Raw genomic sequence first — 57,671 nt, 5'->3', positions numbered from 1 at the left:
GTCTTGCGGCACGGGATTGAGCACCTCGCAGACGGCCTCGACGATGTCCTCGGGTTCGCTCATGCGGCCCGTGTCCACGTCGCCGCAGGCAAGGTAGCCACTGCCGGGTCCCACCACGTGGACGCCGCGCTCGCACAGCGTGGCCATATTGGCCTGCGTGGCCGACGCCTTCCACATGCCATTGTTCATGGCCGGCGCGATAACGACGGGCCGCGGTGTCGCAAGCAGCGTTGTGGAGATGAGGTCATCGGCGATGCCGTTGGCCATCTTGGCGATGATATTGGCCGTCGCGGGCGCCACGACCACCAAGTCGGGCTCCTGCGCCAGCGAGATATGGTGGATGGGGTCAGAAGGGTCGTCGAATAGCCCAACCGCGACCGGCTCATTGGTGAGCGCGCGGAAGGTGAGCGGCTCCACGAACTCAGTGGCATGCTCGCTCATGACGACCTTGACGTGCGCGCCGCGCTTTTGCAGCAGGCGCACGATATTGCACGACTTATAGGCGGCGATCCCGCCGGTAATGCCCAGCAGGATCGTTTTTCCCTCAAGTTGCATTGAATTGTTGGATGCCGCCGTCATCGCTAGGCTTCCTTGCTCGGGAGCACCAGGAGGCGGTGGCAGTACGGACAGTGCGTAATCTCGCTACCGTCGTGGTTGAGGTCGCTCATGGACGATGCCTGCAGCGCGGTGTGGCAGACCGTGGGGATGTTGCCCTGGATGGTCTCGACGGCCAAGCCGCGGAACTGCTTGAGCAGACGCTCGTAGTCGGTGAGCACGTCGGCCGGCAGCGTGGCGGCAAGAGCGGTGCGCTCCTTAGTGGCGGCTTCGATCTGAGCCTGCAGGTCGGCAGCCTTGGCGCGGGCGGCCTTGGTATCGGCCTTCACGCCCTCCTCGAACTTGGCGATGATGGCCTGCGCGCGGGTCTCGCGGTCGAGCGCCTCTTTGTGGGCGACAACGACATCCTTGCGGGTGTGCTCAATCTTGTCCAGGCGCTTGGCCAGGGTGGCGAGCTCGTTTTCCAGGTCCTGTACCTCGCGGTAGTCGGAGCCGTCAACGTGGCGCTTCTTAGCGGCCTCGATGGCGTTATTGGTCTGGATCTCGGTGGTGTTGAGATCGTCGAGCTCAATATCCAGGTCCTTGCGTTGGGCGTAGAGCTTGGTCATTTCGGCCTTGAGCTTAACGTAGGTCTTGCGCTTGGAAGCGAGCTCCTTGAGCTCCGGCATATTGGCAAGTTCGCTCTTGTTGCGGGCGAGCTCCAAATCGATCTGTTGCAGCTTGAGTAGCGTAGCGCCGGCGCTCATAAGTTCTCTCCTTTTGTCACAGTCCACCATTGGCAAGGGTTCAGTATTTTAATCGCATGACGGGGGTCGACCCCGGCGTCAACTGCAGAGTTCATCAATATATCAACGAACGGCTCCTCGGAGCGGTCGTGGCCGAGCAAGATCACCGGCAGCCCGCGCAAGGCAAGGTCCTGTGCCACGTGGTAGCCCGCCTCGCCCGTCACGATGACATCCGCACCGGCGGCGATGGCAAGCTCGCCAAAGTCACCCAGCGAACCGCCCAAAATTGCGATGGTGCGGCACGGGTGATCGGCCTCGCCCCACACGCGCGGGTCGCTGCCAAACGCCGCTGCGGCGCGTGCGGCAAGGTTGCGCAGGCTGCAGGGGTCGTGGAGGGTCGCGAGTGCGCCCAGTCCGCAGGCCTCGGGGTCGTCCACGTGCTCCAACGAGCTTGCGGGCGCGGCGTCCAAAAGCCTACTTAGGCAGATACGTGCCTCGTGCGAGCGGTCCAGGTTGGTGTGGAGCGAGATAATGCTCACGCCGCAACGGGCTGCCTCGTAGAGCGCCGCGCTGCATTGGGGGCGCGTCGCGCCGGGCGGGCAAAACGCCTCGGGCGCCTTGATATAGATGGGATGATGCGTCAGCAGCACGTTGGCTCCGGCCTCCTGGGCGCGGTGCACATTGGCTTCGGTCGCATCGAGTGCGCAGGCAACACCGGTAATCTCCGCGGCAGGGTCGCCGACGGAGAGTCCTACATGGTCCCAACTCTCGGCATTGGTCTTGGGATAGCGTGCCAGCAGCGCGCGCTCAAGCTCGGCGACGATCATACGGCACCCACGATCGAGAGCAGCGTTTGGGCGAACTCGTCCAGATCGCTCGGATTTACGCGGTCATCAAAGGAAATGCGCAATGCTCCCAATGCCTGCTCGCGACCGATGCCCATCGCGCTCATAACGTGGCTGGGGTCCATACTACCGCTCGAGCATGCCGAGCCTGCCGATACCTCAAAGCCGGCGGCGTCGAGCTTGATGATGAGCTCCTCGGAGTCCATGCCGTCAATGTAGATCGAAACCATACCCGGCAGACGATCGGCCTGCGCGTAGTCGCCCATCGTGGCGTGAATGCGAGGATGGGCCGTAAGCGTGGCATAGAGCTTGTCGGAAAGGGTTTGCAGCGTCGCACGCTCCTGGGCCACATGGGGCGCCAGCGTGCGGGCGGCAGCGGCAAAAGCCAGCTGTGTACGCAGGTCCTGCGTGCCCGCGCGACGTCCGGCTTCCTGTCCACCGCCAAAAATGCGGGGGCGCAGTGGCGTGCGGGTCTTAAGGTAGAGAGCGCCGGAAGCCACGGGGCCGCCGATCTTGTGCGCGGCAACGGTCATAGCGTCGACGCCCAGCTCGGTGACATCGAGCGGAATATGCAAGTAGCCCTGGATGGCATCGGTGTGGAACAGGGCGCCTGCGGTATGCGCGGCCGAGGCAAGCTCGCGGATAGGTTGTACCACGCCGGTCTCGTTGTTGGCGGCCATGATGCTTACGAGCGCCACGTCGTCGCCGAGCAGCTCGATGAGCGCGGCAGGTTCAATGTAGCCCGCACGGCAGGGTTGCACCAGATCGACGGTAAAGCCGGCGGCGCGCAGCAGCGGCAGGTTGTCCAGAATCGAATCGTGCTCGATGGCAGATACGATCACACGGTTACGCTTGCGATCGCGCTGACGAGCGCCCTCGGCAAGACCGAGCAGCGCCAGCTGGTTGGCCTCGGTGCCGCCGTTGGTAAGGATGATCTCGGACGGGCGAACGCGTGCGCCAAAGCTGCGGGCGATCTCGCGACGGGCGACTTCCAGGCGTGCGGCGGCCTTGCGGCCAAGTGAGTGCAGCGAGTTGGGGTTGACGCCGGCGAGCTCGCTATCATCGTACTCACGCTGCGCAAGGAGCGCCTCGGCGCGCATGGGCGTCGAGGCGGCATAGTCAAGATTCACGGGTATGCGGTTTTGACCTGCGGTCATAAGGGTTTATGCCTCCTGTGCGGCCTCATTGCCCAGCTTCTGCAGCAGCGCAACCTCGGCGGCGGGATCTTCGGACTTAAAAACGGCGGAGCCGGCTACGAGCACGTTGGCGCCGGCCTTGACGACCTCGGCGATGTTCTTGGAAGAAATACCGCCATCGACCTCGATCAGGGGCGACACGCTGTGACGCTCACACATGGCCGTAAGCTCGTGCAGCTTAGGCAGCGTGCCCGGGATAAAGCTCTGGCCGCCAAAGCCCGGGTTCACACTCATGAGCAGCACCATATCGACGACGTCGATGATGCTCTCGAGCACGCACACGGGGGTGGCGGGGTTGAGCACCACGCCGGCCTTGACGCCGCGCTGCTGCAGATGGGTGAGCGTGCGGTGCAGGTGCGTGGAAGCCTCGTAGTGCACGGTGATCATGTCGGCACCGGCGTCGGCGTACCAATCGACCGTCTCGTCGGGGTTCGACACCATCAGGTGCGCGTCGACCGGCACGTCGGTGGAGCGCTTGACGGCCTTGAGGATGTCAACGCCAAAGGTGAGGTTGCCGGTAAAGTGGCCGTCCATTACGTCGAAGTGCACGTAGTCGGCACCGGCGATCTTGTCGAGTTCGCCCTTGAGGTTGGCCATGTCGGCCGAGAGGACGGACGGAGCGATTTTAATGGAACCCATGGTAGTAGCCTTTCTGCACTAGTCGGTGAGTCCGTAGAACTCTTGGGAGGGTACGCGGTCGGTAAGAATCTCGAGCGCCCTATCCAACGTAACACCGTTGTAGAGCGTTTGCTCCACGGCAAAGGTGAGCGGAATGTCTACGCCCAGTGAACGGGCAAGCTCACTGACGCTGCGGGCCGCGACGGCGCCCTCGACCACCATATGCGTACGTGCCTGGTACTCGTCGAGCGAGACGCCGTGGGCAAACTCGTAGCCAAAGGTGCGGTTGCGCGAATGCTCGGAGGTGCAGGTGGCAATGAGGTCACCCATGCCAGCAAGACCCATGCAGGTCATGGCTTGACCGCCGCGGGCGTGCACCAGACGGCTGATCTCGGCCAGGCCGCGCGTCATGATAAGGGCAAGCGTGTTGTCGCCCGCACCAGAACCGGCGGAAATGCCGCACACGATGGCGATGACGTTTTTCATGGCGCCGCAAACCTCGACGCCGGTCATGTCCTGCGACAGGTAGATGCGGAAGGCCGTGGATAGGAGCAGGTCCTTAAAGGTCTCCCCTACCTGCGGATCTTTGCTGGCGATGACGGCGGCAGAGAGCCCACCGCGGCAAATCTCCTCGGCATGGTTGGGGCCCGAGAGGGCCGCCACACGCCGCTCGTTGCCGATCTCGCTGGCAATGACCTCGCTCATGAGCAGGCCAGACTCGGGCTCAATGCCCTTGGTGAGGCAGAGCACCGGGGTGTCGGTGGCGATACAAGGTGCCGCCTGATGGCATACGCTGCGCAGGTGCGTGGAGGGCACGGCAAAGATGATGGCCTCGACGCCGTCGAGCGCCTGGGCCAGATCCGTCGTGGCGACGACGTTTTCCGGCAGCACGTAATCCACCAGATACCGGGGGTTGCGATGCTCGCCGTTAATGCCGGCGGCCGTCTGCTCGCTATGGGCCCACATGGTCACGCGCTCGGCTCGCGCGGCGGCAAGGCCGGCGACGGCGGTTCCCCAGGAGCCGGAGCCAATCAGCGCAACATTCATGACTCTCTCCTACTTATCGTCGGGCTCGGTGACGCGCTTGGTAAACGAGAGCTTGGACTCCTTACCAGTCATGAGCTTTTGGATATTCGCGCGATGGGCCCACACCACGGTGATGCCGATCATCGCCATGCAAAACTTAAGTCCCAGGCTGCTGTACGGAAAGACAGCGCAGACGGCGATGGGAAGACCGATGGCCGCGGCAAGCGAGCCCACCGACACAAACTTGGTGATGGCGACGGCCACGATAAACATGCCCAGCAGCGAAAGTCCGATGGGCCAGTACCAGGCGAGGATGACGCCCAAGCCCACGGCGATACCCTTGCCGCCATGGAAGTTGAGGTAGGGCGAGAAGATGTGCCCCCACACCGCAGCCAGGCAAATGACGCCGAGCATCCAGTCGCCGGGGGCTCCAGGCGCCATGATGCTCACAGGGAAGCCATAGCCCACGCCCGCGATAAGCGGACGGGCGATAAGGACGCATATGGCGCCCTTAAGACAGTCGAGCAGCAGCGTGAGCGCAGCCACCTTGGGGCCGGCTACGCGCAGGGCGTTGGTGGTGCCGATGTTGCCGGAACCCGCCTTGCGAATATCGGTGTGGTTAAACACGCGGCCCAGGATCAAGCCAAACGGAATCGCTCCGATAAAGAACGAGACCACGGCGCAGATGGCGGTCAGCAGAATCGGATTATGCATCCTTTTGCTCCTTCTTCCTAAAGAAGAGTCGAATGGGCGTGCCGGAAAAATCGAAAGTCGAGCGCATGCGGTTTTCCACATAGCGCTGGTAGGTGTCGTTGACCAGGTCGCTATGGTTGACGAAGAACGTGAACGTCGGCGGGTTGACGCCCGTCTGGGTCACGTAGTGCATGCGCAGGCGGCGCTTGCCGTCCACCACGGTATGACCGAACTCGCGCAGGTCGGTGAGGAACGTGTTGAGGCGCGAGGTGCTGATCTTCTGCGAGCGCGTCTTTTCGGCGGCGTCGACCATCGCCCAGATCTTCTCGACGCTGCGGCCAGTGAGGGCAGAGATGCGCAGGTACTGGGCCCAGGGAGCCATGACGCCCAGACGGCGGTCGATGGTCTCCATGCAGGCCTCGCGCTTGCGGTCATCGTCGAGCAGGTCCCACTTGTTGAGCAGCACCACGATGGCGCAGCCGCGCTCGATGGCCAAGCCCATGACCTTCTGGTCCTGCTCGGTGACGCCCACGGAGGCGTCGACGACGAGCAGCGCCACGTCGGCGCGGTCGATGGCGCGCAGACCGCGGACCATGGAGTAGTACTCGATGTTCTCGTACACGGTGCTCTTCTTGCGGATGCCCGCGGTATCGACCATGCGGTAGTGCTTGCCGTTGCGCTCGACGACCGTGTCGATGGCATCGCGCGTGGTGCCGGCAATGTTGGACACGATGGAGCGGTCGGCGCCCAGGATGCGGTTGAACAGCGAGGACTTACCGGCATTGGGGCGGCCGATGATGGCCACGTTCAGCGCATCGGGGAACTCGTCGGCGACTTCATCCTCTTCCTCGGGAAGCAGGGCCACGATATCGTCGAGCAGGTCGCCCGTGCCATGACCATGCAGGGCCGAGAGCGGCGTGGGCTCACCGATGCCGAGCGAATAGAACTCCCAGATGCTGTCGTTCTCGCGATCGGGGTTGTCGAGCTTGTTCACCAGCAGAAAGACCGGCTTGTCGCAGCGCTTGAGCATGCGGGCGACAGACTCGTCCTCCTCGGTGACGCCGGTGCGGCCGTCGACCACAAACAGGATGACGGCGGCTTCCTCGGCGGCGGCGAGCGCCTGGTCGCGGATGGACGTGGCAAAGACGTCGTCGCTCTTGAGCGGCTCGATACCGCCCGTGTCGACGATGGTGAACTCGCGGCCGTTCCAATCGGCGGTATGGTACGAGCGGTCGCGCGTGACGCCGCGGGACTCGTGGACGATGGCGTCCGAGGTCTGGGCCAGGCGGTTAACGAGCGTGGACTTGCCCACGTTGGGGCGTCCGACGACGGCGACGATAGGTTTCATCTGCTCTCCTTTAATGGGTAGGGTCAGTGGAAGTGTTAGAGTCCGCGGGCACAATGCCAAGGATGTGCTCCAGGGTATCGAGCAGCTCATGCGGCATGGTCGACACCACATGAACCTCGGCGCCGCGACTGGTAAGGCTTGCGAGTAAATCGTCACGATGATACTCGTCAAGCGTCATGCCGTCAGCGTTGAACATGAGCTTAGGCACAAAGAGCATAACCCCCGACAGGTCTTGTGGCAGCTGCTCCAGAATGTCACACGCGACGATGAGGCCGGTCACGTCCACGTTGCCGCCAAAGTAGCGGTTCTTGATGGCCGTGACAGTGCCGCCGAGACCATGCGGCGACTCCACAAAGCGCGCCACGGTGTCGCGCGCGCTGGCGCCGGAGAGGCACAGCAGGTGCTGGCTGCGGGCGGCGATGGCCTCGCGGACGCGGGCCAGTCGCTCGGCATCGGTAGCCAGCACGTCGTCGGTCTCGTCCAGATACGAGCGGATCATGCCGATGCCGTCGTAGTACTGCGGGTAACCGTCGTAAAAGTCCGCCTCGGGAGGATCGATGCCGGCGTCCAGATAGAACTCGTCGCTCATCTGGAAGGTGTGGCGGCCAAAGCGCTCGTAGGCGCGGTCCTGGAACGGTCGGATCATGGCAATGGTCTCGCGCGCTAGCTCGGGCTTGTCGCTGTATGACCAGCTAAAGCGGTTTTGGTGCTTGGTAAAGCCGAGCGGCACGATGCCCAGGCTTGTGATTTGCTCGTGCTCCTCGCAAAAGCGCAGGGTCTTTTCCAGCTCCTCGCCGTCGTTCATGCCGGGGCACAACACGATCTGCGCGTGAATCTCGATGCCGGCGGCCATGATGGCTTCGAGTACGTCCATGCCGCGCTGGGCGTTGCGGCCCATCATGCGGCGGCGGACGTCGGGGCTTACGGCATGGACCGACACGTTCATGGGGCTCATGTTGCGTTGGATGACGTTTTGAACATCTTTGTCGGTGAGGTTCGTGAGCGTGACGAAGTTGCCCTGTAAAAAGCTTAGGCGATAGTCGTCGTCGCGAATATAGAGCGTGGAGCGGCCGCCCTTGGGGAGCATCGTCATAAAGCAGAACACGCAGGCATTGACGCAGGTACGCATGCCGTCGAAGATGGGGCCATCGAACTCCAGACCCCAGTCCTCGCCGGGAAAACGGTCGAGCTCGACGGGGTTGACGGTGTTGTCGCGCGGGTCGAATACCTCCAGCTCGACGGTGTCGTCGTCTGCCTCCCAGAGCCACACGATCATATCGGTCAGCTGCTCGCCGTTGACCGTGAGCACGCGCATGCCCGGCTCGATACCCACATCCCACGCGGGTGATTCGGGACGCACGTTCTTTACGAGCGCGCCCTCACCCGGCTCGGGGTCGCGGCTGCGCCCGTAATCGGCCACCTCGGAGGCGTATGCGGGTACGGTCTGGTCCATGGTTAGCGGCAAAGCTCCTTGATGCGCGTGACGGCGCGTTCGATGTGTTCTTGTGGGGTGGAGGCTCCGGCGGTGATGCCGATGTGGTGAGCGCCGGTAAACCACGCGGTCTGGAGCTCGGAAGCTTCCTCGATGTGATGCGTGCGCTCGCAGGCATCGGCGCAGATCTGTGCCAAGCGGCGGGTGTTGCCCGAGTTCTTGCCGCCCACGACGACCATGCAGTCGCAGCGGTTGGCAAGGGCGGCGGCTGCCTGCTGTCGCTCGCTCGTGGCGGCGCAGATGGTGTTGATCACGCGCAGTTCCTGCACGCGTGGGGTGATGGAGGCCACAACCTCGGCCAGGTTCTGCGCGGTCTGGGTGGTCTGCACAACCAGACCTACCTTGCCCTTGAGCGACAGCTCGTCGGCGTCGGCGGCACAGCTCACGACCTGTGCGTCATCGCCGGCATGGCCCAGGATGCCCTCAACCTCGGGGTGACCCGGCTCACCCACGACGATCACGCGGTAGCCCTCGCGCACCAGGCGCTCGGCCGCCACATGGACCTTCTTCACGTAGGGGCAGGTGGCGTCGACCACGGTAAGGCCGCGCCCGCGAGCGGCATCGATGACCTGCGGCACCACGCCGTGCGCGCGAATGATCACGGTTCCCGATGCGGCGTCGTCCAGGGTCTCTGCCAGACCGATGCCCGCCTCGGCGAGCTCGCGTACCACGATGGGGTTATGGATGAGCGGCCCCAAGGTGTGGACCTGAGCGCTCTCCCCTGCTTGCGGCGCGGCGGCCAGCGCCATATCGAGCGCACGCTGTACGCCATAGCAAGTGCCGGCGTGGGCGGCGATCTCGATGGTAGGCGCGGTTGCCTGGTCGAACGCAGTCGCGGCGGTGTTCGTCACGTTCTCGTTCATGGCTAGAACCTGCCCGGATGCTCGGCGCACAGATCGTCTCGCATGGAGTAGACGCGGTTCATGGCCTCGGACTCAAACCATTCCAGGCGCTCCGTGCGCTTAAGCCCGGCCGGTGCGTCGGAAAGCGAGATGGCCTTGCCGGCGCGGATCCAGCACTTCTTGGGACGCATGAGCTTTTTGCCCGCGGGCGTGATGTCGGACCAACCGCAGATGGCGAGCGGGTTGACGGGCGCCTTGCCCATCTGGGCGATGAGCGCAAAACCGCCGTGGACCTCGGGCTTGATCTCGCGCGAGCGGATGCGCGTGCCCTCGGGGAAGATCAGGACGTCCTCGCCGCGTTGCAGCGCATGCTGGGCGGCGCGCAGGCACTTCATATCGGCAGTACCACGCTCCACGGGGATGCCGCCAACGCGGCTAAAGGCCCAGCGCACAATCTTGCTCTTGGCGAACTCGGACTTAAAGATGGGACGAATGCGGCGCCCCCCAAAGAACAGCGCCGTCTCCACGGCCAAGAGCTCGGCCATCGAGGTATGGTTGCAGATGACCACGCTTCCGCGGCCGTCCTTGCGCTCAAACAGCAGATTGGCATCCTCGACCTTCCAATGCCACATGAGCTTGGAGAAGGCCCAAAGGATGGCCATGACTACGACGACGGTGCCGCGGATGAGCGCTGGGAACTCTGCATAAGGAGCGTTGTAATAATCCTCGGGCGTCTGCTTAAACAGGCGCATGGCCTACCTCCTTTGGTTGATGAGGTCCTCGATGATCGAGACGACCTCGTCGATGGTGTGGGCGGTGGAGTCGACGTGCACGGCGTCCTCGGCGGGAACGAGCGGCGCGACCTCGCGGCTGCTGTCGAGCTTATCGCGCTGTTTGAGGGCGTCGAGGGTCTCGTCGACCTCGGCCTCGAGCTGCTCGGTAGTGAGCGGCTGGGCGTCGTTTTGGTGGCGCTGCAACACGCGGCGACAGGCGCGCTCGCGCGGGTCGGCGGTCAGGAATATCTTGACCTGCGCGTTGGGGAACACGACGGTTCCGATGTCGCGACCTTCGGCGACGATATCGCGGTCCTCGGCGGCGCGGCGCTGGTGGATGAGCATGGCCGCGCGTACGCCCGGGTAGGCCGAGACTTTGGACACGTTGGCGTCGACCTGCGGGGTGCGGATGGCAGCTGAGGCGTCCTGGCCGTCGATGGTCAGGCGCGTGTCCTCGCCGGTGCCGTTGGTAAAGCGAATCTCGATCTGCTCGGCGAGGGCGTCGATGGCCGCCTCGTCGTCCAGATCGATGCCGCGGTCGAGCGCGGCGAAGGTGACGGCGCGATACATGGCGCCTGTGTCGAGCTTATTAAAGCCCAGCTGGCGGGCGATCTCCTTGGCGATGGTGGACTTGCCGGAACCGGCGGGGCCGTCGATGGCGACGATCATGCAATGCTTCCTTTCGATGGTTGACGTGCTGCTATGGTTCGCGGGCGCTGGGGCGCGGCGGGTTGCCTAGCCCGTGTAGCGCTCGCGGTAGGTGTTGCGCTTGGGTGCGGAGCCGTGGCTGCCGTGGTGACGCGTGCGGGCCGCGGGCGTGTCCTGGGGCTTGCCGCCGTTGCGCATGGCGCTCGCCTGCTTGGGCGGGATGCCGCCCGCTTTAAGGATCTGCACCTCGCGGTCGGTGAGCTCGCGCCACGAGCCCTTGGCCACGTCCTTGAGCTCCAGGCCGGCAAAGTTGCAGCGATGCAGACGGATTACAGGATGGTGGATCTTGCTCAGCATGCGCTTGACCTGGTTCTTGCGTCCCTCGCGGATGATGACCTCCACGGCGGTGGTACCGGGCTTTACGCCCTGGGGAGCTACGGCCTCGGCCTCGCGTGCGGTGATGACGCGGCAGATTGCCGGCTGGCACAGGCCGTCGTCGAGCTCGATGCCACGGCGGAGCGGCGTGAGATCGCGGTCTGTCAGCTGCCCGTCCACGAGCGCCTGGTAGGTCTTGTAGACGTGCTTGCTGGGGTGCAGCAGGTCCTGCGACAGGTCGCCGTCGGTGGTAAAGAGCAAAAGGCCCGTGGTATCGCGGTCCAGGCGACCCACCGGGAACAGACCCGGAAATCGGTCGCGGGGAACCAGATCTGCCACGCAGGGGCGCTCCTGCGGATCGCTCATGGTGGTGAGGTAGCCGGTCGGCTTGTAGAGCATCAGGTACACGGCGCCCTGGTTGAGCTTGACAGGCATGCCGTCGACCTCGATATGGTCGCGATCGACGTCGACCTTGGTGCCCAGTTCGGTCGCGACCTGGCCGTTGACGGTCACGCGGCCGGCGGTCATCAGGTCCTCCGAGCCGCGGCGGCTCGCCACGCCCGCGCGAGCCAAAAAGCGCTGTAGGCGCATCGTGTGTGGGTAGACGGGCTGTGCGTCGGTTGCGGGTGCTGCGTTGCCCATGGCACGCGTCTCCCCTACTTCGTTAGTCCTCGTCATGCAAATCCTCCGAGGTCTCGTCGACGGCCAGGGTCTCCAAGTCCTCGACTGCCTCAACATCTTCAACATCGGTATCGAGCAGTTCGCGCTCTTCGTCCAGGTCCTCAGCCTGCTCTTCGAGCGTGGACTGAATACTGCGGCCGCTCAGGCGCTCGCGGATAAACTGACGCGACTGTTCGTCGGGGGCAAACTGCTCCAGGTCGGGCAGGTCGCGGGTGGAGCGCAGACCGAACTTTTCCAAGAAGGCGTTGGTCGTGCCGTAGATGATGGCTTGACCGCGCTGGGGGTCGCGGCCGAGCTCGCGCACCAGACCCTTGTCGACGAGCGACGCGATGACGCCATCGGAGTTGACGCCGCGGATACCCTTGACCACCTCGCGCGTCACAGGCTGGTGGTATGCGATGACGGCCAGGGTTTCGAGCGCCGCTTGCGACAGCTTTTGCGTGTCCCAGCTCAACACATAGGCCTCGACTACGTCGTGATAGGCGGGGTGCGTAAACAGGCGCCAGCCGCCGGCGACCTCGCGCAGCTGAAAGCCGCGGTTGGCCTCCTCGTACTCAACCTTGAGCTCGGCGAGCAGCGACGCGCACTCGCCGGGGGCGATATCCAGCGCGCCTGCCAGCGCGGGCGCGCTCACCGGGTCGCTCGACACCAGCAGAAGCGCCTCGAGGGCGCCTTTGAGGCTGTTTGCCTCCAGCGTGGAAAGGGTTGACATGATTGCGGCTCCTATTCGGTGAGCTCGGGGCCCTCGCCGGGCACGTATGCCTCGGCGCCCTCGACTCGGTTGATGCAGATGGTTCCAAAGATCTCGTCCTGGCTCAGCGTGAGCGAGCCGCGCTTGGCGAGCTCAAGCATAGCTAGGAAGGTGACGACGAGCTGCTCGGTGGTAGCATCGCCGTCCAGTAGCTCGCGGAAGGTGCAGGTTTGGTGCGCCATGGTAAAGCGGTCGACTGAGGCCACGGTCAGGTCGAGCGGCACGCGATGCGGCGCCACGTGCTCGGCTTCCAGCAGGAAGGTCTGGCGCTTGCCATCCAGGTCGGCACAGATAACGGCCAGGCCGCGCAGGGTGATGCCAGCCAGGTAGTCGGGCATAAGGCCTAGGAACTCGGGGTCGGGGCCGGCCACGCGCGGATGCATGCGGCTTTCGGCCTGCATGCGCGCACCGAGGGCCGCAGCCGCGCCCTTAAACTGTTTGTAGGCAATCAGGCGCTGGATCAGGACCTCGCGCAGGGCGTCGCCGTCGAGCGCGCTAAGTTCCTCGAGGTCTTCGTCGAACTCGTCATCGTCGTCATCGGCTTTGCGCGGGGCCTCCTGCGGCACCAGAGAGGCAGCCTTGATGTCCAAAAGGGTTGCCGCGACCAGCAAAAAGTCGCTCGCCACGTCCAAGTCCAGCGCCTCGATGCGCTCGGCCTCGGCAAGGTACTGCTCGGCCACCTCGCTTATGGAGATGGCGCCGATATCTACTTTTTGGCGGGTTACCAGCTGCAGCAGCAGGTCGAACGGTCCGCTGTAGACCTGCGTCGACACGCGATACGACATCTTCGACCTCCTTTGACGGCGCCTTCGCGGCGCGGTTTGGGTGCATGTTACGACCGTTTTGCACGGTCGACCTGTAAGTTTACCTTAGATGCCGGCGATTGCGAAGTTGAGCAGCTGCTCAGCGAGCGGATACACGGTAACGTCGAAATAGCGGCCGATTACGTCGATGCCGGTCCACATGGGCAACAGGTACAGAACCAGGATGAGGATGGGCATAGCGTATTGCTGCAGACGGTAATAGTTGTTGAGTGCCTTGCCCTTGAGGAAGGGCACGATGATCGACGAGCCATCGAGCGGCGGAATCGGGATGAGGTTAAAGAACGCGAGCGATAGGTTGACCACGATAAAGGTGGCGCCGAAGTTCATGATCTGTGACGCCAGGGCAAAGGACATGCCGGTATAGAGGCTGCCATATGCCGCCTGCATGAGGGCGGCAGCGAGGCACGCGAGGGCGATGTTCGATGCGGGGCCGGCAACGCTCACCAGGACCTCGTCGCGCTTGGGGTGCTTGAGGTTGTTGAGGTAGACAGGCACCGGCTTGGCAAAGGCGAACACCGGGCCTCCGGCGGCGAGCATGAGCAGCGGCAGGATGATGGTGCCAAACGGGTCGATGTGGTTGAGTGGGTTGAGCGAGACGCGTCCGCGCGAACGGGCCGTCTTATCGCCGAGTGCCCAGGCCGCGGCGGCGTGCGCGCTCTCGTGGATCACAATGCCCACGATGACGGCGACGGCGCTGGCGAGCAGGTTCATGAGGTAGCTGCTGGACATGGCGCTCCCCTAGCGGACGCTGCGCGAGGCGCGCGTGAGCAGGTAGTCGGCTACAAACAGAATTACGGCAACGATGGCATAATCCAGGCGGAACACGCCGCCAAAAGGCGACGTGATGACGCCGTAGCCGGCGATGGCGCTCGGAAGCGAGCGCGAAAGCTCAACGACAAAACCCACGATCTGCAGCTTGGCGGTGAGGCCGCTAAAGCACAGCAGCACGGTCATCGCGCTCATAAAAATGCCGCAGATGCGACAGGCGATGGCGATGATGCTCATCGCCACGGCGGCGGCCTTACGAGAGTTCACGCGCGATCTCCTCTTCGATCTGAGTGGAAAGCTCCAGCCATTCGTCCTCGAGCTTGGGTAGCTCTTGCTTAAGGCCGTTATATTCCCCCAGCGCGGTGTTGAACTTGTCCTGATCGGCATAAAGCTCTTCGCTTGCCATCAATTCCATAAGCTCGTCATAGCGGGCACGCTTTTTGTCGAGCTCCGTCTCGATCTTCTTGAGCTGGTTACGCACGCCCTTGAGCTTTTTGTTGAGCGCAGCGCGGGCCTGGGCCTCGGCGCGCTTTTGCTCCTTGGTCTTTTTGCCTTCGGCAGGCTTGGAAGCGGTGGCGGGGGTGTCGGGCTGGGCCGCGGTGACCTTAGCGGACTTGGTCGCGGCCGGCGCACTCTCCCCTGCCGCTTCGGCGGCGGCGCGGGCCGCGAGGTCCTCGCGCTTGTAGAGGTAGTAGTCGTAGTCGCCGTCGTAGACCGTGACCTTGCCGTCGCGGATGTCGATCACGCGGTTGGCCACGGCGCGCACCAGGTGCTCGTCGTGGCTGATCAGCACGATGGTGCCGGGGAAGTTTTGCAGGGCGTTCTCGAGCATGTCCACCGAGTCGATGTCCAGGTGGTTGGTGGGCTCGTCCAGGCACAGGAGCGCCTCGGGGGCCACGAGCATCTTTGCCAGGGCCAGACGCGCCTTTTCTCCGCCGGAAAGGACGCGTACCTGCTTTTCGATTGCGTCGTTGTCGCTAAACAGGAAGGCACCCAGCAGGCTGCGCTGCTGCGGCATAGTCCACTTGGGCGTGACGGTGTCGATCTCTTGCAGGACGGTATTGGACTCGGTCATGCCTTCGAGTGCGTGCTGGGCGTAGTAAGCCACGCCCACGTTGGTGCCCAGATCGCGGGTGCCGGTGGTGGGCGCCTCCAGGCCGGCGAGGATCTTCATAAGCGTGGACTTGCCGGCGCCGTTAGGGCCGACGAGCGCCACATGCTCGCCGCGGTAGAGCTTGAGGTCGATATCGCTGTAGATGTGCTTGTCGCCGTAGGACTTGGATACACCCTCGAGGCCCACGACCATGTCACCGGAGCGCGGCGGGTCGGGGAACTTAAAGTCGATGTGCTTGTGGCCCTCGGGCAGGATGACGAGCTCCTTTTTGATCTGCTCGATCTTGCGGATGCGCTCCTGCGCCTGGGCGGCCTTAGTGGGCTTGTAGCGGAACTTGTCGACGAAGACCTGCATATGGGCGATGTCGCGCTCCTGGGCGGCGCGCTTGGCGCGCATCTGCTCCAGGTTGTCCTCGCGCTGCTTGAGGTAGCTGCTGTAGTTGCCGGTGTAGGTGGTCACGCGGCGGTTCTCGAGGGCGGCGACGTGGTCGACGCAGGCGTCCATGAAGGCGCGGTCGTGGCTGACGATGAGGACGGCGCCGTCGTAGTTGGCGATAAAGCCGCGCAGCCACTGGACGCTTTCGAGGTCCAGGTGGTTGGTGGGCTCGTCCAGCAGCAGCAGGTCGGGGTGGCGCAGGAAGAGCTTGGCGAGCGCGATGCGCATCTGCCAGCCGCCCGAGAACTCGGAGCATGGGCGCTCAAAGTCGGTGACCTTAAAGCCCAGGCCGGAAAGGATTTTGCGGGCGTTGCTCTCGAGCTCGTAGCCGCCCAGGTGCTCAAAGCGGTCCTGGACCTGGCCGTACTCGTTAAGGAGTGCGTCGACGTCCTTGCCCTGCTCGGAGAGCTCGGTGATCTGGGCCTGCAGCTCGTTAGCGCGCTCGCCCATGCGGCGGATTTCCTTGGCGGCGGCCATGACCTCGGCAAGGATGGTGGTGTCCTTGTGCTCCAGATTAGTTTCCTGCTCTAGGTAGCCCACCTGGCAGTCCTTGGCGTACTGGACCTGGCCGGCGTCGGGGCTGTCGATGCCCATGATGATTTTGAGCATGGTGGTTTTGCCGGCGCCGTTTGGGCCCACGAGCGCGAAGCGCTCGCCGGGGTTGATCTGGAAGGACGCGCCGCTAAAGAGGACGCGCGCGCCGAAGCTTTTTTCGATCTTGTCGACCAGGAGGATCATGGTGCCGCCTTTGACCTTGTGTGCCTATATGAAAAAAGGCCCCAACTTGCGTTGGAGCCTCATTCAATGCTCGGGTGGAGACGAGGGGGATCGAACCCCTGACCTCTTGACTGCCAGTCAAGCGCTCTCCCAGCTGAGCTACGCCCCCGTGCAAAAAATTACTATACGGGAACTCGGACGGCGATGCAAGGACAATTTTGAAAAAAAACTTTCGCGAGTGCCGGCGCGCTCGGGACCGCGCCAACCCGCGGGGCGCCTGGCCCCCGCACGGCCCGTACGCCGGCCGACTTGGCGCGTGGAACACGACGCACCCCGTTCAACAGGGTTTTCCGTGCGCCTCCAGTCCCATTATCGGGTCCGATTGCGAAGCGCCCCTCCCCAGCGCCCCAGAACCATGCCGGTTTACTACGATAAATCAGAAATGTCCGACCATACACGCCTTTTCGTGCAACTGGCGGGCTACCTACCTGCGGTTTTGCAAACGGAGAACACACGGTGCTCGGGGGGTCGCCGATTCGTCGTAGTAAACCGGCATGGTTTTGAAATGGCATCAGGTTGATTTCACGCAAAAGTGTGTTGGAGCCCTGAATTAAAGGCCTTAACTTATTTAGATCGCTTCTATTCTGCGACGCGCCTAGATTAGCTGTTGTTTAGCATCGGACTTGATCTTGCGTTGTGCGACTTGCTCGTGCATGGTAGTATTTCACAACGTGAAGCGAAGAAATTAGGTCTGAGTTGCCTTTGTTAGAATTGCATTCACCGTTCATAAGGGCTCTTGGCGCAACGGTTAGCGCAGGGGACTCATAATCCCTGGGTTCTGGGTTCGAATCCCGGAGGGCCCACCAGAATCGTTCGAGGCCGGGCATGCTGCCCGGCCTCTTTACATTACGGTGATACTAAATTTTTCCCTACATAGACGTGAAACACTTTTAATCATTCCTCTTTGCAATTTAGGATAGATTTTCGCCAAGCAGCCACTGGGCAAAAGCATATTATTGGCCAATCAAAATGAAAAAAGGCCCCAACTTGCGTTGGAGCCTCATTCAATGCTCGGGTGGAGACGAGGGGGATCGAACCCCTGACCTCTTGACTGCCAGTCAAGCGCTCTCCCAGCTGAGCTACGCCCCCGTGCGTTGAAGTACTATACGGGAACTCCCCCGCCGATGCAAGGACAATTTTGGACAATTTTGCGTCGCGTGGAACGGGCGCGGGGCCGAGAGGACCCACGGTACCCGACATAGTCCGCGGGGCTCGGCATGTCGCCCCAGGTGCCGCCGGCCAGACCAAAGCGATCCGCGGTGCTTCCGGGGACCTGAGCCCTTCCGCACGCCTTCGGACCATTTTCGGAACCGTGCGTAGCTCGCCCAAGCTGGTCGCTTCATAAACGGACCGGTTTACTACGCCGATTCCCGGATTACTGACCTCACGCCTACTTTTGCAAAACGGGCAGGCGATCTACCTGCGGTTTTACGAGCGGCGAATTCGGTGTGCTCAACTACTCCCAATCCAACGTAGTAAACCGGCGTGGTTGTAAAATGGCATTTAATTACTGGCAGCATTTAAAGTATTAAAAATGCTCAGTTGGGCATTATTACTTACCAATATCAAGCCAATTGCACAGAACGTTGGCCCGCAATCTGGTCTCAGCGCATCTCATCGCTTCGGTTTTTGGCTTGTAGCGCAACTCTAATCGCTCACACACACTGTGGATGATGGCATCAAGTTGATCGTGATCATTGAGCATGTCATGGGTTACAAGAAATACGTCGTATCCCATGCTTTGCAATGCTGTCATTCGGGTGGCATCGTGGTCAAGCACGGCGCCCGACCCATGGATAACCTCTCCTTGAAGTTCGATAATCACAGCCTTCATTGTTATTGGATTTACGATGACGATATCGCCGTAACAGATTTTCTGGCCTGCGATTTTCCGAGCTGAATTCGACAGCGGTGTTAAGTCGTTGACGAATATGTTTTTAAACTCCGCTCCGCCGGCACGCCTCGGATGACTTAGCAACATGATTCCAGCAACTTCTAGCGGGGATGCAGCAATACCTATTACCTGCTGTGCGGCTTCGTAGAATTGCTTTCCCCACATCTCGCTTTTAACCTTCGCTGCAAATCTATGCAGTTCTTCTATTTCAATAAGAGGCTTTCTCATCCAGAGCGATGTGCCCTTTCCGCTAGCATTATTTCCGGATCCGTCATCCTGCTGCCCACTTTGATCATTCTCGCTGTCCTTCTGGTGCGCCCGAGCATAGACTCGCTTCCATGGGGCCTCGTCTTGGGTTTCGTCTAGTTCAAACAGACTTTCTATGGTGTACTGCTCCTCATTTGGTTTTGCCTGCTCAAGTGCCATATCGACCGTGGGCGATGGTTTAAAAATCGAGAACCACCCGCAGAACTCGTACATAGCAAGAACTAGATCGCATGAAGACACGCTTCGAGTCATGGTGAATAGCGTATTAAGAGGGTCTGTGACGCTAAAGCCCATACCCGTGTCGATGGAAACCTTCTCTGTATAGGCTATAGGCGCTGTTCCATCGGATGGTCCGTCTTGTCTCGGAATGCAGGTTACTTCGTGTTGATGCTGCTGTGATGACTGGCGTCTTGAGGACGTCGGTCACGAAAGGGGCTTGGGATAGGGCTCGCCAGCCGTCTTCGGCGTTGGGTAAGCGCGGGTAGAGGTCGCGCACCTGCGGTGGGCAGCGCCAGTAGCGGAATGCGGTGTTTGCGCAGACAATTTCGTCCATTTGCGTCCCCCTGATATCGGCCGTAGGCCGTGCGAATTGCGGGCATGGCCGATTATCTACCGGGGCATCATGCGGGTAAGTACCGGAAGCAAACCAAAAGCTTGACGAGTTCTGCCGAAAAACCGTCGTGTGATAGAAATCCGCTGGAAGGCGCTCTGTGCATATGGTCCCTGTCTCCACATTAGAGCTCGGATCACAGGGGGAATTCAATGATAATTCGCATGCGTTTTATACAGAACGGGCAATGTCGTCAGCAAAAAGGGTGCGATAAAAATGACGCCTTAGACGACTACGATTTGATTTTGGTGTCAGTTTTGGTGTCACCCTTGGTGTCAAAATAAAAAAAGGTCAGAGGCTTAACACCTCTGACCTGTGCTTTAGATGGTGGGCGATACAAGATTCGAACTTGTGACCCCATCCGTGTGAAGGATATGCTCTACCCCTGAGCCAATCGCCCGTCGCCTTTCGGCAACAGAGATACTATCATAGCCGCGCGTGGTTTACCAAGAACTTTTTGCCCCCGATTATAAATTCGTGGGCGCAAACCGCACCACCACAATCGGGGCAGCCGACAAACCACCGGCTAAACCGACCTTTATCGCTTGATCCAAGAGGTCTCGGGGCGGCAAATGAGTCGAGCGTTGTTGTAGGCCATGTCGAGTGTGAGGCGGGTGCGTGCTGCGTAGAAACCGTCCTCGCGCTGGATGGTCAGCGCCAGTTCGGGCTTGTCGCCGGTCAGGTACAGCGGCAGCAGCAGCTGGATCCGACCGCCGTAGAACTGCGGCACGGCGAGCGTGTAGTTGGCTGCGGCGCGGCGGGCGGCCTCGACGACAGCTCCCTCAAAGGCGCGGCGCAGCAGCAGCGAGCTGCCCTCCCCCATCAGGCTGGCGGGAATACGCGTAAGGTTTTCCTCGTCGCCCAGAATGTGGTCGATGTTGGAGCGGATGGGCAGGCGGTAGTCAAAGACCAGCTCGGAGGGGTCCTCGGCAAAGCGCACGCGGCACGGCAGGTACTCAAACGAGACCAGCATGGGGTCGCTTTCCTTAAAGAAGCCCTTCAAAAACCAGCGCTGGCGCGCGTCGGGCTTGGTGTTGGGCTCAAACAGGCCGTAGATGGTCTCGTAGCGGCGCGTGTACAAGCCGGTATTGAACAGGCAGCGGTCGTCGTCGAACACCAGCGGCAGGTTGGACGGCGCGGTCTGGTTTACGTCGCGCTCGGTCAGGAACACCGCGCGGCTAAACGAAAACGACAGGTAGTTTTTGAGGATGCGATTGCCGGGACCCCAGTCCTCGGGGTCGGCGAGGTCGACCAAGCGGTCGTAGCAGGGCTCGGGGCAAAACGCGAAGTCGTACACATTGCTGCACAGAGTGCTGGGGATCTCCATGTGGTGTCCAATCAATTCATTAACCGGCGTGCGGATGCTTAGATTCTATACGAGCGACAGATCGCCCGTGCCCGCAACGAATCCGCAGCGCAGCTCTTCGGCTAGCTCGCTGTTCGTGCGGCGACTGGAAACGAGGTCCTGGATCCAGGCGTAGTACTGGTTGTCTTTTGGTTCGGGGCTGTCAGACAGCACGACCGGAGTGCCTGCGAACCTTAAGACGGACAACGCAAAGACAAGGCTGGTTCGTTTGTTACCGTCTTCAAAGATGTGGTCCTTGACCATGTGCTCGGCAACGTAGGTGACCTGGTCAAAGATGTCTGCGAAGCGATCGGCCGGCGATTGGCCGAATATCGTACAGAATGCACCCGCAAGCACGGACTCGACGCGCCCAAGCTCAAGCGCGGCCCGGTCGCCTGTGGCGTCGGTTGTATAGCAGCGCCCGACCGTTATCAGCGTGCTGTGCAGGCGCATCACGGCCGCGGCCATATCTTCGAGCGAACCGGCATCATCGAGCACGAGCGGCGCGAACGGATGCGCTCCCCGCTTCGTGTCCGCCATCATGAGTTCTCCAAGAGCCTGAGCGCGTTGGGCATGTTCGAAATGGTCAGCCGAATAGCTTCGTCGATTGACGTGGTGCCGCCGAGCAAAATCGGTGATGCTGAATTTGCCACGTGCGCAGTTGAATGATCTTCTTGAGCAACGCAATCAGCGCCGTCATCTTGTTGAACATAGCTCCAAGGCATGTCTGACTCCTCTATAGCTTTACAGACGAAATAGCCTGCGAGTCGTACTCCAGAGCAATCGGTTGCCAGACGAGGTCTTCGATGGTGCAGTTTAGGGTGTCTGCAAGCGCCAATGCCGAGGAAACCGAGGCGCGGCGTAGGTCGAGCTGGTTCTGCTCGTAGAGTTGTATGGCGCGAAGCTTAACCCCCGATTGGGCGGCGAGCTGTTTTTGCGTTAGTCCGGCAGCCTTTCGTGCCGCCTTGAGGCCCTTTTTGTCTGCCTGGGCGTTGTTCCATTTTTCGATGACAATCTGGGCGAATTTATCTTCGGAGGCCTCGTGGAGCGGATGGTACGAGCCGATGATCCAATCGAGCGGAGCGACTTCGAGTAGCTTATTAAAGCCCAAGCTGCTCATCCATTGCGTATAGGCCATAACCCACCCCGCCCAATACTGAGGCGAACGGTCGAACGGATAGGTCTCCCTACATCTGACGGGGGTCAGTCCCGCATGGGCGATAATATCGCGCGCGAGCTCGTCGCCCGCCATGCCGCAGACGACGCGAGGCATACCGCGCTCAAACTGTTTCATCTCAAGAGCGTTCGACATGATCGCCGTCAACTCGGCTGGAGTCAGCCCTTGGTCACAGAGAGCAAAATCGACCGCCTCGCCCAGCGTTCTCATTGCATCCTCGAGATACATCTCACTGTAGGCGTGGGTCATCGCCCGTCATCCCCTCTCGAATGATATCGACGATACGTATTCCCTCAAACGGGCTTTCGGCAAGGAGCTCCCGATACTGCGCCCTTGCCGCTTCATCTCGTTCCTTGGCCAATGGACCATACAGAGCTTGCTGCGCACGTTCAAATCCAGCAAAACGAATGCTCTTAAACGCACGCTCGCTTTTGAGCACAATCTGCTCCCCCAGGTTACCGAGCCTCATAGATCGTCCAAGCTGATCGACGGTGATCGTATTGTTTACAAAAGCTCTGGCATAGCTAAAGTACGAGTCGTCCGCACGCCACCCCCTTATTACGTCGCAAGTGCTCGTCCGAGGTAGAAAGTGATCATGGAGATATTCGCACGCCCCCGCGGCAATGGCGGTATCTTTGCGAAAAGAACGATGCTCAACGAGCAACGCTATCCAATGCAGGACGCAATATTGCGGCGATAGCAAGTCGAGAACTTTGAGATCGGCTATATCGAGTTCATAGCGATTCGCAAAGCCATCGGCATCGCGCGAGCATGCCCATTCCCTTGCAAGGTCGAGGCTCTCTGTGCAATAGAATCCCTGTCCATAGTCGTTATGGATTTTCCCCAGGCCAAGCTGGGGAGTCTCAATGATTTTCTGAGAACCATGCCACAGTTCCACGCGAGTCTCCTAACAGGTATCGCTCTAGCGATAGTATAACATACTATCGCTAGAGCGATACCTGTATTCAAATAGCAAGAGGGTGTCTGGAACCGAGTTTGAGTTCAATACTGGCTTCTAAGGCTCGCCGAGTCCGGAAGTATGCGACATAATTCAGACTTGCTGATCACGCCGGAGCACACTAACGCCTCGTCCTGCTTACAGAGCTTCATAGACACGCACATCATCTTGCTCGATACTTTTACGGAAGGGCAGCGCATGTGCTCTGGTGGGTTGGTGACGATATCAACCTATCGTCTAAGTTCCTTCTCGAGCTCATGGGAGAGTTCGTACAGCGTGCCGAACGTCATAGTGTTGCCGCATACTAGGCGCAAGTCAATATCGCTATCGGGCGTTTGCTCGCCTCGGGCAAACGAACCAAATAAATATGCTTCGCTGACGTCGTATTGAGCCAGCACGCGGGAGGCGACGGTGGATACGTCTGTAGGCGAAATCATAAGTATATTACCGTTCAACAGTAGAGCGTCAGGGGGCCAGCGCCGATACCCCCGGTCCGGCTTTTTGCCGTTCTGAAAGCTCAAAGATAAGCGGGGCGATTGATCTAACGAACTCGGTCAAGAAATTGAGGTCATCAACAGTAAATCCCTCGACGGTGAACCACTTGACCGTAGGCAAGTAGCATTCAGCGTGGTCAAAGCTAAAATCAACCGGACGCTCGACGGCTACACGAAGGGTCCCGTCATCTCGTGTTTCTGAGTAGGCAAACTGAGTGCCGTCGTCTAGCTGAACATAGCTCTATAGCATTGCTACCTCGTTTACGACTTTTAGAGTTAAAAGCCTGCCCCTAACGCTGGATGAATCGCACTAGTTACCCGACCCAAATACGTCATCTACAAGATCAGGCAAGTCTGTCCATACTTGATAGGCGACAACGTTGTCCGGATTCATTTCTCTTGCACGACGTTTATTATCCGTATTGTGCTTTGCGGCATTGGTCAAAGCTTGGTCCTTTTGCCATCAATCATTTCAAGATTTACAGACTTGAACTTAGGCATAGACGACCTCTTGGGTCGGTGGTCTTTAATGCGCCTAGGTCCGTTCTTTGTATTCCTGGCCAGCCCGTTATTCAGCATATAGCTCAGTATTCTCTTATGGCTTCTACTATCGTTGCCGTTTGAGAAAAAGCAACAGTCGGTTTGTTTCCGCCATGCAGCGTTGAGCGTTTCCGGATTTGAGAATTTGGCCACTACGACGACGATAACAAGAACGGTCGTTCCAACAGTGTCGTCCATGACGGCGATTTTGATAGAAGGGAAATCGTTTGTTGCTTTTAATGATATCCATGTTAAAAGTAACGTAGTCAACGAATAGGGAGAATTAAATGAGCGTGAACAAAGACGGCGGGATTTCAAATATCCAATCACTTTATTGCCAGGGATGCATCGAGGCTGCGGAGAAGATCATTTCTTACATCAGCCAGTTTGATATCGAAAGCGTTGCTTGCGCCGTATTCTGTATCAATTCCTGGCATGAGAACAGATCTTGTCAAACTAATGCATACGCACTCAACGCTGCATTACTCGCTGTCAGCGATTTTGGGACAAATCAAATCGCAGACTACGAAGAGTTCTCAAAATTTTTCACTCATGTTAAGAATACTCTTCCAACGCCAACCATATTTGAGGATGAGATCGTACCAATAATGGGACAAACCTTGATTCATTTTAAGGGTAAATGGAGGAAGGCGTTACACGGCTGTGGAGCTACGCTCGAATATCCAAGGCTTTGCTTCGCCGATGCCATTATTGATGAACCTCGTGAAATTAAAGAGTTTAATGAGTTGCTTGATTATGTCGACGCCATGTCTCAAGCGTTGGGAGGTGGAGGATGGGAGGGATCAAACTCGATTCCCGATGAAATGAAAATTCCGCCTTATGAATACTGGCACCAGACGTATAAATGGATGAATGCTAACCCTATTAGTCCCATTTCAGCCAACACCATAGCGGCAATACAAAAGTCGACAGACTATATTGAAAACAAGTGCTTTGTGATGAACGGTAGTAAACCGATTCCTTTATTCTGCCCTTCAATTCTCCAAGATTATATATCTCATATTATTAAGGATAAGCAGGCGGATGAGTATCGAAATGCCATTGATATCACCCTACTGAATCAGGCCCGATTCAATTATGACTCGGTTGAACAAAGGGGCAGCTCCGTTCTGACTTTCCCCCTCTTTAAATTAAACGGAGAGCCTATTGAAAGATGCCCAGCTACATTTTTAATCATCGACGGAGAAAACAGACTAGCGCTTTTTTACAATGCTGCCTGCGTCTGTAGTGATAGCGGGCTGGTGAATCTCAGGTCTCTCTTTAGCCAGGAAGAGAATGCTCTTGAGATTTTAGATTATCTCAAACACAATGGGCAGCGAAGAAAGCTCGTAGTCAGCCGGCCGAACACTCTCGAGTTCACGGTTGTTGCATATCACGATAATGTTGACATGAATTTAGGCTTCCGGACTGAGATGAGATCTGAAGTTGCCGACTATGACTGTGGCGCAGCGGATCTCATGGCCATCCTGATGGCTGCCAATAGCGCTAGCGAAATCTGCTCATTTTTCCATTCCGTAGCAACGTCTCCGACAACGTTGCTGAGTCCTTTTGTTGCGGCGAGCGATTATTTTATCGTTTGGATGGCCAACAATCGGCAAATTCTGGATGGCGTAGAGGACCGAGATGCAGGAATAACATTGGCCTTGGACTACAACGAAACTGACGGTTTTTTTGCAGAATATTTTCGCAATAGTGTTATAGATTTCCCCTTTGATCGTTGCGGAAAGTGGATTTTGGGCTCTCCGTATGCGTTCACCTTTAGAAAAAATGAGCGCGGCTTTATTGAGATCATAGGCAAAAGTGACCACCAGAGCTTTGGATTGACAAAGCGGCTTCTGGACATGAATGGCGAACCGTGCTTCATTCACTTGGGAGCGTCTATAGAGAGCGCAAGGGATGTGCCTCCCATGAATCTTGAGCAGGGTGCCTCCGTGCTGCCCCTGTTTGAGGATTTATTGATGTGTCTAGTATTGGATGCTGAGCCTGAGATTGCATCGCTGATTTCAGGAAAAGGTTATCTCGAACTTATCTATGTTATGCCCGGAGGTGCCGCGGCAAATTCTCTGCCCACGGTAGACGAACAGTTGGGTATTAAAGCGTTTTATACCGAAATGAAACACAGCACGGTGTTCTACAGCGTTGATAGTGAAATATTCATAAATGCCATTTCAAGAGCTCAAGACAGAAGCACTGAAATGCACTTTGCTTGGGGTATTCTTTCACCTGTCAGATGTAGCTATTCAGACGCCATGGATTCATTGGCACAAAAGTTAACGCATCTTGCACAAGGCCAAAAGATGGTAGATGCGGAAAGCCTTGCTCTTCCCTATATCTGGAGATATGGGATTGAAAAACCAGCTCTGACCGAGACCTCCAAAGTCGCTGCCTTAAAAGCAGTGGCGTATGCAATTGACGATGAAAACGTTAAATCCGGGCGCTATTTTGGATCCGCTGCAAATGATGTGATTAGAAAATTCCAGAAAGCGCTAAGCACGACATTTGAAAATAGGCTAATGCAATTCGATAGAAAGGATTTGCTGAAAAAATTCTACGACATCCTAGCGAATTCATCTCATACCTTCTATGTCAACACGGTTAGGTATGGCTCTTTTTCGAATCTGCAAGATGAAGAAGAGAAGAGGGTTTACGCAACGATTTTTGAACAAAGAGAAGATTCACGGTATGAGATTCGGGCTGCCAGGTTTTCAGTCGAGACGTTGCTTACCCTCTCTTCTCATGGAAGTCGAATCGCTAATTCAGACGAGGTTGCAAAACTTGTAGCTATTGGCGGCCAACTTCTCTCGGCATCTGAAGTTGCTGACATGCTAATGTTTGAGCCTAAGGGAATGGGTGTGGAAATTGCTGAAAACTGCGTCGCCACTTTAATTGAGGATGAAGGAATTCTTGAGGAAGCTCGCGCTCTTAAAAGCCGCCAACTCCGCGATGAGGGTCACGCTGGGTCAAATTCTACGGATGATGCGAAATATATCCAATTGGCTAAAGATGCTTTTGAGGAAGACACGGGCGTATCTTTCAATTGTTTTCTCGATGTTCTCAATAGTCTTGCGCTCGGCTGCCCTTCGAATTTTGAAGGGGATTACGCCTCGTCTAATGTCTTATCTATTGAAAGCTCGTCTTTGGCCAATTTCGTCAAACAAGATCTTTTGAACAACTATACCGATGAAACGATTGGCGATGCTCTTGATTTCCTCACGCTTGATAATGAAAAGTTAAAAGAGATAGACGGCAAGTCATACGATTATCTGCCTTTTGGTAATACAAAAAATCGCTTAAATAGACTTGAGCTGAAGCCCATTATCAATGATGACGGACAGTTTGTGTATTCACCGATTTGCATGGGTCTGCTTAAAGAACGATGGGTTCGTGGCTTAGCGGAAAGATTTTTGCCAGCGAAGCTCGCGTTTCCGTCATTAAATAAAGTTATGGAAAGCTGGAAGCATCTTTATGAAAAGGCGCTTGAATCAGATGTTCAGGATTGCTTTCTTAAGGCTGGGTTCCTACGCAAGCATGTCTATAGAGGAGTTGATCTTTGCAAGAAGGGGGACCATCCGCAATATCTTGGGGATTACGATGGCCTAGCGTATGCCCCAGTAACAGAAACGGTGTGGGTTATCGAGTGTAAAGAATTCGAGAAAATAGAATCCGCTTTTGATTACATGCAGCTTCAGCAGCGATGGTTTGGAAAAGAAGGGAAGCTGCTTAAATATGAGCGGCGGATAAAATATCTGCAGGAACATCTAGTAGAAGTGGCTGCAGATTTGGGCTTCAACCACACTGGAAAACTGCGAATACGCGCTTACCTTGTGAGCAATAAGCTATTCATGAACGTTCTTGGGCAGTCAAATTTTCAAGTTATTACGTTATCCGAACTTGGGTCTCTACTTGAGAATGAAAATGGAGCGTAAATAACCCGGATTCGTAGCCCGTGGGCTTGGTATTCGAATGAGGACAAGCGCCTGGATTGTGTCTCAGCAGCAATATGCGTTACCTAGAAGCGCTAATCTCAGTAGGAATAACATGGAGGGCGCGATAATCCAGTTGCTGTCACTGGTCTTTGGGAGCGCTGCCGTAGTCTTGGTAGCGGACTTGGGCTTGGATGGCGTGGACGCCTTGGTCATGGTCACCGTCGTTTTGGTGCCCGTTGTCGTGGTTGTCTTTAACGTGGAGGCCGCGGGCTTCACTGCAGGATCCGCACCGGGTTGTGCCGCAGCAGGGTCGGTAAAACCGGCAGGCTCACCCGTCCCACCGACAGGCACGTCGTTCCCGTCGGTCTCCCCCGCCGGCGTCGTGGCACCCTCGGGTTCAATCAACACATGCGCAGCCGACAGGTGTCACAAACTACGCGAACACAAGCGATCCGCTCGTGCACGCGACTCCGCTATCGGCACCGATCGCATCAAGCCACGAGACTTCGACGGAAAGCCGACAGCCAGCTGCGCCATCGCCAAGGCCTGCCTTCTGCAGACACACACCATAAACGCGCACGCCCACTCCGGGGCCGGCGCCGATGGCCGCGCCCGCGTAGCCGTTAAGCTCCAGATGGTCGGCATCGGCCCAGGCCCAGCCAGGGCCCGACACGCCAGGCTCGTAGTACGTCGCGCCCGCGATGATGAGGCTCTCCGCGCCCGCGGAATAAGAAGGCCCGCCCAGCAAAACGCATAGGCAGGCAATCGTCATTGCGCAGCAACATTTCCAACAAGATAGAACAAATTGGATGCCATTAGGTTGAAATCCGGATAGTTTTGGTGGTTTCGATATTAAGGGAATTATCGGAACAGCTCATCATGGCTGCCGGTGCGTTCAAAGAAAGCTACCTCTTCGTTTGATGACCATATAACAAGCCAGTCGCCAGAGTTTGCTACGTGACATTCGTTTCGCCCTGCCCAGTTGCCGCTTAGCCTGTGCATATTATGACGTCGCTTTAATATGTCCATTGACTCAGGTGTATTCTATAGCACCAGGTCAATTAGCTTTTGAAGCTCAGATAAATCCCATTTACGGCGCTTTGCTTTTTTCTTTAAATCTCGGGAGAAGGCTGCAGAGAACTCTGCGGTTAACGTGCTCATTGTGCCATCGCAGCAGCGATCAGATCGGCGCCATTGTCAAACCGTCCTTTTTTGCCAGATGCAAGAAAAGCGTCCCCCTCGCGAATGGCCTCAAGGCTTTCGGCATTGGGCTCCTCAGGGGCAAAAGTCAACGGGATGCGATGGGTGTTGACCATTTGCTTGAAGAACGCACGCGTCACGGACGACAAATCAAGTCCATAGTAATCAGCCACTTCCGCCGCCTCGCGTTTGAGGTCGTCGTCAACCCTGATGGTTAATGTTGAGCTTGCCATTTTTAGACCTTCCAATTGCGTGAGTGTACCCTTAGTATAACGCACATACAATAGTAGATTATGTAATTACAAGTAATTAACTATGCATTTGAGTTGTATGGCACGTAAGAATTTGCATGCGCGAAAATAGCAACGCTCCCTTTTCAGAAGCGTTGCCCTCAAAGCTTCAACAGAGTTCTTGTATTGCAGCTAAGTGCGTTGCGCCGCCTCAGCAGCGATATGCGGCGGCTAGAAGCGTTGTTCCAAGCAAGAAAAACGTAAAGGAGGCTGCGATCCAGTTGCTGTCGCCGGTCTTGGGGAGTGTCACAGTGGCAGCCTTGGGCTTGGGGACTTTGGCGACCGTGGTCTTGGTTACTGTCGTTGTTGTCTTGGTTGTTGTGGCCGCGGGTTTCAGCGCGGGATTTGCCGTGGACCCTGCGGTGGGCTGTCCGGCAGCGGGGCCTGCATCGGCGGGAGACTTGTCCGCGCTATCGCCAGGCACATCGACCCCGTCCGTCTCCCCCGCCGGAGGTGTGGCACCCTCGGGCTCAACCACCACACGCGGTGCCACCGCACCAGAGGCATCCACCACGCTACTGGCGCCAAAGGCCCCGCCAGCGGGCGTCACAAACCGTGCGGATGCAAACGACCCGCCCGTGCACGCAACGCCGCCATCGGCACCGGCCGCATCAAGCCAGGAGGCGTCGACGGAAAGCCGGCAGTCGGCCGCGCCATCGCCAAGCCCCGCGTCCTGCAGATACACGCCGTAGGCGCGCACGCCCGCTCCGGACCCGGCGCCCGCGGCAACGATGCGCCCGCCGCCGCGCACGGTCATGTCGCCCGCGATCACGCCGGCGACCGCCTCGTCCGTAATATCGGCCCCGTCCGCCCGGGCATCGACGGTGCAGCCGTCCACCACGAGCGCCTGCGAGACGTGGATCCCGCACTGCGAGCCCGTCGCCGTCAGGGTCCCGGTACCGCGAAGCGTCAGGTTGCCCCACACCTCCATGCCGCACAGCGTGATGTCCGCATCTGGCGCATGCGACTCCGTCACGGAGTTTTGCCCGGTAAGCGTCAGCACCAGGTCGCCTTCGGCGCCGATGGCCTCGCCCGCGTAGCCGTTAAGCTCTAGGTGGTCGGCATCGGTCCAGGTCCAGCCGGGTCCCGACACGCCCGGCTCGTAGTACGTCGCGCCTGCGATGATGAGGCTCTCCGCGCCCGCGGCATAAGAAGGCCCGCCCAGCAAAACGCATAGGCAGGCCATGGCAACAATCGCAATGTAATGACGGCTGGTGTAGGACTCGGCAGCAAACATACCCGCTCCGATCTTCGCAGGAGCCAATAGAATGTGCACCAGAAAATGCCCTGGTAGCAGCAGTTATTAGTTTAACGAGATCTAGCCGCAAACAAAGAAAATGCCCCTAAGCAGCGCCAATAATTAGGTGTAAATCGTTTTGCCAGTCGGTGAAAGGAGGGGCCATCTTGAGACTGAGTGCTTCGCGTGTATGTGGATGATCACATGCTCATCGCAAGACATCTTCTGTGACCTATTCCATGTTGGGCGGGTTGGCGGACTAGCAACGGACGGAGAATGGGGCTGCCATCTGATTTAATTGAAGATGTAACAGCATCAATATCGAACTTAAACAACGGAGAAGCACTAAATCGGAAACTGTTCTTGGCACAGTAATAAAGTAATAATTAGGTTCTTAACGACCAGCTGAAGAGAGCGGCGTCAAATTAATGAGTGAGGCAAAGTATGAAAAGCAGAACCATTGATCCTGAATTCGTGTCGAACAAAGAGTACTTTGACGCGAGCTCGGCTCTAATAGAAAACTTAAAGAAGCGTCGAATGGCTGAAAATAAATCAGTCATACCATTCATGAATGGGGATTTTACAGGGTGGGACCTATATTTAGCAGGAACCTGTGAATACAGTATGCGTATAGTTGACGGCCTAATATCAATGCTCCAAGCGCGTAATTTCGTTTGCGCGGCCCAGCTCCTAAGAGCCCAGATTGGCGTATGTATGAGAACATTGGCGCTTTTGGTATGCGAGGATATTGATGCTTTTATCAAAACTTTTTTAAGTAATGGACAAATACGCAAGCTTAAAGACCGCGATGGTAAAAAGCTAACAGACGCAAGACTAAAGGAGCTATTAAACCAATTTGACCCCACCGTTGCAGACAGCTATGACGAAGCATCAGGGATGACACATTATTCGGCTGCGGTGGTTAACGCTATGGCGATTTCCACTGGTGACGAGGTTGAATTTAATTTAGGAATGATCCCAAACGAAGAAATCAACTTTTCGTTGCTTAATTGCGGAGAGTTATGCATTCGTTACCTGGACTTACATTTATCAATGTTAAAGAAAATCATAGAGTCCGATGAATGGTATTACAGCCGTACAGAGATTGATTAACCTATGAGAATGTGATAAACCAGTTCGCTCGTAAGATGAGTAGGGCGTGGCGTAGCACTAAGTTCAGTATTGGAGACACCTAGGAAATATGGTTAAGACAAGAAAGCCGTGAGCACCGAGGCTCCGTCGGCTTTAGCCTGTCGTAGCCGCCCATTGCGAATCGTTGATCAGCCGTATTACAGATTTCTTGACGCCAGACGGGCTCGCTTCGGTTTGGGCGCTAAACCAACTATCTCGAAACTGCCCATGGCATGCAACGCTCACAACCTGTTTTAGCTTGCTGGCAGCGCCGCCGCTCATTCCAGAACATGATCCCGTTCGTTAGCTTCGATTGTTGGACCCTGGAACAGTCTGTCCTGCTTCGACAGTTCGAGGATACACATTGAATCCTGCGCATCTTGGGGTATCTGCGAAGAGTCAAGTTTCTCCTTGAGCACGGCAATAATAAACTGGCAGTTTATGCCATTTGCTATGTCGACAATTTTCTTCAGGTCTTCACCTTCGACGTTCTCGACGACGTCTTGGACCACGAATCGAGGCGCCTCTATCCTGTTGGCGATTGCGAACTCCTGATACGATAGGTCATAGACCGCCAAAAGGGACTTGCGCGTGCCGGTGCTTGATCCGTTGAGGTCGGTTATGGCCACCGGGAACTTATTCGTAGCGGTCGAATAAGTCAATATGGGCCTCTCCCCGTTAACGTCGTTTGCCATTTGTGTGAAGTAGCTATTGAAGGAGTTCATCATGTCCTGATGGCTCGAGACTGAGGACTCTCGTTCCTCACCGCCCTCGGAGAGATTTGCAATTTGACTTTCCAGCGTCTTTATACGTTTGTCGTAGCCATGCAACGTGCTAAGAACCTCGGAGTTTCTGCCCATCTCTTGGCGCAGGCGCATGCACTCTTCAAGAAGAGCTTCGTACTCGGTCATCGCCTCGCCATCAAGGAGCGAGAGATAGCGCGAGTTCTCAGCCGAGAAGTCTAAGAGCTTGGCCTGGACGCTTGCTCTTTCTAATTCAAGTTCAGCTCCGACCTCCAGGAAGTAGGCTATCTCGTTCTCGCAAAGCGCACGATTGAACTCGACCATGTCTTCAAACGTCTTATTCACCGAGGGAATCAGGAAGCATACCTCATCGTAGAAGTTACGCGAAAGCGATAGGTCTGCCTGCTTTGCCACTTCCTTTTTTGCACGCTCGATTGACTCGGCGTTGCGCCTCATCTTGAATTCAATCTCGGCCAAATCGGAGCGGAGTTCGGCATACAGGCTCCTTGCTTCCTCGATTGCATCCCTGTTTGCCTTGAACTCATCGGCATCAAGAATATCGTCAAGCCTGGACTCTACGCGCTGGCACTCGCGCTCCAGTGCCACGCCCACTTGAGCAAGTTGCTCCTCGTCGACGATGTCGGCAAGGCGCCTGTACTGCTTGGAAGATTCCTTAAGCTTGTTTAACTCCCTGTTAAGTTCCGCTAACCTTGCGTCAAGCTCAGAGTCCGAGATGTCGAATAGGTAATTGTAGACAGCCCTATAATCGGCGATAGAGGCCCTAGGCAACGTTCTAAGGAATGAATAATCGTCCCCGCTTAGTGAAACGCGAACGAAGGATTTGATGAGTTGGCGGAACGTGGGCCTACTAGAGCCCACTGCAAATAGGTTATCACCTAACAGCTCCCTGTATTTGGTCGCACTTACTTTCTCGCCGTCGAAGAAATACCGACCTCTCGGGAATAGCTCCACCATAAGCTCGACGCTATGGTTAGAAGGCATCTCGAGTGAGTTCACGAGGGTCATTTCGCCTACAACACGCTTTTCCTTGATGATGTCTCGCAACTCTTCATTGACGCTATTCGTCTCATCGTCCTTGTAGAGGCGGTCTCTACCGTTTGCACCGAGCAGCACGTCTATAAGCTTGAGGAACGTCGTCTTGCCAACCTTGTTATGTCTGTCTGATTCGAAAGCATCGACGATTAGGTTGGCCCCTTTGTGGAATACGATCTCACGCATGACACGACCATTTGTTGAATTCCGAAGTCTAACCGACCCTATGAACACGGAGCCTCCCCTCCTCTGTAGCCTCCACGCCTGCAACGAGGAACAAGAAATCGATGGCCATTAGAAAGAACTCGTAGGGAACCGCACCGCATCGTGCGGAATCGCAGATCCATCTGTATAAGTCGATCGATCCAGTTTCACCTGCAACGGAAATCCTCGAGTACGCCATAGCGGCAATGTAGTACACCGTCTTCACGGGGTCATTGTTCCTATCGATGAGAAGCACGACTCCCTATCCCTCTTCCCTTTCAGGTTTCACCAACACGATGCACCGCGAGACCCCACATGCCACAAGCGCTATGCAAAAGCTCTCGACGTCCTCCGTAGAATGGGTGTGAGCATCGTACTCCATATCATGTACGAGAGCATCCACGAGACGCTCTTTTATAGCGTCAAGCTGCGCATCCCCATTACCGACAACGAGTTCGCCGTCATCGTCGTAATCGGCAACGTCGTAGAATAAGTCGCCGAGTTTCTTAATTATCTTTTCGCTGTCGGGGAATTCCTTCATGGCTTCGCGAACCATGGCGTAATCGCCCGAATGGTTGCGTATAACATTCATGTATTTGCTTGCGTTGTTGAAACGTAATTTTTCATTCATGCGAATGGGGGCATCGAGCGAGAGCTCTGAATCAGCTTGCAGCGGCCCATTGTAAACGAGGGCGAGCAGATCATGTACCACGCTGTGGGTGAGCCCTTCCCTGTCGCAATGCCATACCATGATATTCTGGGTGTTGTTGTCACCCACGATTTGACCCGTCCCAACCCCCAACGAAGAAAGCTCGGTTGAACGAGAGTTACCAATTTGCATGCAGGTTCGCCTTGTTCTCCGAGCCCATGATTTGGCCGTTGCCGATACCGGAGGCATTCATAGTACTGCTCTGGAAAGAATCCCGCATCTTCTTGATATCTGACTTGACGGAGAGAGATATGACGGTAGCGACAATCGACACGACTGAGGCAACTATCCCAAGGATAAGGTTTAGCGTTTCCATTCTTTGACGATCCTTTTAGCCAAATGGGTCAAGCCTTACTTGCCTTCATGATGGGAGTTTCGGCGAGGACAAAAACGAACTCGCAGCCTCACATATTCGGCAGATGACAGGCCCTGCTTTTCACCAAGCATGTTAATCTTTGTTGACGAATTTCACAACTATAGCCAAGGCGCAGAGAAAAGTTGCGACGGTGGCAATCCTGCGTTTCCAATCCCACATGACAGCTAGGTCGCGCCTGATATACCCTTCGTCGATAGTGTCGGTGACGACCTAGGGAGCAGGGACTGATCTCATAACTGCCTTAGCGCTTGATAATTACTAAATCGGACAGCTTGGATATCGGGTGTTGATTCGGGGACCGCAAGGTCCCCGAATGCTATGCTCTTCCCAGCCAAACAGAGAATTTGCCCGAGCGCCCACCTGGTTTTTTGTTTGGCGACAATCCCTCCGGGTGGGCGTTCGGACGGATGGGGCAGATCCATATGGGAAGCGCGAACCCCTTTAGGGCGCTCGTGGCGGGCCTGACCTCCGACGACTTCCTGATGCTCAGAGAAGACGTCGACGAGAGGCACTGCCGCGACGAGGTCGGTGTCGGCACGCTCGCCGAGGCCGCAGCAGCCTATCGACCGGACCAGAAATGCCCGGGGTGCGGCGCTCTCGGCGCCCGGAGGGACGGCTCTATCGCTGTCGGCGTTCCGAAGTGGCGCTGCCGCTGCTGCGGTAGGAGGCTCAACTCCCTCACGGGCACCGTCCTCGAACACTGCCTGAACGCCGCTCCCCGTCTGGGTCTCCTTCATCATGCTCATGCGCCCCATCGTCCCCGTCGAGTGCGCGGCCGAGCTGTGCGGCGTCAGCCACAAGACGGACTTCGAGTGGCGGTACCGCGCGCTCGCCACGATAACCGGCTGCCAGGACCGGTTTGTACTGTGCGACACCTTCTGGATTGACGAGACCCACATGAACGACACAGACCCCTCCAAGGGTTACGAACAGGTGCATAAGCGTGGTCTATCCCGACAAAAGCCGTTCGTCTGAGTCGCCTTCGATGTCCATAAGAACCCTGTCGCGGTCGTCCTCGGCCACGGGAAGCCCAGCTCGGCGCGCGCAAGGAAAGCCATGGGCATCAGAATGTTGCCCGGGTCGCTGTCCATCCACGACCTTGAGTAGGCGCACAACGCGTTGGTCAGGGACGGCGGGCTCGAGAGCAAGGCACACAGGGCCGACGTGAACGACCCGGTCTACCTAGAGCGGATGGAGATGGCGAACGACCTGTGCTCTTGGCTCAAGCGCTACCTTTGGCGCTTCACGGGGATGTCGCCGCGGAACCTGCAGGCCTAGCTCGACTGGTACGTCTACCCCTTCCGGGTCAACCAGGCCAGGGACAGATGGAACCCGACCGAAAGGGCGGTGCGCCATATCCCGATAGCCGACGCGACTTACCGCAGCTTGGGGTAGGTGCGGTAAGTCGCGTTATCTAACCCATTGCATTACTAATCATCCCGTAATCCATCAATTCACCCAGCACCACATGGGGCCTGTTAATTTTATTTGGTGCTGAATCGCACCTCGTATGTTTTGCTGACATAGAGTCTTGTATGAATCGGCAAGAGCATTTTCTTTCTCAAAGAGATCTTTCCGTTGATCGGGCTCATGTAACTTTTCAGAAGACTGTTCAAGCGTCCATTGATATTCCCTTGCATTCTGGAGCATCTTAGTAAATAGAATCTGATACTGATACATTGAAAGCAAAAGGGATTGATAAGCTTCTATGAATTCGGCAATTGCCTCTCCACTCTTTCCCTTGAAGCAAAATCTCGCCTCCATGGCGAGCGATCTCATTTCATCAAGTTTTAAATGCAATTTGAGTTGAAGGTCGGCATCTAACACCTTATTAATTGAGGCTGAAATTGATTGCAGGTACGTGGTGTTAGTCAGCCATACAAATAGTAGGTCGATAGCCATTTGCGGTTCGTCATCATGTTCCAAGTTCTTCGCGTTTTTTGCGTAAACACTTATGAATTTATCGACGGTTATCCATATATTTAAACGTCGATTGAATAGAGACTGTTTATTACTGAGACGAGCTTGGTAACAAGAAATGAGCAATGCGATGATTGCCACAATCGCTGAGATGTACTCAGGTAGATTCCTTAGGTCCATTGTCTCCTCCTCCCTTGACACGTACTGCAGTGGATGATGTCTCCAGTTAAACAGTTGTCCACTTACACCTTCATCCTTGAAGTTCATCTGGAACAGCTTTCGAGTCTAATTTCAGTATTGGCCCTATTCTTGTTGCCACGGTTACTAACAATCGGTAATGAAAGCCGGCGTATCTTGCCATAGACAAACGCGGGGATATCTTTGGGTTACGCGTGGTTGTCGACTCAAGAAAGTTCAATCGAGCTCTCTGCAACCTCAATACCGGGTGCGTATTTCTCTATCAACGCGTTCAGAATCACGCGGTTGCCAGGTGTCATTTTTGGAGAAGAAACGATCTTCATTGATGAAAAAGCTTCATCGGAGATAGCAAGATCGTAAAAGGGCGGGATTCCGGGGTCGCATTTATCGAGCACGACATCAGTTGCTCTGAGAATCTGATCTAACCGAACGTTTATTACGGAATCGATACCTATGGGAACAGCCGTCAAGATATAGCGCCATTCTTTCTGATACGACCATGCAGTTGTTTTGTGAACTCCAAGTGCATTTAAATCAGCTACGAGTCCGCCGTTTTCAAATACGTTAATTACCTTTGGAAACAAAAGAGACTCATCATTTGTGTATTCAACCTCATGAAGAATCTCACGATCACGAGCCGTTTCAAAAAAGTGGTAATTCTTATCCCAAAAGTCCTCGAGGGGCAGATGAAGGCCATCAAATGAACCACCAGGGGCGTTCAAAACCGCTTCACTTGATAACATATGGAGGCTCTCATTTGAAACAGAATACTGCTTAAACGGATAGCTCTTCATCTGGATTCTTACTCCACATTCAGCTCCAGCATACTCGCGCCACATGGGGATGCTCTCCTCATCAGAAGAGGTCCAACAACTGACGAGTTTCATTTTTCCAAGATTTTGAGAGTCTGCTGAACGCTGTTCTTGTGGGTCGTCAACCTTATCTAACCGGCTGAACCTGATAGTTCGATTATGCAGAATCAAGGCCAGCGTATCTAGGCTTGCATAATGATAGAGAACGGCGGGTGCTTCCATGTTTGGCTCCTAGCTATAACAATGAGTCCATATCACTGTTCATCAAAATTTATAGACGCGATCGTCGACGCTCCAATGCCAATTAAGGCGGCGCACCTTAATCCTTGCCTTGCGAGTGCAAACGCGGAGATGGCCAGAGATGACCGTCGCTGGCATATCGCTTTCACACCCACAGCTCGATGATTGACGCACATGTGCACCACGATTTACGCCGTGCATGCACATCAGCGTTAAGCCCAATCGTTACCACAGCCCACTTCCAATGAAATGGAATAAGACACTACGAAATACCATAATTTCCCGAGCCATCAAAATGCAATCGCGAACCATTTCAAGCAAATAGGTGTTGCCTCGAGAATCGTTGGTCCCATCCTCACGCAAAGTGCGAATGAATTGAGTCGCGCAGTCGAAATCCGTCCGATTATGACTAAATGCATTGCGCAGAACGGGATTCCAACACTGCTTGATAAGGCCAGTAAATGAGCCCGTACCGACAGCGTTGAATCGCTTTGCCTTAGGGGCTACAGAAAGTTTGTCGAACGACTTTGCACCTAGGTCTACGCCTTTGGGCATGACATCGAACGCCCCGTTACATTCGATGTTGTCGAGCCCGATAAGCAGAACAAGCAGGCTGCCAATAAGCTCATATTCCCGACAATAAAGCTTCTCAATATCACTAGGAGTGCAGCAGAACGTACCGTACTTTTCCAAGTCATAGGCGTCTCCCGCCATAAGAAAAGTAAAACCGTTGAGGAGAACCGGATAAGATTCGGCTACGGAATCAAGAACTTCGTTGATTTCAGCAAGCAGCGACTTGGCAGTCATATTGGTTTTAAGGTAGTAACCTGCTAGGCCGGAAAGCGCCTCTGCCTCTAGACCAGAAACGAGTTTTTCGCATTCAACAGCGCGCTCATGCGCGTCGCTCCCTGCAATCATGGGGAGACCGAGCCAAGACATTCTCGCGATTCGGCTCAGCAAGGAAAAGTGTCGATTGTCCTCGCCTAACAGTTTGCGCTCGAATTCCGAAAGAACCTTATCCGCATAATCGTCATGCCCATCGCAATACAGTTGAAGAGCGGTCCTCAGGGTAGGCCAGTCTTCGCGGTAATAATGAAGACAATAAACCATATCGCTCACGTACTCGCTGAGTTCATCAAACGGAATCAGCCCAGAGGCTCTGATAAAGGGGCTTGTCATGCAGGCACAATTTTCTACAGATAATTTATATGACGGAAGCTCACCAGATAACTCCACCATAACTCTGGCGCAATCTAAATCTCCACCCATGGAGGCTACCGTGCCAGGGTCGAGATTAAAATCAATCAAAGCGCAGCTCGGGTCAAGGTGAACCGCTCCGTCGATGCGGTTCCGGCACTGCGGACACAAGTATCTAACCGGATAGTCATTAACAAATCCAGCCTGGACGCGCACACGATGCACGCATCCACATACTCCGCAAGTGACAAAGAAGTTCTTAACCACAAAGACCCCTATTCAACCTCGCTGATCGCGCGAATCAGAATTAATCATCCGATGTTAAATCTGATGCAAAGGCTATAGAAGAGAATTACTAAATCTCCTCGTATCTCCCGCGAACATTCTCGAAATCATGCTGTCATCCTTATTCTGATCGCGTCGGAAATGTTGGTGTAAGGGCGGCACCCCAGCGCCCGTTTAACGAAGAACGGCCTTCGTCCTAGAATCTGAAATCACCACAACAACAGGTTCTAGGAAAGGACGATGACCGCTATGGAAATCTTATCAGACCCGACGCCGGACATGCTCGTCATGCCCCGTTTCGACGACGGCGCCATCGACATGCAGGAGCTGCTTCGCAGGCTCGCCAAGCAGGTCGTGAACGCCGTGATGGACGCCGAGGCCGACCAGCTGTGCGGTGGCGGGGCGAACAGCCGAAACGGCTACCGGGAGAGGGTCCTCGCCACCTGCGTCGGCACGCTGACGCTGCGCATCCCGAAGCTCCGCACCGGCAGCTTCTTCCCGGACGACGCGCTCGAGCGCTACCAGCGCGTGGACTGCGCCCTCGTCGCCGCCGTCGCCGAGATGTACGCCACCGGCACGAGCACCCGCAAGGTGCAGAGGGTGGCCGAGAAGATGGGCGTCTCCAGACTCTCGAAGGACCAGGTGAGCGCCATCGCCTCGAGCCTGGACGCAGACATCGAGGAGCTCCGCGCAAGGCCCCTCGACGGCTCGCCGGTGCCCTACGTCTGGCTCGATGCGACCTACGTCAAGTGCCGCCGCGAGGGGCGCGTCGCCTCCACCGCCGTGGTCACCGCCATCGGCTGCGATGCGGACGGCTGGAGGCGCGTCCTGGGCGTCGACGTGGTGGACACCGAGTCATACGTCTCGTGGCCCGCCTTCCTCAGGAAGCTCCGCGACCGCGGCGTTGGCGGCGTGGAGCTCGTCGTCTCGGACGCCCACCCGGGTCTCGTCCGCGCGCTCGGCGAGGTCTTCCAGGGCGCCGCATGGCAGCGCTGCGCCGTCCACCTCATGCGCGGCTGCATGCGTGAGGCGGGCTCCCGGCGGCCGAGGCGCCGCGTGGGCAGGATCGTCTCGCAGGTGTTCCGCGGGCGCGGCGCCGCCACCGTGACCGCCATGTACCACGCGGTGTGCGACATGCTGGAAGGGTGCTGCCCGAGGGTGGCGGCGATCCTCGAGGAGGCCGAGCCGGACGCCCTGGCATAGCTCGACTTTCCGCCGTCGCACTGGAAGCGCCTGCGCGCCAACAACGTCCAGGAACGGACGAACCGCGAGATAAAGCGCAGATCGAGGGTGGTGCAGGCGTTCCCCTCGACGGCATCGCTGGCGCGTCTGGCCGGCGCGGTCATGTGCGAGCAGGACGAGATGTGGCAGGAGTCGAGGTACTTCTCGGAGGCAAAGATGGGCGGGCTCTACGACGAGGGCCGCACGCGCGGGATCGACGGGACGGTCGACTGGGCGCGGCTGGAGGCGGAGGCCAGGAAGATGATCGAATCGGGCCTCGAGCTTGCGGACAGGATCGAGGCGGCATAGGATATCAACCGTGTTCCAGGTTCCAGGACGCCGAGCCGACTCGCTTCTGATCGGGCGCTACACCAACTTTCGCGACACTACCGTCTCTGCTGAAAAACTGATGGACCTGCCAATAGATTTTGCTCTTGATATAAGGAAATTCAGATTGTTAGTTACGTTAAAAACAGTGCAGATACTCGTGAACTATCGCTGTCGAATCAGTCCTTTCACTATGACAAGAGTTATGCAGCGCTTGCGGCGAACTATGGGATACCTTCTAGAAGGGGGAATGACCGCTTTCCCAGTTGATGACTAGGCGATGATAAATCGGAAATATCATAGAGCATAGAATGATAGGAAGAGATCTTTCAATAGAGGTAGGGGTGCCTCAGCTTTTGCCGAGACACCCCTACTGAATGACAGCTGAAGCATCTTGAATTAGGTTCAGGTCATCGACACTCTCTACCATCGCATGACATTATCGAAAATGCCAACGAATATCATTGTGCTCTGTATTGTTTATTAGTAAAAAACTAAAGGCGAAAGCTATCATGCAACTTCTAGATACTTTACGCTCTCGCCGCGTTCGAATGCGCCTATAACTTCACAGGTGGCTTTGGTGATATCGCGATCAATGCCGCCTTCGCGGCGAAGTGCCTCTTCACCTGTGATGCCCTTTTCGACATCGGCGATCATTCTTAGGAAAGAAACCCATTCAAAGCGAATACCTTCCCCGTCTAGCTGATAGAAATAACGTCTGTTATCGGCTGGGTTCTCGTAACGGATTTCGAAATAATCAGTCTTCCACCAGGGCGCAGGAACATATATGTAGCCCTTTGTGCCCGATACAACTAGACTGCCCTCAGACTTAGCGCCTGAGCCGACCTTTGCTGTTGCCACGGCGTTTGGAAACTCAACGTCAAGCCTCGAGAACTCATCGAAAGTCTTGTCGTGTTTCTCGCACAAGGACGAAATGCGCACCGAGTTAGGTTTAGTACCTAGTATCTGGAAGATTGGCAATAAGGCCGTCGGCCCCCATGCCGTCATGCTGCTCCAAGCAGTGTCGCGACGCGTATCAAAAGGAGCGCGATTGGTCTTAAGATTGGTTATAGTGGCATCGACCGAAACGACCTCACCAATACGTCCACCGGTGACCAACAACAGCATGCGTGCGTAGGCGGTTGAGTATGCCGTGCGCAGCGAGTCCATCAACACAAGGCCTCGGTCGTCGGCTAATGCGAAAAGCTCGCTGCATTCCTTAGCGCTCTTTGCGATAGGCGCTTCGCACATCACATGCTTGCCGGCATTTAAGGCTCGTTTCACCTGTTCATAATGCCGATCAGGATGCGAGTGAATATACACAATGTCAACCGCATTTAATAACTTACCGTAATCATCCGTTACAAGCTTGGCTCCGAGTGGACCCTCATCTAGCAAGCTGCGATCTTCAACACAAATGCCGACAACCTCGAGACCATTTACCAAACCGCATTCAGTAAAAACGCGATTCATATAGTCGGTATATCCAACTAAACCGCAGCGTAGTTTAACTGAACTTCGGATTTCCGTAGAAGAGACACCACTGGTGCGCTCGAGGTACACAACTTTGCAGTACTCATTCAGATAATCGAATTGGCCCTCCCAATCTGATCCCACAGTAAAGATATCGACTCCATAGCGCTTGATGTCGTCGATTTTCTGGCCTTCGTACTCTTCGACGACAATCTTGTCCGCAAGCCCGGTTGAACGCACTGCTGCAATACGCTCTTCAAGCGATTGTTGAACGTTAATCTTGCCGCGTTGTTTGTCAAAGTCATCCGACGTAACGCCAACGATTAGATAGTCACCTAAGGCCTTAGCACGCTCCAACAGGCGGACATGCCCGTGATGAAGATGGTCGTAGGTTCCGTAGGTAATGACCTTAGTCATGGCTAGGCCTTGTCCAACTCAATCAGCGCTTCCATGAATCGCTCCATCGAACGCTTAGGACCAGTGGTAACCCTCAGGCAGCTGCCAAAAGCGCCAATACCGTCATATTCCTTAATGAGGATGCCCTTCTCGGCCTTCATACGGCGAACGATTTCAGAAGCATCGCTAAACGGCTTAATGAACATAAAATTGCCTTCGCTGCTTCGATATTCATAGCCATTACTGTCAAGTTGCTCAACGAGCCACTGCTTGCCGGCAAGCTGATTCTCGATCATGGAATCGAGCATGCCTTCGGTTTCCATGATTTTCTTTGCGAAGAGCATGGCAAACATATTTACATTGTGGGGAGTATTCAGCTTCTGTACGAGGGAAACTCCCTCAGGCCATCCTGCTACATAGCCTAAACGAGCTCCAGCAAGCGAGAATAGCTTCGAGAAAGTACGAGTTACAAATACATGTTCATGGGTAAGGGCGTAATTAATGGAAGTCTCGGGGCAGAAATAATGGTATGCCTCGTCAACGAGGACAGTAATCTGACGGCGTTCCGCTTCCTCGAAAAAGCGCGTCATCTCGGTCTCGCTCCAAGCATTGCCCATGGGGTTATTCGGATTAACAAGAATTAGCAGCTGCGTGTCATCGCTGATTTTGGAAATCACATCATCAACCGTGATGGTTAGGTCATCCCTGTAAGGAACCGGCACAAAATTGCGCCCATACATCTTCGAGTACACTTCGAACATCGCATAAGAGGGCGATACACAAACGATCTCGCCGCTAGGTGCAGTGAAGGCCTCAATGATGTTGCGAATACCCTCGGAAGACCCGTTAACAAGCGACAGATGCTCGATGTCCGTACCAAGTCTTCCAGCAAGGAATTCAGTAAACTCAAGTGTCTCCGGGTACTGGGCTACCATTTCAGGCGTCACCCCCGAAAGAACCCCGTCGATGAACTCTTGAGATAGTCCCTCGGGGTTCTCGTTCAGATCAAGTCTGAGGTAACCCTCGCGCTTGTTCTGGTCAAAGATGCGATGAAGGTTCACGAGCCTCTCGTTAACGTAGTACACACTTACTCCTTTGTTTTAAGGTCATGAATTTTAAAGCTTCAAGAAAACCCATTGAAATCGTACGCTCAATAAAATCTGCACATACTGGCCAAGACGGGCAAGGAAGGGAATCACTCCAGATCATCCGCAGCCAGAATCCATCCTTTGAACAGCCTCAGATCCTCGGCCGTCGTGATCTTGATGTTCGCGGTCGAGCCCTTGGAGAACCATACGCGCTCCCCCATCGCGAACATCAGGCTCGTGGTGTGCGGTTCCACCTTCTCCAGAAGCCCGCGGCGGGCGCCCTCCTCGTAGACCCACTTGGCGTATCCGTAGCGCAGCGCCTGCGGGGAGTTCAGGCACATAACCTCGTCGCGGTCCACGAACCCGCTCGTTCCCTCGCCGTCGCCCGGGGTCGCGGTCAGGTACACCTGGCTGTGCGCGGGGCTGGCGTTGCCGTGCAGCCCGCAGACGCGTATCGCGTCGGAGATGACCTCGTCGGAGACGAACGGGCTGGCGCCGTAGTGGACGAGCACCTGGTCGTCGTCGGAGATCTCGCCCTCGAGGTTCCTGAGGCCGCTGATGACGGAGTCCTGGAACTCCCTGCCGCCCTCGGCCACCCAACGGACCTTGTCGAAGCCGCCGGCGTCGCAGATGGCGCGCAGCTCGTCCTCGTAGCCCTTGCGGCAGACCACCTCTATCGCGTCGACCTCGGGGTGGTTCTGGAACCTCTCGATGGTGTAGGACAGCACGGGGCGCCCCAGGACCTCTATGAACTGCTTGGGCACGTCGGCGCCCACCCGGGTGCCGCGGCCGCCTGCTAGTATTATCGCTACGTTCATCTCTAATTATCTCCATACATCTCGAGTGCAAGCGGGAGGTAGAGGTTGAGGGCGCGCCAGCTCCGCAGCATGAAGAAGCCGTCCTCGCCCAGCGTGTCCTTGAACAGGCACCAGCACACCCAGTACCAGGAGCACAGCGCGAACACGCCGTAGGCGTGGCGCCTCTCCCCGGGGCTCGGCTCGCGACCGAAGTACAGCGCCAGGATCTCGTCGCCCTTCTCGCGCGAGAGCCCGTCGCGCACCACCATGGTCGCCAGGTCGTTCATCGGGTCGTTCATGCCAGCGTACTCCCAGTCGATCATGCACAGGCCCCCGTCGCCGACGATCCAGTTGACCGCGTACGTGTCGTTGTGGCAGAGCACCTTCGGCCACTCGTCGAGCTCCACGTGGTGCCAAACCCGGCCCAGGCGGCGCCTCAGGCCGGCGAGGCGCCCCACGGCCTCGCCCTTCCTCGGGGAGGCGAGCTCGAGCAGGCGGTCGCCCTCGGAGAGGAGGTCGACCGCGAGCGCGCAGGAGGCGCCGCTCTCGTGGAACGCGCGGATTTGCCCCACGCCCGCCGCGAGGTCCGCGGGGTCCTCGTAGTCGAAGGACCGCGACGAGGGCACGAAGCGCGAGAGCTTCCAGCCCTCGGGGCTGATGTCGATGACGGAGGGGTCGATGCCCAGCTCCATAGCCGTGCGCTCGGCCACCACCTCGGCGTCGCGGTCGACCAGGGCGGAAGAGCTCACGCCCGGGTGCCTGTTGACGTACTTCTGGTGCCTGAGGTGGAACGAGAACGAGACGTTCGTCAGGCCCGCGTTCAGCGGCTTGATGTGGGTTATTTCCTCGGGCGCGCACGAGAGCAGGCGGCAGATGTTGGCGATTGCGGCGGGGCTCACGTTCGCGAGCACGCCGTCCTCGCCGAGCTCCTCCATGCTGTCGAACTCGAGCATGCCCTCGGGGGCGTCGACGGCGAAGAGCGGCAGCTCGTCGGCATGCCGGCCCCAGAACTGCTCCCACAGGAGGCCCTTGACGCCGATGTACCCGCGCTCGCGGTCGTAGAGCCCGAAGAACCGCTCCGCCCACTCGGGCGCGATATATGCCGCGCCCACCATGCAAGTGCCCGAGGGGGCTCCGCAGCGGAGGTTCGCCAGCCGCCCGTCGTCGCAGACGTCCGCGACGAGCTCGCGCGTGGCGTCTTCCTGCTCGCGCGCCATGCGCACGGAGCGGTCCCCGCCGCCGAAGCCGACGAACGGGTTCTCAGCGTACCAGTGGTCGGCGCAGCACAGGAAGGAGCCGCCCAGGCGGTCGCGAACGATGTCCAGGCTCGAGAGGTTCGACTCGTCTGCCCAGCGGGTGCTCACCACCAGGTCGACGCCGAACCTGTCCTCGAGATAGAAGAATTGCTCCTTCTCGTAGCCCACAACCACTGTGATGTCCTCGACGCCAGCTTCACGAAGCTGGCGGATTTGCCGCTCGATGAGTACCTCGCCCTTATATTCGAAAAGCCCCTTGGGCTTGTCGTACAGCGGCGGGAAAAACTGGGACGACTTGCCGGCAGCAAGGATAATGGACTTGTTGATCTTAACCACGACCAATCACCTCTTCAACGGTCACACCCGGGATAGCCAAGGAATTGATGATTTTGGCAATCGCCTCGTCGCCGCGCCCGTCGTCCTCTAGACCGATCATCTTTGAAAATCGCTCAACATCACGCTTGTGCTCGTCTTCGCTATATCTCAGGATTTCCGAAAGCAGCTCCTCCTCATTTTGAGCAACGGGGAAAGGGCGATCCTGCAGGGAGTAATAGAAGCCTCTGTCATCGCTATAAGAAGCAACATCAGGGGCATAAATGAATCCAGGCCTGCCCGTAAGCATAAAATCCTCCATGATAGATGAGTAATCGGTCAGAAGCACATCCGTAGCTGAAAGAAGCTCCTGGGCGTCTTTGTAGAAGCTGGCATCTGTATACTTTTGCAAGAAATCGGGCCTGTGCAATTTTGCAATATTCGGATGCAAGCGATAAGCAAATGTAAACTTACGTCCGAACCTTTCGCTTAGCGCATGAATTAAAGCATCATAGTTAAAGCGGTAGGCATCCATCTCTTCGTTACGCCTGAAAGTGGGAGCATAGACGCAAAGTAATTCATCCTCAGGAATTCCCAGAATATTACGGACTTTTCTTCGAGCTATGTCATCACCTAGAACCAAAGGCCTGTTCCTGGGATTACCGCACCTAACAATAGGCCCGCTGTACCAAAACGCCCTCCGATAGACATCCTCATAGAGGCGATTGTCTGCGAACATCAGGTCCGTATCATTTCCATCTCGCTTGGCATCGCGAACATATTCATAGGGAAGGTGCTCGGCAACGTCCCCCTCAACGCGTTTAGGCGAAAGATAAGCATGCCAGGTCTGAATGTAGATTTGATCTTTCCTTTTTGGAACGTACTTCGATCGACGGCAATTGTCTATCCAGAATCTTGCAGTCGACAACTCGTAACGAGCTTGATGGCTCCCGTAGGCAACTTGGCGAACGTAAGAAGGAATATCGTCTTGAGGTTCGTTCAATAGAAGAACGAGGTCGAATTTACCAGGATAAAGTCTATTCAACGCCTCGGAAATATATTTCGGATTGCATAAGTAGCCACGGCCCATGTTGCATATAAGAACTACTTTTCGATAATCGATCTCAGCCTTGCGAGAAAGTCGAACTCCGTCGAGCCGTTTCGGTGCCTCGGGAATATCTTTAATACTAAACCAAATTGGCTTAGCCGTATTTTTTATGACTTCAGTTAAAGGCATTACCATCACCTAACTCCTTTTATCGAAAACAACTTCTTCATCACATCGGCAAGGTCCTTCGCGTAGAGAACTAGGACGGCGATAAAAAGTGCGAACAAGAGCGCATACATACCTATCTCATCAGTAATTAAAAGAAGGGTGAGGGACTGAGCTATCAAAAGAGCGTAAGTAGCGACATCGCGCACGAGATTGATGCGGATCCTCACGTAGCACTTGGCACGAACGAGTCTGAGAATCCAAACTTCCACATAGCAAATAGTTGTGGAAATAGCGGCTGCCATAGGACCAAAGAAAGGAACGAAAATGAGGTTCAGCACAAGATTGGTGATAGCTCCGGCAGCAGAAGATGTTGCAAAGCTCTTGGTGTCTTTCACAGCGGTGAAAAAACCGCCGAGATAGTTTGAGAGAGCGCCGAAGATAATCGCAATCGTCAGCCAGGGGACGTACTGCCAAGCAACGAAAAAATCGTTCGCATAAAGAAAGCGGGCAAACACCTTATCTAAAACGATGATCGCAGAACAGACAATGGTGAGCATACAGTTGTATATTGAATACGTCTGGGCAAAGAACCCATTGCTGTCATCAGGGTCGTAGTCTTTTACGACCGAGAGGGTCCAGGCTTGACTGAAGATATTTTGTAAGATGCTCAGAATCGAAGGAATCTTGGAGGCGACTGAGTAGATACCATTTGCCGCCAAGCCACAGAAGAATATGACAACGTAGCGGTCAGAGACACTTGTCACCCACCAGGCAATGCTGTTGGCAGCAAGTGGGAGCGAATAGACAATAAGCTCTTTAGTCTCTACTTTATATGCAGAAAAGAGCCGTATATGTTTTAGGATTCCCGTCTTGATAACAAGGAAAATAAATTGACTAAGTGGGCCAAGGATATTTGCAAGAAAATAGCCATCAAGCCCCATGTTAAGGGGAACGAGCAAGACGACGTTAAGCAGAATCGTAATGAACGATCCGAGGACACCAGAGATGGATAAATCGGCAATTTTATCAACTCCACGCGCATAAAAGAGCAATAGTCCTGAAAAGGCCTGCGACGCGAACATCAATAGAAAGTAAAAAGAATACAAAGGAGTGAGCTCAAATAGGGCAGTCCGGTTAACGATTAACAGCCCCACCATTACGAGAGCGGTTCCTAAGAGGGTGCACCTGAATCCAACCGTCGCAACGCCATCTTTGTCATAGTCCCTATCCAAAGAGAATCTAAGCACGCCCTCTTGAATATTTAAAGTAACAATTGGCAGTAGAACCCCGACAGTTGTATAGAAGACGTCATAGGTACCGTACTCTCCAGTCGTTAGGACGCTTGTATATAACGGAACCAGGAAAAAACTCAGCAATTTGGTAGCAAAATTACTGATTGTGAGAAGCCCAACGTTTTTTAACAGATATTTATACCGTCCCATTTTCGCCCCCCTCTTCTAAAGAGGAGCGTGATTTCAACCATACAACCATGGGGATTGCGGCGAACAAGAGCTGCGACCCGTAATAAATATCGACGTTGTCCGTAAAAAATAGGACGAACATGAATAAGGTGATCAGAACATACGCGTTGAAGGTTTCCTCGCCGCACACCTTGTGAATCCAAGCCGGGAGATAGACAAGAAAATATCCGAGCCAGCAAAGAAATCCGAAAAAACCAATTTCATAGTAATACTTAAGGATGTCGCAATGGACTCCACCGACATGCAGGTAAGAATAAGTTGTCGTAAACAAATGCGTAAGCGAGTTGACACCCGCACCGATATAGAGAGGGCTAAACACACTATTGTCAACGGTGACCTGCCAATAGTAATTTCTACCCATTACATTTAGAGAGTGACCCGACATCCAGCTAGAGATGAAGCCGTTATACAACAGCACGACAAAGACGAAACAGCAGACTGCCAGCAAAAACAAACCAGCCGAGTAAATCTGCGCCCCGGCTTTCTTCCCTAAATGACTATGAATAACGTGGGCCACAACAACCACGACGATCGCAAGAAGGACAATTCGCTTAAAACCCATGAAGCACATTGTAAGAGACGCAATTGTTTTGATTCCCCTCCCCCGTTCGCAATCGATCAAGAGGTAATAAACCGACAAGAAGGCAGCAGTGAAGGTAAACTGATGCGTTTCGAATGGGTTGAACGCCAAAGAATTAAACATAGCTTCAATGGGTGCGACTAGACAACCAATACCCGCAATCATGCACGTATACGGAACAACAAAAAGAAACGAGACGAGGCATGAATAAAAGACAAGATCGATGGTCTTTTTGCCATAAAGATAAACAGACGCGATTGGGAGTGCAACAGCAATGAACTGATTGAAACCCCCTGGGTGCCCCGAGGATGATAGGCCCGTAACAAATAGAAAGTAGGAATACAGCAGAATCAGCATTTTTGGCAGTGCGAACCTTATTCCAAGTGGCTTAAGCCCTCGGTTGAGAGGGCCGCTAGTAGAAACGGTCCTTGATAAAGCAACGACGATCCAAAAAACGGATATCCCGTATACGACAACATTCGGGATGTCGTAACCCGCTACCTGAGTGTTAAGCGCGATGCCCATGCTGACGATGAATGCGAATTCATCGACGGTCAGACGGACACTCATTTTCCGCACCGATTTATCTATTGACATTTCATCCTTTCTGAAAGCGCGGGATGATCGTGCTTTATTTACAGTCATCGATGAAGTCGTTGTAATCCTTGTATTGTTTAGCGCTCTTCATCCACTTTAGGCTCTCATCCCACGTCCCCATCAAGCTCGCCTGCGACTCATGCACACCGCAGAGATGCTCGGGGTCTGCGAATAGCGGGAAGTACTCACGAATCTCCTCGGGCTTGGGATTGCGGCCCCACCTTGAACGGAATCTCCGCACGTATTCCTTGGCTTCCTCGACCTGCGCTGCGGCTCTCTTCTCCCGATAGTGTTCCAATGAGCAGATTCGCCGAGCGGGCACCCCCCCCAAACAGAATTGCCCTCGACATGACCGCTCACCACAGCATGGGCGCCGATAATCACGTTGTCCTCGATAGTCGTGCCGCAAAGGATGGTGGCGCCCCACCCGACGAAGACGTTGTTGCCGATGGTGACCGGTTTCTCGTTGCCCAGAATTTCGCCCGTCTTGCCCTTGACTACTGACCAGCCGTAGTCATGGGTAAGGATAGTAATGGGCCCCGTGAGGTTAACGTGGTCGCCGATTGTCAGAAGATGCGGGTCGGTGATGTCGACGCGCGTGTCGCCGGGGCAATGGAACGTGACGTCCTCACCAATAGTGACGCCGCATGAACGTAGGTACTTCAAATACCCCTCGTTATTCACGAGGAGCTTGTTGTAAACCTTCCTCACCACGTCTCTCAAAGCCATGTTTGCGTCTCCAATCTAGATGACCCCCTGAACCGCAGCCATGTAGAGAACGTTTACGGCCTGGTGCCTTAGCAACTGCACGAAGGCCTTCTGCTTAAAGCCGAGTCTCTCGCATGGGTAGTCATTAATCACTTTCAGCAGACGTTCGTCGACCGCCATAGTGCGTATGGCACGGCAGGCGTCGCGGCGGCTCTTACCGCTTACGCGAGGCACTTCCTGCGAAATGCACATCTTCATATTGATAAACAGGGTCTTTTTTAACCTCAAAACGCATTCCGCCTCCGAAGGCGAGCCTGCCACAAGTCGAAGGGCGTAGTCGTAGAAGAACAGACAAGCGTCGAAGCGATCCGGTCTATAAGAAGTGGTGAGTGAGGAGAGATTCGTGCGGTACGAATATCCCACGCAACTCGTCGTCACCACCTTGTTGCAAGTCCGGAGGTACCTGTATTTAAAGACGAAGTCTTCGCTGATTACCTCGCGCTCTGAGGGAAAGCGCAGAGCATGTTCGTCTATGTTCGACTTTGCGAATATAGACGAACATGCCGACATTGGAATCGAGTCGGACGCCTCGGGCGCGCTGCCGCACACGCGGGGGACGAGCCTCTTCGCCAGTCTTTCACCTTCCCACACGGCATCCTCGAGCTTAAACTCGAACTGAGGGTTTCCCTCTCCGTCGCGCTTGGTGAACCCACCAAGAACACAATCCGCTCCTGTGTCCTCGATGGCGCGGGCGAACGTCTCGACCATGTCGGACTCGAGCCAGTCGTCGGAATCAACGAACATAACATGTGTGGTCTCTGGAAGCAGATTATCGAGTCCCGTGTTACGCGCGAAACCAAGCCCTGCGTTCTCCTTATGCACTGTTCGCACGCGATCGTTCTCAAAGGAGAGTCGATCACACAGCTCGCCCGACCCGTCGGTCGACCCGTCGTCGATGAGCAGTACCTCGAACACCGAGTACGACTGTTCCAGAATGGAGCGGACACACCGTTTAAGATAGCGTCTAACGTTGTACACGGGCACGATTAGGGTTAATTTCAGATTTTGATCCACGTTTAAATAGGCCTTCTAGTCGTATCTCTTAATCAACCGAGCGGGCGCCCCGGCGTACAGAGCGCCCGCTTCGTTAAGGTCGCGCGTGACAACAGAGTTCGCTGAAACAAGAGAGCAACACGCAATCGTGCAGCCGCGCGTAACGACCGTATTAGCGCAAAGCCAACAACGATGACCGATCGAAACCGGCGCGTGGAGTAACTTCGAGCTAACCCCCCCTGCGATCGAATTCGTGGTCGTGGTCATAAATCTGGACATTAGGACCAAGGAGCGTGTCTGCACCGATGCGGGCGGATTCGACTACCGTCACTCGGCAGCCCTCGTTCATGTAGACGCCGTCTTCCAGTACTAAAGTTGCGCCTTTATTGACCTGTACGATGCATTCAGGGCTCAAATAAACGCCCGCACCGATGCTGAGGGAGGCGCCCTCGCCCAAAATCAACCGTGTGCCCTTGCCCAGGTACAATGGTTTGCCTGAGGCGATCTTGAGCCGATTTCCGGCCACAATGCGCACCCTTAGCACCCGTAGGGCGGAGGCGCCCCATTTAAGAGCCTTAGCAATCCTATTCATCGGTGCTTCCGCTGCTCGTAGGGTCGAAGTTGTTGGAAGCGCTGACACGCCAGGCCTTCAACTCATGCGCAATACGTTTGTCGGCAGGCGGAAGTGACATATAGTCCCCGTACATTATCGAGAGATAGCGGTCCGCATCCTCAAAGCCAAAGAACTGTTCATTTTCGAATTCGTATTCAACCAAGTTGCTAAACAGGCTTGCTGGGAAAACCTCCAGCGACTGACTGACCGCCCAAGCTAGATTGGCAGCAGTGCCGATAGTCGAAAAGCAACCGTTATCCGTCATCGTTCTTAGCTTACCGAGAGCCCACTGTTGCAGAGGGGTGTGCCTGGCAAGCGTGCCGAAGACGGTTTTGAAGCAGCCAGCAACTCCTGGCTGTCCCGAGCTCCATCTTGATGCTTGGAACAGGTACTTATATCGAACTGCTGCATCCCAGGCCTTGCTGGCTTCGGCTTCACTTTCGAAAGAAACAATCGGAAAGATATCGATCCACACATATTCGCGGATTCCCTCTGCAATGAATGCAGACTTTACTTCAATGCTGGTATCAACCAGTTTTTCAAAAGGAATCGCAGCAGAAACTTTAGAGTTCAGCTGGCTGGCAAGCTTGACATGTGATAACTCTGCTCCAGCACGTGAACCGAAACTTTTTAGAAATTTCCTATAATCCTCAACAGGCATAACGACATCGATATCGTCATCCCAGGGAATGAACCCCTTGTGCCTAACCGCACCGAGCAGAGTTCCGGAGCCCATTGAGTATCGTAGATTGTTCTCTCGGCAGTAGGAGTCGAAAATGCGAAGGAGACGTAGTTCGGCATCTTTCACCTCTTGCATGGATAAATATTCAGTCGGCATATTACGCCCCTTTAGTCATATATCTATAGCGATCAGAGAGCTGCTTGTAGAGCGACCGCGTGGTGTAACCCGCTTTATCGAGAAACGGAACGTAGTCGACCTTGGCGGTAATTTCCCTTTTGCCGGCGCAGGCTTCCAGCAAATCGGCCCACTCCTTGTCGGAAAGCGAAAGCCCTGCTCGCTTGAGAAGGCCCGTCAGATCGGCCTCCTGGGTAACCGCGTCAGAGCTGAGGATGGGCAGTCCATTTGCCTGGGCCTCAATGAAGGCAATCGGGAGCCCCTCGTGGAAAGAGGGGGCGAGCAGCGCGTCCATGGCGCTGTAGTACCTCCAGATATCGTCAACAGTACCGATGAAAACCGCCGATTCGCCCAGCCCCAATTCAGCCGCCCTCTCCTTCGCAAGGGGAAGTTCCTCGGCTTGGCCGAAGAGCAGAAGGCGGGAATCGGCCTCACTGGAGCGCAGCTGATTGAAGATATCGAGGGCGCGCAGTGTGTTTTTTGCAGGAATACCCGCCCCAACAAACCCTATGACGGTGGCATCGCCCGGGATCCCAAGCCGATGTCTAACGGCAGCCCGGTCAGAGGACGAGAATCGGAATTTATCGGAATCGACCCCGTTGTGCACCAAGGCATAGCCAGCGCCCTGAAAGAGATATTCACCTGCGACCTCGCTGCATGCCCAGCGCTCACTCGCCGACGGGAGAAACCTCTCTATCATGGCCACGTTGACCATATTCTTCAAACGCGAGGTGCTGCCAAGCGCGCTGTTATGGCAGTGCACGATGCGCGAGGGAACTCCGGTCTTTTTGGCCTCAGAGGCGAAGACGAAGCCGAGCGCATTGTTCGTGTGAATCTGAACGATGTCGAAACGGTGCTTCGACAGAAAAGCGCCAAGGCGCTTCGCACCCAGAGTGCCAACCAATAGCGGGCTGTAGCTATCGATTAAAGGACCGAAGAATCGCTCTCCGAACCTGTCCCCTTCGACTCTTCCCACCGACAGCACGCTCTGCTCGATATCGGGAGCCGGGCAATCGAGCATCGTGGAGACGAAGGTCCTCACCCCGCCCCTTCCGGGCCCTAGCTGTTGAATGATGTGCAGGACCCGAATCATCGCGACCGGCCTGCCAGCACGTCCGCAATCCGCTCGCTCGCATGCCCGTCTCCGTAGGGGTTGGAGGCGTGGCTCATGGCCTCGTACTCAGACTCGTCAGAGAGCAGGCGGCTGAACTCACGGTAAATGACGTCCTCCTCGGTGCCCACGAGCTTCAGCGTGCCGGCCGCCACACCCTCGGGACGTTCGGTGGTATCGCGCATGACGAGCACCGGCTTGCCCAGGCTCGGCGCCTCCTCCTGGATGCCGCCCGAGTCGGTGAGGATGAGGTGGCTCGCGGCCATGAAGTTGTGGAAGTCGAGAACCTCGAGCGGGTCGATGATGTGGAGCCTGTCGAAGCCGTCGAGCTCCTCGTGCGCCGCCTTGCGGACGAGTGGGTTCATGTGGATGGGGTAGATCGCCTTGGTGTCGGGGTGCTCCTCCATCACGCGGCGGATGGCGCGGAACATGCGGTGCATGGGCTCGCCCAGGTTCTCGCGGCGGTGCGCCGTGATGAGGATGAGACGGGAGCCCTCCGCCCAGTCGAGCTCGGGGTGCGAGTAGCCCCCGCGCACGGTGGTGCGCAGGGCGTCGATGCCGGTGTTCCCGGTGACCCAGATCTTCGACTCCGGCTTGCCCTCGTCCAGCAGGTTCTGCTTGCTGGCCTCAGTGGGGGCGAAGTAGTACTCGCTCACGATATCGACCGCCTGGCGGTTGAACTCCTCCGGCCAGGGGCTGTAGATGTCGTGCGTGCGCAGGCCCGCCTCGACGTGCCCCACGGGGATCTGCAGGTAGAAGCATGCGAGCGCCGCGGCGAAGCTTGTCGTGGTGTCTCCGTGCACGAGCACGACGTCGGGCCTCTCGTCCTCGAGGACGGCCCTGAGCTTGAGCAGCACGTCGCACGTCACGTCGAACAGCGTCTGGCCCGGCTTCATGATCGCAAGGTCGTGGTCGGGAGTCACGTCGAAGACGCGCAGCACCTGGTCGAGCATCTCGCGGTGCTGGCCGGTCACGGTCACCACAGTCTCGAACTCATCCGTGCGCGCCTTCAGCTCGTTGACGAGCGGGCACATCTTGATTGCCTCCGGGCGGGTGCCGAAGACGAGCATTACTTTCTTCTTAGTCATTGGCCTTGCTCCTCTTTGACTCCTTGCGGAGAAGCATGTAGAAACGGGTGTTGCCGACCACGTAGCGCTTCACCAGGCGCTTGGGCTCCTGCATCATGCGGAAGAGCCACTCCAGGTTCGCGCGCTGCATCCACATCGGGGCGCGCGGGATGTTGCCGGAGACCACGTCGAACGAACCCCCCACGCCCACGAAAGCGCCCTTGGCGCCCAGCTCGCGGAAACGCTCGATCAGGCGTTCCTTCTTGGGCGAGGTGATGCCCACGAACACGATGTCGGGCTCGGCCTGCTCAACCTCGGCGACCACGGCATCGAACTCGTCTTCGCCGAAGTAGCCGTCACGGTAGCCCGCAAGGACCATATTGGGATACCTCTCGGACAGTACCTCGGCGGTCTTTGCGACCACTTCGGCTTTGGCGCCTAGCAGGTAGACGCTGTGCCCCTCACGCTCGGCCAGCCCACACAGCTTCCACATGAGGTCGATGCCGGCCACGCGCTCGGGCAAGTCCACGCCCAGCTTCTTGGCGGCCATGACCATGGACGCGCCATCGGCGTTTACGATCTCGCAGCGGCGCACGCACGCATCCATCTCGGGATCGTCACGCATCTGAAGCAACTTGTCGGCGTTCACGCCGATCAAATGAGCGAAGCGCCCCTCCTTGATGAGGGCATTGGTCGCCTCGACGGTCTGCTCCATCGTCCACGGGTCGACGGGCGTACCGAGCACTTCGACGCGCTTTGGCAGACCAGCGTTAAAACTAGCGTCCTCGTATTTCTCTTGGGTATCTTTAGAAAGCACCATTTCCGCTGACAACCTCAATCACTGTGAGTAGGATTATTTTCAAATCGAACAAAGCGCCCCGCTTGGCGATATATTCCAAGTCGCGACGGACCATACCGTCGAATCCCGTCGAATTGCGTTCGGTGACCTGCCACCAGCCAGTGATGCCCGGCTTGACGGCCAGACGCTGCAGGTCATACTCGGTGTACTGCTCCACCTCGCGCGGCAGCGGCGGGCGCGGGCCCACGACGGACATCTGGCCCAGGAATACGTTGAGGAACTGCGGGAACTCGTCGATGGAGTGCTTGCGGATGAACTTCCCGATCTTGGTGACGCGGGGGTCCTCCTTCATCTTGAACATCGCGCCGGCGATCTCGTTCTGCCCCTTGAGCTCGGCGAGGCGTTCGTCGGCGTCCCTGTACATGGAGCGGAACTTCCACATGCGGAACGTGGTCAGACTTCCGTCGGGGCGGGTCTGTCCCACTCGGATCTGGCTGTAGAAGGGGCTGCCCTCGCTCTCCAGACGGATGAGCGCCGCCAGCACCAAGCTGGGAATCGCGATTACGACGAGCACAGCACCGCTGAACACGATGTCGAACGTGCGCTTTATGGCCCGGTAGGCCAGGCGCGAACGATCCCAGTCCATGATGGACTGCATAGCCTTGTAGCGGCCGGCGCCCTCGCGTCGGTCCATGGCCTGAGCAATGAGCGCTGCCCCCGCAGGCGCATCCGTTGCAAATTGAGTTTTATCCGACACGTTTTCTTCCAAGACCTCGTCCCCGGGTCGGGGATCCTCCCTGTTCTGTGTAGCGATCGCCTGCAACTAGGCGATCGCCTTTTTAAGGTTGCGCATGACGCGCTGCTCGGCTGAAAGCACGGCAACGCCAACGCGGGTGGTTACGCGTCGGCCGCACAGGTCGAGCTCCAAATAAGCAGTGCTCTTGCGTCTGTTAATGGATTTGATAAGGCCCTCGTGGCCCAGCAGCGGACCTGCCGTCACTAAGACCTGGTCGCCGTCTTTTAAGGCCTCGCTCATGGGCACTACGCGGTCTCCCCTATGCGTAAAGCCGCCAATAAGCTGGACCTCTTCTTTTGCCAGCGGCACAAACTGACCGTCCTGGGATAGCACCCGGGCAAAGTCGTCCATGCGTAACAGATACTGTTGCACGGTGCGGGGATCTGCCGTATCGCAGATGAGATATCCGGGAAAGAGCGGCTTGGTCGTGTTGACCCATTCGCCGTGTACCTTAATCTCGGTTTGAAATTGGGGATAAAAGAGCTCCTGCATGGCACCAGCTGGCACCACACGCTCGATGCGCTCGCGCATTGCGTCTTCGCGACCGTTAATGACCTGGATCACATACCACACGAGCACCACCCCCTTGCTGTCTTACGTGTGGCTCACGG

Annotated in this window: 54 protein-coding genes, 4 tRNA genes and 1 pseudogene (1 of these 59 running past the window's edge); 5 read left to right on the top strand and 54 right to left on the bottom strand. The window is 56.3% G+C overall.

Annotation, left to right across the window (positions count from 1 at the left end; all coding sequences use genetic code 11):
- The 19 genes from coaBC to DW754_RS00880 form a co-directional block, all read right to left on the bottom strand.
- Positions 1–579 carry the beginning of a bifunctional phosphopantothenoylcysteine decarboxylase/phosphopantothenate--cysteine ligase CoaBC gene (gene coaBC, locus DW754_RS00970; RefSeq protein WP_233508827.1) on the bottom strand. Its footprint begins 636 nt before the window's first position, so only the first 579 of its 1,215 coding nucleotides appear in the window; the start codon lies at positions 577–579; its stop codon lies beyond the left edge, outside the window.
- 2 nt (positions 580–581) lie between these two features.
- A complete protein-coding gene (locus DW754_RS00965; protein WP_117758051.1) occupies positions 582–1,301 on the bottom strand; it encodes a zinc ribbon domain-containing protein in 720 nt (239 codons plus the stop codon).
- Complete coding sequence (locus tag DW754_RS00960; protein WP_117758052.1) at positions 1,298–2,107, bottom strand: Nif3-like dinuclear metal center hexameric protein; 810 nt, start codon at positions 2,105–2,107, stop codon at positions 1,298–1,300. Before DW754_RS00960 ends, DW754_RS00965 begins: the two co-directional genes overlap by 4 nt.
- Positions 2,104–3,282 carry a cysteine desulfurase family protein gene (locus tag DW754_RS00955; RefSeq protein WP_117758053.1) on the bottom strand — a complete coding sequence of 393 codons (1,179 nt, stop codon included), beginning with the start codon at positions 3,280–3,282 and terminating at the stop codon, positions 2,104–2,106. The genes DW754_RS00960 and DW754_RS00955 overlap by 4 nt, the downstream gene beginning before the upstream one ends.
- 6 nt (positions 3,283–3,288) lie before the next feature.
- Positions 3,289–3,960, bottom strand: a complete 672-nt coding sequence (rpe, locus tag DW754_RS00950; RefSeq protein WP_117758054.1) for a ribulose-phosphate 3-epimerase — start codon at positions 3,958–3,960, stop codon at positions 3,289–3,291.
- Positions 3,961–3,978: 18 nt separating this feature from the next.
- Positions 3,979–4,986 (bottom strand): NAD(P)H-dependent glycerol-3-phosphate dehydrogenase, encoded by a 1,008-nt coding sequence (locus DW754_RS00945; protein WP_117758055.1) that lies wholly within the window; start codon positions 4,984–4,986, stop codon positions 3,979–3,981.
- 9 nt (positions 4,987–4,995) lie between these two features.
- A complete protein-coding gene (gene plsY / locus DW754_RS00940; protein WP_117758056.1) occupies positions 4,996–5,679 on the bottom strand; it encodes a glycerol-3-phosphate 1-O-acyltransferase PlsY in 684 nt (227 codons plus the stop codon).
- Positions 5,672–7,006, bottom strand: a complete 1,335-nt coding sequence (der, locus tag DW754_RS00935; protein WP_117758057.1) for a ribosome biogenesis GTPase Der — start codon at positions 7,004–7,006, stop codon at positions 5,672–5,674. The genes plsY and der overlap by 8 nt, the downstream gene beginning before the upstream one ends.
- A 10-nt stretch (positions 7,007–7,016) precedes the next feature.
- Positions 7,017–8,459, bottom strand: a complete 1,443-nt coding sequence (locus DW754_RS00930) for a DUF512 domain-containing protein (protein WP_117758058.1) — start codon at positions 8,457–8,459, stop codon at positions 7,017–7,019.
- A gap of 2 nt (positions 8,460–8,461) precedes the next feature.
- Positions 8,462–9,361, bottom strand: a complete 900-nt coding sequence (locus DW754_RS00925; RefSeq protein WP_117758059.1) for a 4-hydroxy-3-methylbut-2-enyl diphosphate reductase — start codon at positions 9,359–9,361, stop codon at positions 8,462–8,464.
- A gap of 2 nt (positions 9,362–9,363) precedes the next feature.
- Positions 9,364–10,092 (bottom strand): lysophospholipid acyltransferase family protein, encoded by a 729-nt coding sequence (locus tag DW754_RS00920; RefSeq protein ID WP_117758060.1) that lies wholly within the window; start codon positions 10,090–10,092, stop codon positions 9,364–9,366.
- A 3-nt stretch (positions 10,093–10,095) separates the two neighbouring features.
- A complete protein-coding gene (gene cmk / locus DW754_RS00915) occupies positions 10,096–10,782 on the bottom strand; it encodes a (d)CMP kinase (protein ID WP_117758061.1) in 687 nt (228 codons plus the stop codon).
- Positions 10,783–10,848: 66 nt separating this feature from the next.
- Positions 10,849–11,814, bottom strand: a complete 966-nt coding sequence (locus DW754_RS00910; RefSeq protein WP_369832154.1) for a pseudouridine synthase — start codon at positions 11,812–11,814, stop codon at positions 10,849–10,851.
- Complete coding sequence (gene scpB, locus DW754_RS00905; RefSeq protein WP_117758063.1) at positions 11,801–12,529, bottom strand: SMC-Scp complex subunit ScpB; 729 nt, start codon at positions 12,527–12,529, stop codon at positions 11,801–11,803. The genes DW754_RS00910 and scpB overlap by 14 nt, the downstream gene beginning before the upstream one ends.
- An 11-nt stretch (positions 12,530–12,540) precedes the next feature.
- The gene (locus DW754_RS00900) at positions 12,541–13,353 is read right to left on the bottom strand and encodes a ScpA family protein (protein ID WP_117758064.1); all 813 of its coding nucleotides are present in this window, start codon (positions 13,351–13,353) and stop codon (positions 12,541–12,543) included.
- Between the two features lie 84 nt (positions 13,354–13,437).
- Complete coding sequence (locus DW754_RS00895; protein ID WP_117758065.1) at positions 13,438–14,121, bottom strand: site-2 protease family protein; 684 nt, start codon at positions 14,119–14,121, stop codon at positions 13,438–13,440.
- 9 nt (positions 14,122–14,130) lie between these two features.
- Positions 14,131–14,427 (bottom strand): hypothetical protein, encoded by a 297-nt coding sequence (locus tag DW754_RS00890; RefSeq protein WP_233508826.1) that lies wholly within the window; start codon positions 14,425–14,427, stop codon positions 14,131–14,133.
- Complete coding sequence (locus tag DW754_RS00885; RefSeq protein ID WP_117758066.1) at positions 14,414–16,447, bottom strand: ABC-F family ATP-binding cassette domain-containing protein; 2,034 nt, start codon at positions 16,445–16,447, stop codon at positions 14,414–14,416. Before DW754_RS00885 ends, DW754_RS00890 begins: the two co-directional genes overlap by 14 nt.
- 75 nt (positions 16,448–16,522) lie before the next feature.
- Positions 16,523–16,595, bottom strand: a tRNA-Ala gene (locus tag DW754_RS00880).
- A gap of 621 nt (positions 16,596–17,216) precedes the next feature.
- Here DW754_RS00880 and DW754_RS00875 point away from each other — a divergent pair.
- Positions 17,217–17,292: transfer RNA gene (locus DW754_RS00875), tRNA-Ile, on the top strand.
- A 210-nt stretch (positions 17,293–17,502) separates the two neighbouring features.
- Here DW754_RS00875 and DW754_RS00870 read toward each other — a convergent pair.
- From DW754_RS00870 to DW754_RS00830, 9 genes are all read right to left on the bottom strand, one after another.
- Positions 17,503–17,575 (bottom strand) — tRNA-Ala (locus tag DW754_RS00870).
- Positions 17,576–18,038: 463 nt separating this feature from the next.
- A complete protein-coding gene (locus DW754_RS00865) occupies positions 18,039–18,860 on the bottom strand; it encodes a hypothetical protein (RefSeq protein ID WP_147336354.1) in 822 nt (273 codons plus the stop codon).
- Between the two features lie 722 nt (positions 18,861–19,582).
- Positions 19,583–19,657: transfer RNA gene (locus DW754_RS00860), tRNA-Val, on the bottom strand.
- A gap of 138 nt (positions 19,658–19,795) precedes the next feature.
- Positions 19,796–20,584, bottom strand: a complete 789-nt coding sequence (locus DW754_RS00855; protein WP_117758068.1) for a DUF3825 domain-containing protein — start codon at positions 20,582–20,584, stop codon at positions 19,796–19,798.
- A gap of 45 nt (positions 20,585–20,629) precedes the next feature.
- On the bottom strand, positions 20,630–21,142 hold the full coding sequence (locus tag DW754_RS00850; RefSeq protein ID WP_158561588.1) for a Fic family protein: 513 nt from the start codon (positions 21,140–21,142) through the stop codon (positions 20,630–20,632).
- Entirely contained in the window at positions 21,142–21,327 is a 186-nt protein-coding gene (locus tag DW754_RS00845) for a hypothetical protein (RefSeq protein ID WP_117757177.1), read from the bottom strand. The genes DW754_RS00850 and DW754_RS00845 overlap by 1 nt, the downstream gene beginning before the upstream one ends.
- Positions 21,328–21,338: 11 nt before the next feature.
- Positions 21,339–22,028 (bottom strand): helix-turn-helix domain-containing protein, encoded by a 690-nt coding sequence (locus tag DW754_RS00840; RefSeq protein WP_099431747.1) that lies wholly within the window; start codon positions 22,026–22,028, stop codon positions 21,339–21,341.
- On the bottom strand, positions 22,009–22,677 hold the full coding sequence (locus DW754_RS00835) for a DUF3990 domain-containing protein (RefSeq protein ID WP_117833457.1): 669 nt from the start codon (positions 22,675–22,677) through the stop codon (positions 22,009–22,011). The genes DW754_RS00840 and DW754_RS00835 overlap by 20 nt, the downstream gene beginning before the upstream one ends.
- Before the next feature lie 290 nt (positions 22,678–22,967).
- The gene (locus tag DW754_RS00830) at positions 22,968–23,174 is read right to left on the bottom strand and encodes a nucleotidyltransferase family protein (protein WP_117758071.1); all 207 of its coding nucleotides are present in this window, start codon (positions 23,172–23,174) and stop codon (positions 22,968–22,970) included.
- Positions 23,175–24,058: 884 nt separating this feature from the next.
- Between DW754_RS00830 and DW754_RS00825 the strand changes: the two genes are divergently transcribed.
- On the top strand, positions 24,059–27,718 hold the full coding sequence (locus DW754_RS00825) for a hypothetical protein (protein WP_117758072.1): 3,660 nt from the start codon (positions 24,059–24,061) through the stop codon (positions 27,716–27,718).
- Between the two features lie 433 nt (positions 27,719–28,151).
- Here DW754_RS00825 and DW754_RS00820 read toward each other — a convergent pair whose 3' ends face one another.
- The 4 genes from DW754_RS00820 to DW754_RS00805 all read right to left on the bottom strand — a co-directional run bounded on the left by DW754_RS00820 (position 28,152) and on the right by DW754_RS00805 (position 30,445).
- Entirely contained in the window at positions 28,152–28,490 is a 339-nt protein-coding gene (locus DW754_RS00820) for a hypothetical protein (RefSeq protein ID WP_117758073.1), read from the bottom strand.
- A gap of 89 nt (positions 28,491–28,579) precedes the next feature.
- The gene (locus DW754_RS11240; protein WP_369832155.1) at positions 28,580–28,747 is read right to left on the bottom strand and encodes a type II toxin-antitoxin system YafQ family toxin; all 168 of its coding nucleotides are present in this window, start codon (positions 28,745–28,747) and stop codon (positions 28,580–28,582) included.
- A gap of 128 nt (positions 28,748–28,875) precedes the next feature.
- Positions 28,876–29,151: a type II toxin-antitoxin system RelB/DinJ family antitoxin gene (locus DW754_RS00810; protein ID WP_055310766.1), complete on the bottom strand. Its 276-nt coding sequence runs from the start codon at positions 29,149–29,151 to the stop codon at positions 28,876–28,878.
- Positions 29,152–29,359: 208 nt separating this feature from the next.
- Entirely contained in the window at positions 29,360–30,445 is a 1,086-nt protein-coding gene (locus DW754_RS00805) for a hypothetical protein (RefSeq protein WP_117758074.1), read from the bottom strand.
- A 537-nt stretch (positions 30,446–30,982) separates the two neighbouring features.
- On the opposite strand from DW754_RS00805, the gene DW754_RS00800 reads away from it, so the two are divergent.
- The gene (locus tag DW754_RS00800) at positions 30,983–31,558 is read left to right on the top strand and encodes a hypothetical protein (protein ID WP_147336355.1); all 576 of its coding nucleotides are present in this window, start codon (positions 30,983–30,985) and stop codon (positions 31,556–31,558) included.
- Between the two features lie 296 nt (positions 31,559–31,854).
- On the opposite strand, the gene DW754_RS00795 is transcribed toward DW754_RS00800, so the two are convergent.
- The 3 genes from DW754_RS00795 to DW754_RS00785 are packed head-to-tail and all read right to left on the bottom strand — an operon-like array spanning position 31,855 to position 34,417.
- The gene (locus DW754_RS00795; RefSeq protein WP_117758076.1) at positions 31,855–33,558 is read right to left on the bottom strand and encodes a DUF2326 domain-containing protein; all 1,704 of its coding nucleotides are present in this window, start codon (positions 33,556–33,558) and stop codon (positions 31,855–31,857) included.
- A 28-nt stretch (positions 33,559–33,586) separates the two neighbouring features.
- Positions 33,587–33,832, bottom strand: coding sequence for an ABC-three component system middle component 6 (locus DW754_RS00790; protein WP_117758077.1), 246 nt, complete (start codon positions 33,830–33,832; stop codon positions 33,587–33,589).
- 6 nt (positions 33,833–33,838) lie between these two features.
- Positions 33,839–34,417, bottom strand: a complete 579-nt coding sequence (locus tag DW754_RS00785; RefSeq protein WP_233508825.1) for a hypothetical protein — start codon at positions 34,415–34,417, stop codon at positions 33,839–33,841.
- 982 nt (positions 34,418–35,399) lie between these two features.
- Here DW754_RS00785 and DW754_RS00770 point away from each other — a divergent pair.
- Positions 35,400–35,636: a hypothetical protein gene (locus DW754_RS00770; RefSeq protein WP_117758080.1), complete on the top strand. Its 237-nt coding sequence runs from the start codon at positions 35,400–35,402 to the stop codon at positions 35,634–35,636.
- Positions 35,637–36,110: 474 nt separating this feature from the next.
- Here the strand turns inward: DW754_RS00770 and DW754_RS00765 are convergent, their stop codons facing one another.
- The 3 genes from DW754_RS00765 to DW754_RS00755 all read right to left on the bottom strand — a co-directional run bounded on the left by DW754_RS00765 (position 36,111) and on the right by DW754_RS00755 (position 39,295).
- Positions 36,111–36,761 carry a hypothetical protein gene (locus DW754_RS00765; RefSeq protein ID WP_117758081.1) on the bottom strand — a complete coding sequence of 217 codons (651 nt, stop codon included), beginning with the start codon at positions 36,759–36,761 and terminating at the stop codon, positions 36,111–36,113.
- Between the two features lie 224 nt (positions 36,762–36,985).
- A complete protein-coding gene (locus tag DW754_RS00760) occupies positions 36,986–37,813 on the bottom strand; it encodes a DUF2971 domain-containing protein (RefSeq protein WP_117758082.1) in 828 nt (275 codons plus the stop codon).
- 243 nt (positions 37,814–38,056) lie between these two features.
- Entirely contained in the window at positions 38,057–39,295 is a 1,239-nt protein-coding gene (locus tag DW754_RS00755) for a hypothetical protein (RefSeq protein WP_147336356.1), read from the bottom strand.
- Positions 39,296–39,553: 258 nt separating this feature from the next.
- On the opposite strand from DW754_RS00755, the pseudogene DW754_RS00750 reads away from it, so the two are divergent.
- Positions 39,554–40,843 (top strand): annotated as a pseudogene (locus DW754_RS00750) (IS256 family transposase).
- A gap of 528 nt (positions 40,844–41,371) precedes the next feature.
- On the opposite strand, the gene DW754_RS00745 reads toward DW754_RS00750, so the two are convergent.
- The 16 genes from DW754_RS00745 to loaP all read right to left on the bottom strand — a co-directional run bounded on the left by DW754_RS00745 (position 41,372) and on the right by loaP (position 57,633).
- A complete protein-coding gene (locus DW754_RS00745) occupies positions 41,372–42,751 on the bottom strand; it encodes a Gfo/Idh/MocA family oxidoreductase (RefSeq protein ID WP_117758084.1) in 1,380 nt (459 codons plus the stop codon).
- Positions 42,752–42,753: 2 nt separating this feature from the next.
- A complete protein-coding gene (locus DW754_RS00740) occupies positions 42,754–43,815 on the bottom strand; it encodes a histidinol-phosphate transaminase (RefSeq protein WP_117758085.1) in 1,062 nt (353 codons plus the stop codon).
- A 110-nt stretch (positions 43,816–43,925) separates the two neighbouring features.
- Positions 43,926–44,636, bottom strand: a complete 711-nt coding sequence (locus DW754_RS00735; RefSeq protein WP_117758086.1) for an IspD/TarI family cytidylyltransferase — start codon at positions 44,634–44,636, stop codon at positions 43,926–43,928.
- 2 nt (positions 44,637–44,638) lie between these two features.
- Positions 44,639–46,207, bottom strand: coding sequence for a phosphotransferase (locus tag DW754_RS00730; RefSeq protein ID WP_158561589.1), 1,569 nt, complete (start codon positions 46,205–46,207; stop codon positions 44,639–44,641).
- Positions 46,200–47,420, bottom strand: coding sequence for a CDP-glycerol glycerophosphotransferase family protein (locus DW754_RS00725; protein ID WP_158561590.1), 1,221 nt, complete (start codon positions 47,418–47,420; stop codon positions 46,200–46,202). The genes DW754_RS00730 and DW754_RS00725 overlap by 8 nt, the downstream gene beginning before the upstream one ends.
- Before the next feature lie 5 nt (positions 47,421–47,425).
- Complete coding sequence (locus DW754_RS00720; RefSeq protein WP_117758089.1) at positions 47,426–48,841, bottom strand: lipopolysaccharide biosynthesis protein; 1,416 nt, start codon at positions 48,839–48,841, stop codon at positions 47,426–47,428.
- On the bottom strand, positions 48,828–50,105 hold the full coding sequence (locus tag DW754_RS00715; RefSeq protein WP_147336358.1) for an O-antigen ligase family protein: 1,278 nt from the start codon (positions 50,103–50,105) through the stop codon (positions 48,828–48,830). Before DW754_RS00715 ends, DW754_RS00720 begins: the two co-directional genes overlap by 14 nt.
- 72 nt (positions 50,106–50,177) lie before the next feature.
- Positions 50,178–50,786 (bottom strand): DapH/DapD/GlmU-related protein, encoded by a 609-nt coding sequence (locus tag DW754_RS00710; RefSeq protein ID WP_117758091.1) that lies wholly within the window; start codon positions 50,784–50,786, stop codon positions 50,178–50,180.
- 15 nt (positions 50,787–50,801) lie between these two features.
- Entirely contained in the window at positions 50,802–51,839 is a 1,038-nt protein-coding gene (locus tag DW754_RS00705) for a glycosyltransferase family 2 protein (protein WP_117758092.1), read from the bottom strand.
- Between the two features lie 208 nt (positions 51,840–52,047).
- Positions 52,048–52,344, bottom strand: a complete 297-nt coding sequence (locus tag DW754_RS00700) for a hypothetical protein (protein ID WP_147336359.1) — start codon at positions 52,342–52,344, stop codon at positions 52,048–52,050.
- Between the two features lie 58 nt (positions 52,345–52,402).
- The gene (locus tag DW754_RS00695) at positions 52,403–53,269 is read right to left on the bottom strand and encodes a phosphorylcholine transferase LicD (protein ID WP_117758094.1); all 867 of its coding nucleotides are present in this window, start codon (positions 53,267–53,269) and stop codon (positions 52,403–52,405) included.
- A gap of 1 nt (position 53,270) precedes the next feature.
- Positions 53,271–54,329: a glycosyltransferase gene (locus DW754_RS00690; protein WP_158561591.1), complete on the bottom strand. Its 1,059-nt coding sequence runs from the start codon at positions 54,327–54,329 to the stop codon at positions 53,271–53,273.
- Between the two features lie 47 nt (positions 54,330–54,376).
- Complete coding sequence (wecB, locus tag DW754_RS00685) at positions 54,377–55,486, bottom strand: non-hydrolyzing UDP-N-acetylglucosamine 2-epimerase (protein WP_199411418.1); 1,110 nt, start codon at positions 55,484–55,486, stop codon at positions 54,377–54,379.
- On the bottom strand, positions 55,479–56,285 hold the full coding sequence (locus tag DW754_RS00680) for a WecB/TagA/CpsF family glycosyltransferase (protein ID WP_199411419.1): 807 nt from the start codon (positions 56,283–56,285) through the stop codon (positions 55,479–55,481). The genes wecB and DW754_RS00680 overlap by 8 nt, the downstream gene beginning before the upstream one ends.
- Complete coding sequence (locus tag DW754_RS00675; protein ID WP_233508824.1) at positions 56,272–57,021, bottom strand: sugar transferase; 750 nt, start codon at positions 57,019–57,021, stop codon at positions 56,272–56,274. Before DW754_RS00675 ends, DW754_RS00680 begins: the two co-directional genes overlap by 14 nt.
- 66 nt (positions 57,022–57,087) lie before the next feature.
- On the bottom strand, positions 57,088–57,633 hold the full coding sequence (gene loaP, locus DW754_RS00670; protein WP_233508823.1) for an antiterminator LoaP: 546 nt from the start codon (positions 57,631–57,633) through the stop codon (positions 57,088–57,090).
- Positions 57,634–57,671 lie beyond the last annotated feature (38 nt).

The organism is Collinsella sp. AM29-10AC (assembly GCF_003469085.1).
Taxonomy (GTDB): domain Bacteria; phylum Actinomycetota; class Coriobacteriia; order Coriobacteriales; family Coriobacteriaceae; genus Collinsella.
This window is presented reverse-complemented; position numbering and strand designations above follow the sequence as displayed.

What these genes read in the sequence shown, in the direction of transcription:
- DW754_RS00965 (WP_117758051.1), bottom strand. Translation starts at nt 1,301, where the DNA reads ATGAGCGCCGGCGCTACGCTACTCAAGCTGCAACAGATCGATTTGGAG.
- DW754_RS00960 (WP_117758052.1), bottom strand. Translation starts at nt 2,107, where the DNA reads ATGATCGTCGCCGAGCTTGAGCGCGCGCTGCTGGCACGCTATCCCAAG.
- DW754_RS00955 (WP_117758053.1), bottom strand. Translation starts at nt 3,282, where the DNA reads ATGACCGCAGGTCAAAACCGCATACCCGTGAATCTTGACTATGCCGCC.
- rpe (WP_117758054.1), bottom strand. Translation starts at nt 3,960, where the DNA reads ATGGGTTCCATTAAAATCGCTCCGTCCGTCCTCTCGGCCGACATGGCC.
- DW754_RS00945 (WP_117758055.1), bottom strand. Translation starts at nt 4,986, where the DNA reads ATGAATGTTGCGCTGATTGGCTCCGGCTCCTGGGGAACCGCCGTCGCC.
- plsY (WP_117758056.1), bottom strand. Translation starts at nt 5,679, where the DNA reads ATGCATAATCCGATTCTGCTGACCGCCATCTGCGCCGTGGTCTCGTTC.
- der (WP_117758057.1), bottom strand. Translation starts at nt 7,006, where the DNA reads ATGAAACCTATCGTCGCCGTCGTCGGACGCCCCAACGTGGGCAAGTCC.
- DW754_RS00930 (WP_117758058.1), bottom strand. Translation starts at nt 8,459, where the DNA reads ATGGACCAGACCGTACCCGCATACGCCTCCGAGGTGGCCGATTACGGG.
- DW754_RS00925 (WP_117758059.1), bottom strand. Translation starts at nt 9,361, where the DNA reads ATGAACGAGAACGTGACGAACACCGCCGCGACTGCGTTCGACCAGGCA.
- DW754_RS00920 (WP_117758060.1), bottom strand. Translation starts at nt 10,092, where the DNA reads ATGCGCCTGTTTAAGCAGACGCCCGAGGATTATTACAACGCTCCTTAT.
- cmk (WP_117758061.1), bottom strand. Translation starts at nt 10,782, where the DNA reads ATGATCGTCGCCATCGACGGCCCCGCCGGTTCCGGCAAGTCCACCATC.
- DW754_RS00910 (WP_369832154.1), bottom strand. Translation starts at nt 11,814, where the DNA reads ATGACGAGGACTAACGAAGTAGGGGAGACGCGTGCCATGGGCAACGCA.
- scpB (WP_117758063.1), bottom strand. Translation starts at nt 12,529, where the DNA reads ATGTCAACCCTTTCCACGCTGGAGGCAAACAGCCTCAAAGGCGCCCTC.
- DW754_RS00900 (WP_117758064.1), bottom strand. Translation starts at nt 13,353, where the DNA reads ATGTCGTATCGCGTGTCGACGCAGGTCTACAGCGGACCGTTCGACCTG.
- DW754_RS00895 (WP_117758065.1), bottom strand. Translation starts at nt 14,121, where the DNA reads ATGTCCAGCAGCTACCTCATGAACCTGCTCGCCAGCGCCGTCGCCGTC.
- DW754_RS00885 (WP_117758066.1), bottom strand. Translation starts at nt 16,447, where the DNA reads ATGATCCTCCTGGTCGACAAGATCGAAAAAAGCTTCGGCGCGCGCGTC.
- DW754_RS00865 (WP_147336354.1), bottom strand. Translation starts at nt 18,860, where the DNA reads ATGTACGAGTTCTGCGGGTGGTTCTCGATTTTTAAACCATCGCCCACG.
- DW754_RS00855 (WP_117758068.1), bottom strand. Translation starts at nt 20,584, where the DNA reads ATGGAGATCCCCAGCACTCTGTGCAGCAATGTGTACGACTTCGCGTTT.
- DW754_RS00850 (WP_158561588.1), bottom strand. Translation starts at nt 21,142, where the DNA reads ATGGCGGACACGAAGCGGGGAGCGCATCCGTTCGCGCCGCTCGTGCTC.
- DW754_RS00845 (WP_117757177.1), bottom strand. Translation starts at nt 21,327, where the DNA reads ATGCCTTGGAGCTATGTTCAACAAGATGACGGCGCTGATTGCGTTGCT.
- DW754_RS00840 (WP_099431747.1), bottom strand. Translation starts at nt 22,028, where the DNA reads ATGACCCACGCCTACAGTGAGATGTATCTCGAGGATGCAATGAGAACG.
- DW754_RS00830 (WP_117758071.1), bottom strand. Translation starts at nt 23,174, where the DNA reads ATGATTTCGCCTACAGACGTATCCACCGTCGCCTCCCGCGTGCTGGCT.
- DW754_RS00825 (WP_117758072.1), top strand. Translation starts at nt 24,059, where the DNA reads ATGAGCGTGAACAAAGACGGCGGGATTTCAAATATCCAATCACTTTAT.
- DW754_RS00820 (WP_117758073.1), bottom strand. Translation starts at nt 28,490, where the DNA reads ATGACGATTGCCTGCCTATGCGTTTTGCTGGGCGGGCCTTCTTATTCC.
- DW754_RS11240 (WP_369832155.1), bottom strand. Translation starts at nt 28,747, where the DNA reads ATGGACATATTAAAGCGACGTCATAATATGCACAGGCTAAGCGGCAAC.
- DW754_RS00810 (WP_055310766.1), bottom strand. Translation starts at nt 29,151, where the DNA reads ATGGCAAGCTCAACATTAACCATCAGGGTTGACGACGACCTCAAACGC.
- DW754_RS00805 (WP_117758074.1), bottom strand. Translation starts at nt 30,445, where the DNA reads ATGTTTGCTGCCGAGTCCTACACCAGCCGTCATTACATTGCGATTGTT.
- DW754_RS00800 (WP_147336355.1), top strand. Translation starts at nt 30,983, where the DNA reads ATGGCTGAAAATAAATCAGTCATACCATTCATGAATGGGGATTTTACA.
- DW754_RS00795 (WP_117758076.1), bottom strand. Translation starts at nt 33,558, where the DNA reads ATGCGTGAGATCGTATTCCACAAAGGGGCCAACCTAATCGTCGATGCT.
- DW754_RS00785 (WP_233508825.1), bottom strand. Translation starts at nt 34,417, where the DNA reads ATGCAAATTGGTAACTCTCGTTCAACCGAGCTTTCTTCGTTGGGGGTT.
- DW754_RS00770 (WP_117758080.1), top strand. Translation starts at nt 35,400, where the DNA reads ATGCTCATGCGCCCCATCGTCCCCGTCGAGTGCGCGGCCGAGCTGTGC.
- DW754_RS00765 (WP_117758081.1), bottom strand. Translation starts at nt 36,761, where the DNA reads ATGGACCTAAGGAATCTACCTGAGTACATCTCAGCGATTGTGGCAATC.
- DW754_RS00760 (WP_117758082.1), bottom strand. Translation starts at nt 37,813, where the DNA reads ATGGAAGCACCCGCCGTTCTCTATCATTATGCAAGCCTAGATACGCTG.
- DW754_RS00745 (WP_117758084.1), bottom strand. Translation starts at nt 42,751, where the DNA reads ATGACTAAGGTCATTACCTACGGAACCTACGACCATCTTCATCACGGG.
- DW754_RS00735 (WP_117758086.1), bottom strand. Translation starts at nt 44,636, where the DNA reads ATGAACGTAGCGATAATACTAGCAGGCGGCCGCGGCACCCGGGTGGGC.
- DW754_RS00725 (WP_158561590.1), bottom strand. Translation starts at nt 47,420, where the DNA reads ATGCCTTTAACTGAAGTCATAAAAAATACGGCTAAGCCAATTTGGTTT.
- DW754_RS00720 (WP_117758089.1), bottom strand. Translation starts at nt 48,841, where the DNA reads ATGGGACGGTATAAATATCTGTTAAAAAACGTTGGGCTTCTCACAATC.
- DW754_RS00715 (WP_147336358.1), bottom strand. Translation starts at nt 50,105, where the DNA reads ATGACTGTAAATAAAGCACGATCATCCCGCGCTTTCAGAAAGGATGAA.
- DW754_RS00710 (WP_117758091.1), bottom strand. Translation starts at nt 50,786, where the DNA reads ATGGCTTTGAGAGACGTGGTGAGGAAGGTTTACAACAAGCTCCTCGTG.
- DW754_RS00695 (WP_117758094.1), bottom strand. Translation starts at nt 53,269, where the DNA reads ATGCCGACTGAATATTTATCCATGCAAGAGGTGAAAGATGCCGAACTA.
- wecB (WP_199411418.1), bottom strand. Translation starts at nt 55,486, where the DNA reads ATGACTAAGAAGAAAGTAATGCTCGTCTTCGGCACCCGCCCGGAGGCA.
- DW754_RS00680 (WP_199411419.1), bottom strand. Translation starts at nt 56,285, where the DNA reads ATGGTGCTTTCTAAAGATACCCAAGAGAAATACGAGGACGCTAGTTTT.